Below are 57,671 nucleotides of genomic sequence, written 5' to 3'. Positions count from 1 at the left end.
CCTTATGCGTAAGGATGACAGAATCGAAATCGGGTTTTTGCTGTTTGACGGCTTTCCGATGGCCTGCCTGACCTCGGTGATCGAGCCATTGCGGGCGGCCAATGAAATCGCCGGGCAAGAGGCGTTCTGTTGGACGTTGCTGTCCGAGCATGGGCAAAAGGTCAAATCCAGTGCGGGGGTCCGCTTTGAGGCCGAGCGGTCGTTGGCTGCTTGCAAGGTCATCGACATCCTGTTTCTACTCAGCAGCCCAACATCAGGTTTTGATGATGCATCCATGGGCAATGGCGCATTGCGCAGCCTTGGGCGTCACGGTTCCGTTCTGGGTGGGATCAGCGGCGGAGTTTTCCCTCTGGTGCGGTCCGGTGTGATGAGAGGGCAACCCGTTTCAGTTCACTGGTGTTATGAGGCTGCTTTTTTGGCCGAATTCCCCGAGGTCGACGCCCGCAGCGAGGTGATCGTAAAGACCTCGACGCGCTACACGGCGGCCGGGGCGGCGGCCGGGTTCGACCTGGCCCTGCATCTGATCGAGGAGCGTTTGGGCGGTGATGTCGCTCACGAGGTCGCTTGCTGGTTTCAGCACCCGATGATGCGCGGGGCAGGGGTGCGCCAACAGGTTCCGGCCGCGACCATGCCGGATACCGGCGACAGCCTTCCGCCTTTGGTGTCTCGCTGCGTTGACCTGTTTGCCGGGAATATGAGTGATCCGATTTCGATTGCAGACGTGGCCCGGACAATTGGTGTAACCCCGCGCCAGGTGGAACGGGCGTTCAAACAGGCGACGGGGCAAAGCCCCAGCCACTACTACCGTGCCATGCGGATGAAGGCGGCGCGGCAGATGGTTGTTTACACAAAAGACCCGATTGCAGAGATTGCCGCGGCCATAGGATACGGATCTGTCGCACCGTTGGTCACGCATTACCGATCTGCTTTTGGGGTCAGTCCCAGCGAAGATCGACGCAGAATCAATCGATTCCGCGTCGAAGACAATGCGCCTTTGCCGTCAGTCTGAGGCGTCCCTAAAGGGCTGATCGCATCGCCGTGACAATAGCATGATGCAAAGAGCCTGCCGAAGATCGCGGGCCGTAGATGCTGAACGCCTCCGATGACCGACAAAGAACAAAGCAGCCGACATGGTGGATCGAGCAGCGCGAGACGCTGCCCGCGCTGATCTTGCGCAGATCAAGCATGCACAACAATTCTAACACGGACGCCAATGGGTCGCCCGCAAGATCAAACCGGGTCCACGCGTCTGTCTGTTCGGTCACCGAAGCAGTGTCGCCCACGGCCGATTTGACCTGAAGGGCGAGGTCTTCGTGGCTGTCGAAAGGGGCCTCGACCATCCATTGATCTGGGCCGGACCAAAAGGCGGCGATCGTGCCTCCGGCGTGTTGTTCGACATCTGGCGCAGAGGCATCGATCAATTTCGCCAAAGCCGCTTGGGCCTTGGCTTCCTGTCCACGGCGCGCTGCTACGGATGCGAGTGCAACGCTCGGATTTTCTGTGCATGTGACCCCGGCTACAGTGTCAACACGCGGCGTGGTCCCGCCCAATGCGGTTATTGCAACTAGATCATGCACGCAGACGCTCTCCTTCAGGGTCAACGAAATGGGCTGATACGATTTCAACCTCGACAGTCAGATCGGTCAGGGGCGACACAAGGCGCATTTTCTCACCCATCCGATTTGCACCGTCCTTCAACAGCGCCAGCCCGATACTGCTGTTCAGAATGGGGGAATATGCGGCCGAAGTGGCATAGCCCTGGTCATTGGCCGCGTCGACCGGACCTGCAATGTTCATCAGATGGCCACCGGGGGTGATCTTTTCATCGGGCGAAACAGGTTTGATGCCAACCAGCCGCAGGACATCCGGTTCAACCAATGCCTCACGTTCGGAAAGAACCGATCCGATGCTGTCCTTCTTCTTGGACACCATCTTGCCCATGCCCAGATTAAGCGCCGTGGTGGTCCCGTTCAGTTCGTTGCCTGCCGCGTGGCCTTTTTCGATCCGCATCACACCCAGCGCCTCGGTGCCATATGGGACCACATCAAACTCTTCGCCCTCGGCCATCAACCGCCGCATAAGCGCATCGCCATAGCGTGCTGGCACAGCAATTTCGAACGCGAGTTCGCCTGAGAACGAAATCCGGAACAACCGTGCCCGCAACCCGCCGCAGACGGTGATGTTGCTGCAGGCCATGAACGGGAAAGCCTCGTTCGAGATGTCGAACTCGGGGTCGACAATCTTTTGCAAGAGCTTGCGCGAGTTCGGACCTGCGACCGCATATTGCGCCCAGGATTCGGTGGTCGAGATCAGCTGTACGTCCATATCCGGGAACAGGCACTGGCGCACGAATTCCATGTGGCGATAGACGCCGACGGCGTTGGCCGTGGTGGTTGTGACGACAAAATGGTCCTCGGCCAGACGCGCCGCGGTTCCGTCGTCCATGACCATGCCGTCTTCGCGCAGCATCAGGCCATAACGTGTTTTGCCCACGGCCAGCTTGGCGAACGCATTGGCATAGACCCGGTTCAGAAACTCGGCCGCATCGGTGCCTTGCACGTCGATCTTGCCCAGTGTCGTACAATCGCAAACGCCGACCGAAGCGCGGGTCTGGCGAACCTCACGGTCAACAGATTCCCGCCAGTGCGTTTCACCGGGCAACGGGAACCACTGCGCGCGCAGCCAGTTACCGGCCTCGACAAAGACCGCGCCGCGTTCTTTCGCCCAGTGGTGCGAAGGCGTCAGGCGGGTTGGGTGGAACTCTTGTCCCTTCATCCGACCCGCGAAGGCACCGATCGGAACCGGTGTGTAAGGCGGACGAAAGATCGTTGTTCCGGTTTCAGGGATCGATTTTCCGGCAACCTCGGCCATGATTGCCAGGCCGGTGATGTTCGAGGTTTTGCCCTGATCGGTCGCCATGCCCAGCGTTGTATAGCGCTTGAGGTGCTCGACGGACTTGAAACCCTCTTGATAGCTCAGCTTGACGTCTTTGACGGTCACATCGTTCTGTTGGTCGACCCAGGCCCGTTTGCAGCCTTCAACATACCAGAACGGTTTCTGTGCGATTGGCGCGTCTTCGGCCTCGGGCAGGTCAGGCAACACGCCTTTCAGGTCTAGTGCCGCCACAGCGCCCTCGGCACCTGATTGCAGCGCGCCATGGGTCGACATTTGGCCGTTCGCGGCTCCGGCGACCGACAGGCCAACCGGCAGGTTCGACCCCGGTACGAAAGCGGCCAGGGCCTCGTTCCAGACCGGGCGGCCGCGCTGATGGCAGGTCAGGTGAACATTCGGATTCCATCCGCCGGATACGCCCAGCGCACCGCAGTCCAGCGTGCGGGTCGAACCGTCGGGCAGGGCGACCTCGACAAAGGTCAATCCCAAGCGCCCCTTGGTATCAATGACGCGCGCACCGCTCAGGACTTCGTAGTCATAGTTGACCGGTGCGTCCTCGCGAACGTCAATCACCGCGCAAATGTGAACGCCCTTGGCGTGCAGATCAGCGGCAGTCCGGTGGCCGTCATCATTGTTGGTGAAGATTGCCACACGTGGCGCGGTTGTGACGGCAAACCTGTTGGCATAGGTCCGAAGCGCACTGGCCATCATGATGCCGGGGCGGTCGTTGTTTTCGAACACAATGGGCCGTTCGGTCGCGCCTGCGCACAGCAACGCTTTCTTGGTGTAGATGCGCCACAGGATTTGGCGCGGTTTGCCCGCAGGAAGGGTGGGCAGGTGGTCGCCGGTCCGCTCGACCGCGCCATAGATGCCGTGATCGAACGCTCCAATAACGGTGGTTCTGGGCATCAGACGAACGTTGGGCATGGTCGACAGCTCGGCCACGGCCTGCGTGGCCCAATCGCTGGCGTTCTGCTCGCCTAACGAGAACGTTTCGCTGTTCAACCGCCCGCCAAACTGAAAGTCTTCGTCCGCCAGAATGACATCCGCACCGGCGCGTCCGGCGGTCAGGGCTGCCATCAAACCGGATGGACCCGCGCCAATGATCAGCAGATCACAGTGGCGAAAGCCTTTGTCGTACTCATCTGGATCAGCTTCCGCCGACAACGACCCAAGACCCGCGGCACGGCGGATGATCGGCTCATAGACCTTTTCCCAAAAGGCCGCTGGCCACATGAAGGTTTTGTAGTAAAACCCGGCCGACAGGAAATTCGAAAACAGATCGTTCACGCCCAATGCATCGAACTTCAGGCTGGGCCAGCGGTTTTGCGAGCTTGCCTCAAGCCCGTCGAACATCTCGATTGTCGTGGCGCGGGTGTTGGGTTCTTTTCGCGCACCGGTGCGCAGCTCGACGATGCCATTGGGTTCCTCGGATCCGGCTGTCAGTAGCCCGCGCGGGCGGTGATACTTGAACGACCGCCCGATCAGCCGCACGTCATTTGCCAGCAGCGCCGAGGCCAGCGTATCGCCGGGATGGGCGGTAAAGCTGCGATTGTCGAAGCGAAAGTTCAGAGTGGTGTCGCGGTCGATCTGGCCGCCGCTCAGTCGATTGTTTTGCGTCATTTGGATCGCCCCCGCGCGCGGGCCACGTCGCGGGCCAGTTCTACCTTGGAAATCTCGTGTGTGGTCGTGTCGCGAGTCACGACCAGCCATGACCGGTCGCCTGCTTCGTGGTACCACAGCTCTTTGTGTTCGCCTGCTGGGTTGTCGCGCAGGTAGGCGTAATCATAGAACGCCTCGGCCGCGTCTTCGGCTTGCCAATCGGGACGATCGATCAGGGACGCATCACCCAGATAGGTGAATTCAGCGGCGTCACGCGGGCCCAGAAGGGGATGGTTGATAATCATGTCTAGCTCCCCTTAGTGCAAGTTGGGCTGGTTGCCCGCGCCGCGTTCGTCGATCATCCGGCCGGTTTTGAACCGGTCGAGACGATAGGCTGTGGCAACGGGGTGCGGTTCGTCCTTGGCCAGCAGATGCGCAAAGCAATGGCCCGAGGCCGGGGTCGCCTTGAACCCGCCATAGCACCAGCCGCCATTGAAGTAGAGCCCTTCGACCGGGGTGTGGTCGATGATGGGCGAGCCGTCCATCGACATGTCCATCACACCGCCCCACATCCGCAGCAGGCGGGCGCGGCTGATCACCGGCATCAGAGAGACACCACCTTCGCAGACGTCTTCGACCACGGGCAGGTTGCCGCGTTGGGCATAAGTGTTATAGCCGTCAATGTCGCCACCAAAAACCAACCCGCCTTTATCAGACTGACTGATATAGAAATGGCCGGCACCATAGGTGATGACGCTGGGCAGAACCGGTTTCAGCCCTTCAGACACAAATGCCTGCAACACGTGGCTTTCGATCGGCAGGCGCATACCCGCCATACCCATCACACGGCCCGAGTTTCCGGCTACAGCGCACCCGACTTTATTGGCACCGATAAAGCCTTTTGAGGTCTCAACACCCAGACATTTGCCGTTTTCAATGCGCAGGCCCGTGACCTCACAATTCTGGATGATATCGACACCGTGGCTGTCAGCGGACCGGGCAAAGCCCCAAGCGACCGCGTCATGACGTGCGGTTCCGGCCCGGCGTTGTACTAGACCGCCCATGATCGGAAAGCGCGCGTCGTCGAAATTCAGATAGGGGTGTTCCTTACGCACCTGATCGGCATCCAGCAGCTCGGCATCTGCGCCGTGCAGGATCATCGCATTGCCGCGGCGGGTATAGGCATCACGTTGCGCATCAGAATGGAACAGGTTGAGGATCCCGCGCTGGCTCATCATCGCGTTGTAGTTCAGGTCTTGCTCCAACCCTTCCCACAATTTCATCGAGAACTCATAGAACGGTTCATTCCCGTCCAGCATGTAGTTCGAGCGCACGATGGTCGTGTTCCGCCCGACATTGCCGCCACCGATCCAGCCTTTCTCGACAACGGCGACATTGCGCTGGCCATAGACCTTGGACAGGTAATGTGCAGTTGCCAGCCCGTGACCGCCACCACCAATAACGATGATGTCGTACTGGGCCTTGGGTTCGGGGTCACGCCAGACCGGTTTCCACCCTTTGTGGCCGGTAAGCGCCTCTTTGATGACTCGAAAGCCGGAATATCGCATGAATCGGACCTTTTTCGCCAGAATTCACTATTTTACCGTCGGGTGATATCCTCAGATGCGACATCGGTATGTCTGAATCAGACCCTTTCGGGCGCGGTATCCGGGATCAATTGCAAAAACCACGAGACGAATGCGTCCGCTTCGGGTGTCGCGCTTTGCTTGGCAAGAAAATAACCCTCGGTGGCTGGCGCAGATGCGTGGGATATGCGCTCAACCTGACCGGCATTCAGAGCATTTTGCGCAACCAAGGAATTCACAAGTGCCACCCCGTTACCGGTCGACGCCAGTTGCAGGGCCAAGCCATAGGAATCGACAAAATATGCCGGTGTGTGGATCGTATGGCCTGTGGCTTCGGACCAAGACGCCCAGTTGTCAGATGTCCCGACGGCTTCGATCAGGGGCAGGTCCTTGAACTCTCCACTCAGACCGGGTGCCTTAACGGCGATAAGGGTATTGGGCTGTAACGGAAGCGCGTCCCGCCCGACCTGTTTTTCCGATCCGAACCGGATTTCGACATCTGCCCGCAGCGCAGAATACTCATCAGGCCAGATTGTGCTGACGAAACGCACTGAGGTGTCTGGGTGCCGCTCCTGGAACCTGGGCAAGACCGGAGAGATTATCCATTCAATCACACTGATCGAGGCCGCCACAGTGACGTGCCGCGCGCGTTCTTCGGTCAGGTAAGGCGAGGCCGCGCTTTGCAGCGTCTCAAGCGCGGCTTCGACCTGAGGCAGCAGTTTGCGACCCTCATCCGTCAGAGAGAGGCCGCGCGGATGCCGATGAAACAACACAACACCAAGCCGCGATTCCAGCGATCTGATCTGCTGGCTGACAGCGGACTGGGTCAATCCGATTTCGTCCGCCGCAGCGGTTGAGCTGAGCCTCCGGGCCGCAGCTTCGAAGGATCGGAACCATGTCAGGGGGGGCAGGGCTTTGGGCATCTGAAAGTCACCTAGTAGTGCTGCTAATACCTAAGACCCAACTTCTTTCGTTTGTCAAAGAGCAGGCCGGTAAAAGATATTTCCCAAACACAAGATTGGGGGGCACCGTGCAGCCGGAAATTCGAAAAATCGTGACATTCGATGAGGAAGTATTTGTCGAAGGATACCGCAAGGCAGATCGTCCGTGGCGTATGTTTGCTGTGGCGGCGGTTGTCGCGAACCCTTGGGCAGGCCGGTATGTCGAGGATCTGCGCCCGGAAATTCTCGCTTATGGTCCGATCCTGGGGAACGAACTGACCAGTCGGATGATCGCACTTGCCGGAGATGGCGATGCGATCGAAGCCTATGGAAAAGCCGCAGTTGTGGGTTTGGACGGTGAGGTCGAACATGCCTCGGGGCTGATCCACACGTTGCACTTTGGGAACATCTTCCGGCAAGCGGTTGGTGCCAAGTCATACCTGTCATTCACTAATACCCGGGGGGCCGCGAACGCACCGATTATGGTGCCATTGATGGACAAGAATGACGCGGGTCGCCGGTCACATTACCTGACGCTGCAATTCGCCATTCCCGATGCTCCGCGCGCGGATGAGATTGTCGTGGTTCTTGGTGGCGCGACCTCGGGCCGCCCCCATCACCGTATCGGAGACCGTTATCAGGACTTGAAGGATCTGGGCCATGACGTGGACAACCCGGCCTCGGTCTGACATCGGCGATCTTGCCGCAATTGAGGCGGGTCAGGGTCCGCTTGTGATGATGCTCCACGGTGTTGGGCTGCGGGCCGAAGCTTGGGGCGCACAGATCGACACACTCAGCGCGGCCGGGTATCGGGTTTTGTGCCCTGATATGCCCGGACATGGGGGCACTAAGTTTCGCAATGCCTGCGGGTTGGAAGGTTACGCTTGTCCGATCAAGGACTTAATAGACGAACCGGTCGTACTGGTTGGCCATTCGATGGGTGCATTGATTGCACTGTTTATCGCGGCGTCCGGCCACAAACGGGTGAAGGGTGTAGCGGCGCTGAACGCGGTCTACCGGCGTTCACCGGACGCCCGTCAGGCGGTCCTGGCACGTGCTGCTGCGTTGGATGACACGGGGACGAATGACCCGACTGCGACGTTGAAGCGTTGGTTCGGTGACAATCCGTCAGACGAACATGCCGCCTGTTTGCGTTGGCTCAAAGAGGTCAATCCGGCCGGGTACAAGGCGGCTTACACCGTCTTCGCTGAAAATGACGGGCTGGCAGATGCGCAATTGGCGCAAATTGAATGTCCCGCTCTCTTTATCACCGGTGAGAAAGAGCCAAACTCGACTCCCCGGATGTCTCGCGACATGGCCCGCTTGGCGCAGAAAGGGCAGGCAGAGATCATCGCAAACGCCGCGCATATGATGCCTATGACGCATCCGTCCGAGGTCAATTCCAGTTTGCTGCGTTTTGTTCGGAGGTGCCTGCCATGACAGAAATCGATACCCGAGCCCTGCGCGATGCGTTCGGAAGTTTCATGACGGGCGTAACGGTCGTCACCACCCGTGACAGGTCCGGAGCGCCGGTTGGTTTCACCGCCAACTCATTCTCGTCCGTGTCCCTCGATCCACCCTTGTTGCTTGTGTGCCCCGGAAAGTTCCTGTCGAGCCACGACGTTTTTGCCGAATGCACGCATTTCGCCGTGAACATATTGGCCGACGGCCAGCAAGACGTGTCGAACACGTTTGCGGGCTTCAAGGGTGATCGTTTCGCGAAGACGGCCCATAGCGAGGGCCATCACAACTTACCTCTGATCGACGACGCATTGGCGCAGTTCTGCTGCGAAACGCATCAGGCCGTTCCGGCCGGAGATCACACGGTTCTGATCGGCAAGGTGAATGCGTTTCATCACGCCAGGGGCAACGGTCTCGGCTACGTAAACGGATCCTATTTCAGCCTTGGTTTGGAACGCGAGATGGATGCCAAGGTGCCCACAATCTGCGGGGCGATTGTCGAAGCCAACGGCAAGGTTCTGCTCGAACAAAAAGACGGCGCTCTGCGCCCAGTACAGATTGCTGGTGTCGAACCCGGCGGGCAGCGCAACAGGCTGGCAGAGGGATTGTCGGGTCGCGGTATCAGCGCGCAGATTGAGCAGGTCTATTCTTCGTTCAGCGATACCGAAACAAACCTGCACTACACGTTTTTCCTGGCGTCTTCTGACGGGAACTCTCCGACGGATGGTGCGGAATGGGTAAACGTGGGTGACCTGCCTGATCTGACATACGCCGCGCCTGGAATCCAACACATGATGACCCGCTATGCCGTCGAAGCCCGCGAAGGCGTTTTCGGGCTGTACCTGGGCGACGCCGAACGCGGCGAAATTCACAGTTTTCGGTAAAGGAGCCATTTGATGGAGTTTTCACTGTTTGCCCACGTGGAACGTCTGACACCGGACCAGCCGCACGATGTTCTGTACGACGAGTTCGTGAGTTTGGTGAAAATGGCAGACGACGGAGGAATGCGAGCGGTCTGGACGGGCGAGCATCACGGGATGGAGTTCACTATCGCACCCAATCCGTTCTTGTCTCTGGTCGACCTTGCGCATCACACACGTAATGTGCGGTTGGGGACGGGGACCGTGATCGCTCCGTTCTGGCATCCCATAAAACTTGCGGGCGAAGCCGCAGCAGCGGATCAGATGACAAAAGGGCGCATCGAACTGGGTGTGGCACGCGGCGCATATTCCTATGAGTACGAACGCCTGATGCCAGGGATGGATGCTTGGGAAGCAGGTCAGAGAATGCGCGAGTCTACGCCTTTGTTGCCGCAGATCTGGCAGGGCGATTGTGCCCACGAAGGCGAGTTTTATTCTTTCCCCGCCGCAACCTCGGCCCCGAAACCCTTTCAGGAAGACGGGCCGCCGATCTGGATTGCCGCAAGGGACCCCAACAGCCACGAATTCGGTGTCCACAATGGGTTCAATATTCAAGTCACGCCGTTGTGGCAGGGCATGGAGGAGATTGAGACGCTGATGAGTCGGTTCAACGATGCGTGCGACAGCTATTCAGGGGCTCGTCCAAAGATCATGCTGCTGCACCACACCTATGTCGGATCAGATGACGAGGACGTGGCACAGGGCGTGCAGGACCTGCGACGGTACTACAATTACTTTGGCGCGTGGTTCCTGAACAAGCGACCAATCCAACAGGGTCTGATCGATCCGATCTCGGCGGCAGAAATGGACGCAAACCCGATGTATACCAACGAGAAGCTGGCGCAGGATTTGACGGTTGGAACGGCCCAGCAAGTGATCGATCGGCTCAAACGATACGAAGATCTGGGCTATGATGAGTTCTCGTTCTGGGTCGACAGCGGCATGACCAACGAACGCAAACGCGCCTCGCTGGCGCGCTTCATCGACGACGTCATGCCAGCATTTCAGTGAGGACGATCATGGGAAATCTACCGCATTTTCAGCTGTTCATTGACGGTGTCTGGACCGAAGGCTCGGACGCGCAGGTGATGACGTCGGAAAACCCTGCAACAGGGCAGGGATGGGCCACGTTCGCCTGTGCCGCGCCTCAGGATGTCGACCGCGCTATTGCTGCTGCCAAGCGGGTCCTCGATGACCCTGAATGGCGGGACATGACGCAGACCCAACGGGGAAAACTGCTGTATCGTCTTGCCGATTTGGTGGCCGAGAACGCTGGCCACTTGGGTGAGCTGGAGACAACCGACAGCGGTAAGCTGCTGGCAGAAACCGCAGCGCAGACCGGGTATGTCGCCGACTACTACCGTTACTTTGCGGGGCTTGCCGACAAGATCGAAGGTACGGTTCTGCCCATCGATAAGCCGGACATGCACGTCTTTACTACGCGCGAACCGATTGGTGTTGTTGCGGCGATTGTGCCGTGGAACGCCCAGATGTTCTTGACTGCGACCAAGCTTGGCCCGGCGTTGGCCGCAGGATGTTCGGTTGTACTGAAGGCGTCGGAAATCGCGCCGGCACCGATGCTGGAATTCGCAAAGCTTATTGAACAGGCCGGGTTCCCGCCCGGTGTGGTTTCGGTCATCACTGGCGACGCCGAAAACTGCGCCATCCCGCTGACTCGGCATCCGGATGTCGATCGGATTGCCTTTACCGGCGGGCCAGAGACTGCGCGCCATGTGGTGCGTAACTCGGCCGAGAATTTCGCTGTGACCTCGCTGGAACTCGGCGGCAAGTCACCGATCCTCGTGTTCGAAGATGCCGATCTGGACGGTGCCGCAAATGGCTTGATTGCGGGTAACTTTGGCGCATCAGGCCAAAGTTGCGTGGCGGGAACACGGGGGTTGGTCCACCGATCTATCCTTGCACCTATTGTCGAGCGGATCGCAGAAAAGGCCAGTGCCATCCGGCTGGGCGATCCGTTGCAGCCTGAAACTCATGTCGGCCCGCTGTGCACGGCGGCGCAGGTCCGCAAGATTGAAGACACCCTGGGCAAAGCGCGGGGGCAGGGTGCTGTTATCCACTTTGGCGGAGAACCCGCGGATCGTCCCGGAAACTACATGAACCCCACTTTGGTCGAGTGCAAGTCGCCCGAGACCGAAACGCTGAAAATTGAAATGTTCGGTCCGGTGATGTCACTACTGCCATTCGACACCGAAGAAGAGGCCATCACGTTGGCCAACAGCACGCCATACGGGCTGGGCTCGGGTGTGTTCACACAGAACCTTGCGCGTGCGCATCGCGTGTCGAAACGCATTCGTGCCGGGATCTGCTGGGTGAATACCTATCGTGCAATATCTCCAATAGCACCGTTCGGGGGCTTCAATCAGTCCGGATACGGTCGCGAGGCGGGGGTTGAGGCGATCTTGGACTACACCAGAACCAAGACGACCTGGATCAGTACGGCGCAAGAGCCAATGGCGAACCCCTTCATAATGCGCTAGAGATTCGCAAAAGCAGGGCTTTAGGCCGGGAAGGGAGGCGATCTTGAAACTTGCAAAACCAAACTTCCCACCGCCGCTTGATGCCGCCGACCGCAAAGCCATTGCGCCGGTCATCTGCTACCCGCCAGAAACGCTCGATCCGCCAGACCTGACCAGTTTGGCGATGTTGCGCGAGGGGGCCGTCAAAACGGCCGAGGCCACCGCCGCGCCGCGCGATGCGGCCTGTATCGAAGTGCCCGCAGGCGCGTTTGTCCGGGTGGTTTCGGTCGATGGCCCGCAGGTTGGCGATCTGAACATGTGGAACAAGCATGACCTGACCGAGCGGTTTTATTCGGGCAAAACCCGTGCGCTTCATGGCACGCATCTGTCGACCGGCGATCGGATGTGGTCGAGTTTCCCCAACATGCGACCAATGGCGACCATCGTTGCAGATACTCTGGATTGGTACGGGTTCGATACCTATGGCGGCTCGGTCCATGATGTGATCGGTACGCGGTGCGATCCGTATACGGGGCGTTTGCTGTCCGGCGATGACTATCACTATTGCTGCCACTCGAATTTGACACGTGCGCTGTCCAGCCATTGCGACTTGCCTTTGCACGAGGCCGAGATGCTGGTCCATGACGTTCTGAACGTGTTCATGTGCACCGGATTTACGCGCGACACCGGCCAGTATTTCATGAAAGCCAGCCCAGTGCGGCCTGGCGATTATCTTGAATTCTATGCCGAGATTGATCTGATCGTCGGTCTGTCTGCGTGCCCCGGAGGGGATTGCTCGTCCGAGCATTCCTCGGACGCGGCCGCCTGTTATCCATTGCTGATGGAAGTCTATGACCCCGGCGAAGCAGCGCGCGCGGCGCATGTGCAACCGGATCGATCAAAGTACGACCGCACCCACGGCACCGGTTAACCGGTCAGGCGTTGACCGAGCCGCTTTAACATTCTGCAGCACAGGTCCAACTGTTCGAGTTCAAGAAACTCATCCGCCTTGTGCGCCTGTGCGATAGAACCCGGACCGCAGACAATGGCATGAACGCCCAGTTTCTGAAACAGACCGGCCTCAGTCGCAAAGGCAACAACACCGGTTCCATTCGCCCCCGTCAATTCGGCCACCAGATCGCGAGCTTTGTTTACATCCATTGGTTCGAGACCTTCGACCTCGGCGATGGCTTCTTGCGAGATGCTTGAGCCGCTGTGGACCGCTTGCATTTCCGGCAGCAGGGAGTGTTCGACGTAGTCGGCAAGCGTCTTTTTGACCAGATCGGCATCGCTTGCCTGAACGGGGCGCATCTCCCACGCTACTTCGGCTTTGCTGGCGATGACATTGTGGGCAACGCCGCCCGAGATTTGGCCGACATTAACCGTGGTGTAAGGCGGCTCGAACCGGCTGTCCGCCGGTGCGCGTGACATAAGGATATGGCGCAATTCCAACAGCTTGCCGATATAACGCGCGGCGTATTCGGCGGCGTTCACCCCATCATCGGGGGCAGAACTGTGCCCCTCTAAACCTGTGAACCGCGTCGTGTATTCAAAGCAGCCCTTGTGACCCTCGATCACCCGCATTTCGGTAGGTTCGCCGATGATTGCGATGTCCGGGACAATGCCACGCTCGGACAGATCGTTGACGAGGGTTTGCGCGCCAAGACAGCCGACCTCTTCGTCGTAAGTGAAGGCAAAGTGCAGCGGTTGGGTCAGCTTGTCCGCATCCATTGTTTCCCCAAAAGCCAGCGCAGCCGCGATGAACCCCTTCATGTCGCATGTTCCACGACCGAAAAGCTTGCCGTCAGTTTCAACCATCCGAAACGGATCGGTGGTCCAGTCCTGATCGGCCACCGGCACAACATCCGTATGTCCGGACAACAGGATGCCGCCGGGTTTGTCCGGCCCCATTGTGGCGAACACGTTGGCCTTTGCGCCGGTGTCGTCGCGGGTCTCAATACAGCGCGCACCCAGCGTCTCTAGTCGTTGGGTCAGATACCCGATCATGTCGAGATTCGAATCCGCTGATACCGTTTCAAAGGCGATCAGGTCAGCGAGGATTTCTTTGGATCTTTGCAAGCTCATGGCTTAACGAACAGCTTTCTGGGGCGGTTGCAGAAACACTCGGCAGGCCCGGTTTCGGTGATCAGGATCGACTCGGTGATTTCAAGGCCCCAATCGTCCATCCAAAGGCCGGGCATGAAGTGAAACGTCATGCCGGGTTCCAGAACAGTCTCATCCTCGGGGCGTAGGGAAATTGTGCGTTCCCCCCAGTCCGGCGGATAACTGAGGCCAATCGGATACCCACACCGCGCACCGCGTTCGATACCGGCGCGTTCCAGCGGTGCAGCAAGCGCCATCGCGATATCGCGCGCCTGATTGCCGGCGCGGGCGGCGTTAAGCCCGGCCTCAAGTCCTTCGACCAAAGCGGTTTCGGCCCGAAGCAGATGATCAGGTGGATCACCCAGAAACACCGAACGACAGAACGGCGTGTGATACCGTCGATAGCAGCCGGACAGCTCGAAGAACGTGCACTCACCCGATTTGAACGGCGCGCCATCCCATGTCAGATGTGGGGCTGCAGCGTCGGCACCGGACGGGAGCAGAGGAACGATGGCCGCGTAATCGCCCCAATCGTCACCAACTCCGGTAATGGCATCATGGTAGATCTGCGCGACGAGGTCGTTCTTGCGCATGCCCGGTTCTATGCGGTCCAGAACGCCGTCGATCACATGTTCGGATATCCGAGCGGCCTTGCGCATCAGGGCGATTTCTTCGTCAGATTTCACTGCGCGCTGCCAATTCACCAACGCATTTGCGTCGATCAACTCCGCTTTGGGGAGTTCCGCCAGCAGTGTCAGATGCGCCTTGGCTGAATAGTAGTAATTGTCCAGTTCAACGCCGATACGGCCTTTTGCCAAACCAATTTCCAAAATAAGCGCAGCAAGATTCTGCATGGGATGGCGAACCGTCGATTGTACGAATTCGTCCGCATAGCCATGAATGCGATCATCCGCCATCCACACCGTTCGACGTGCCCCGTTGGCATCCTGTTTCCGACCCCACCAGATTGGGTCGGCGTCGTGCAAGATCAGAACGCCTTGGTGTACATAGAACGACCAGCCTTCATAACCGGTCAGCCATGCCATGTTCGATGGATCTTCGACAAACATCGCGTCCAGCCCCGCGGCAGACATAGCGGCGCGCGTCTTGGCCAATCGGCGGTCGTACTCGGCGCGGCTGAAGGCCGGATCTGCATGTGGCATTTGGTGCTCCTGTCTGGGGAGAGTTTTATTGACAGAACTTGACGAATACGTTCACGTCAATGGGGATCACAGGGAAGACACCAAATTGAAAATCTCATCCAACCCCTATCGCGGCGGTCAAAAGCTGATCGATGGCGCTCCTTTTCCTTCGACCAATGTGGCTCGTGCGTCAGAATTGATCGCACGTTGTTTGTCGGCGGACGAAACCCCATTGGCTCGGGTCGATGGACTGGCAAAGGTGGCGGACCTTTGGGTCAAAGATGAACGTGGTCGGATGAATCTGGGGTCGTTCAAGGCACTGGGGGCGGCCTATGTCATTGCCCGGCACGCAGCAGATATGGCTGAGGAACCGAACAACACCACGCTGTCCGGCCGCACATACGTGACCGCGAGTGCGGGTAACCATGGTTTGAGCGTCGCGGCCGGCGCGAAGAAGTTTGGCGCAAAAGCCGTTGTCTATATTGCGGAAACTGTTCCAGAGAGTTTTGCCGATCGCCTTCGGGATCAAGGTGCTGAGGTTGTGCGCAGCGGTGCGGATTACGCTGCCAGCATGGATGCAGCCAGCCAGGCCGCGCGGGATAACGGATGGATCTTGCTGTCTGACAGTTCATGGGATGGGTATTACGAACTGCCGCACACGCTGATGGAGGGCTATCTGAAAATGGCCGCCGAAGCTGCCGAGCAATGTCCGGAGACACCAACACATATCATGCTGCAGGCTGGTGTCGGCGGCATGGCCGGAGCAGTTGCTGCCTATGCGCGCACGGTCTGGGGGGATGAACCTCAAATCATCGTGGTTGAACCCGATGCGGCACCTGCCTTGCAAGCGAGTATCGACGCAGGCGCTTGTGTCTTCGCGGGCGGTCCCGACAGCATCATGGGGCGCCTGGATTGCAAAGAACCTTCCCTGATCGCATTGAATGGGTTGGCCCGGGACGCCGACCGTTTTCTGACATTAAGTGATGACGATGTTGCCCGCGCGCTGCCCGCTATGGCCAATGCGGGCATTGCCACGACGGCGTCCGGAGGGGCAGGCGTTGCCGCCATCATGGACGACGATGTGCGCGCAGCGTTGGGAATTGGTCCCGAAGCGCAGGTTTTGTGTTTCCTCTCCGAGGTCGCTGAATGAGAGGGTTCGACGCGACGGAGTTCGCCGCGCGAACGGACCGCGCACAGAGTATGATGCAGGCTGCTGGCCTGTCTGCGCTGTTGCTGACCACGGAACCTGAAATCCGATATTTCACTGGTTACCTGACCCGTTTCTGGGAAAGCCCTACGCGCCCTTGGTTCTTGATCGTGCCATCCAGCGGCAAGCCAATCGCTGTGATCCCGTCGATCGGGGCCGCGCTTATGTCAGAAACCTGGATAGACGACATCCGAACCTGGTCCGCGCCGGATTTGACAGATGATGGCGTTAGCCTCTTGGCGGATACTCTGCGCGAGGTCGCGCCAGCGGATGCCATAATTGGTGTGCCTGACGGGCATGAAACTCATGTGAGAATGCCATTGGCTGACTTTCGTCGATTGCAGGAGGAAATCGGTAAGCGCGATCTTTGCGGTGACACGGGGATCGTCCGGGCGTTGCGAACGGTCAAATCTCCCGCTGAAATCACAAAAATTGAAACGGCATGCGCCATTGCCGGGCGCGCGTTTAAGCGCGTTCCCGAAATTGCGGGCGAGGGTATCGCGCTGGAGGCAGTGTTCCGCCGGTTTCAGATGTTGTGCCTTGAGGAAGGCGCAGATTGGGTGCCTTACCTTGCCGGCGGTGCAGAGCAGGGCGGTTACACTGACGTGATCTCTCCGGCAACAGATGCGCTGCTGCAGCAAGGTGACGTGTTGATGTTGGACACAGGTCTCGTCTGGGACGGGTATTTCTGCGACTACGACCGCAATTGGGCAATTGGTCGGGTCAGTGCAAACGTTCAGCACGCATATGCGGCGCTGATCGAGGCGTCGGACGCTGCCCTTGATATCGCCCGCCCGGGTGCGACTGCCGCCGATCTGTACCAGGCAATGAACTCGGTCCTTTCGCGCCACGATGCCGATACCGGTGCAGGACGCTTGGGGCATGGTCTGGGAATGTCGCTGACCGAATGGCCATCTCTGATTCCAACAGATCACACGGTGCTGCAGCCAGGTATGGTTCTGACGCTAGAACCGGGGATCGCTGTGGACGGGAAGGTTCTGGTTCACGAGGAAAACATCGTTATCACCGAGGGGGCACCCCGCTTTATTTCCCCTCGCGCCGGTTCGGAGCTGCCTGAGATATGACGCGCTTACCCTATTCAATCGATGCCGACGACCCGACTGCATCCCCGATGGGGTTGATCGTGTTGCAGGCCGACGAAACGCTGGAACCTGAATTCTCTGCGTATTTCTCGGACCGGACTTGCCCGATTTACGTGTCCAGAATTCCCAGCGGTAAAGAAGTGACGACCGACACTTTGGCGGATATGGAAAAGGCGCTGCCTGCTGCGGCGGACCTGCTGCCCAAAACAAGGCCTTACCGCGTTGTCGGATATGGCTGCACCTCGGCCAGCTCGGTCATCGGGTCAGAGCGTGTCGAGGAAATGGTACAAAGGACGTGCGATGCAGCGATTGTCACAAACCCTTTGAGGGCGGCGTCGGCCTGTGCTCACGCGCTTGGGGTGGGAAAGTTCGCCTTGTTGTCTCCATACATCGAAGAAGTGAACGATCCTTTACGTGAGGCCTTTGCTCGAAACGGTATATCAATGGATGTTTTTGGCACCTTCAGCGAGGCAGAAGAGGCAAAGGTTGCCCGAATCTCCCGGCAGTCCGTGATCGACGCGGCGATGGATCTTGGGCAGGATAAATCGGTTGAAGCTGTTTTTATAAGCTGCACAAATATAAGAACTTTTGGCGTGATTGATGAGGTGCAGGAGCGGTTAAAGAAACCGGTTCTGTCCAGCAATCAAAGCCTTTCCTGGCACATGCGCCAGTTGAATTTCGACTAAGATTTACACATCGCGAACGGCAATCGTTACACGAGTGACATATTTTGGTTGCGTGCTGCACCCTGCATGTCCTTAAATGGTGCGGACAGGTCTTTGAGATCCGGATGAACCGGGCAGGCAAGGACCGCACAGGGGAGACAATTCGGTAAATGTCAGATGACGCAGCGTTCGTCGAGTTTCAGCATGTCCAGAAATCATATGATGGTGAGATCCTCGTTGTAAAAGACCTCAACCTTTCCTTACCGAAGGGTGAGTTTCTTACAATGCTTGGGCCCTCGGGGTCGGGTAAAACGACTTGCCTGATGATGCTGGCAGGGTTTGAAACGGCCACTCATGGCGAAATCATGTTGGACGGACGTCCAATCAACAACATCCCTCCGCATAAACGCGGCATCGGCATGGTATTTCAGAACTACGCCTTGTTTCCGCACATGACGGTGGCCGAAAACCTGTCCTTCCCTTTGGAAGTGCGGAAAATCGGTAAGGACGAACGGGAAGAGAAAGTCAGGCGCGCGCTGGACATGGTTCAGATGGGGGCCTTTGGCAGTCGCCGACCGGCGCAGTTGTCGGGCGGTCAGCAGCAGCGGATCGCGTTGGCCCGTGCACTTGTTTTCGAACCTGAACTGGTTCTGATGGACGAACCCCTTGGCGCGCTCGACAAGCAATTGCGCGAACATATGCAGTTTGAAATCACCCGTCTGGCGCACGATCTGGGCATCACGACCGTCTACGTCACACATGACCAGACCGAAGCTTTGACCATGTCGGATCGGGTGGCGGTGTTCGATGACGGGCGCATTCAGCAGCTCGCGCCGCCGGATTTGCTGTACGAAGAACCGGAAAACAGCTTTGTCGCCCAGTTCATTGGCGAAAACAACACGTTGGAAGGCGTCGTTAAGTCAATCGACGGCGACACCTGTGTTGTGGCGCTGGACGATGGATCCGAAATTGACGCCAAGCCGGTCAATGTCCACGCGGCAGGCGATCGGACCAAAGTATCGATCCGGCCCGAGCGGGTTGAGTTCAATAAGGACCGCCTGCATGCGGATGCTCATACACTGAAAGCTACGGTAAAAGAGTTCATCTACATGGGCGATGTTTTCCGCTTCCGTCTGTCGGTTGCGGGTAACGACGACTTTATCATCAAGACACGAAATGCTCCGGATGCGGTCAGGCTGTCACCGGGGCAGGAAGTCGAAATCGGCTGGTTGGCGCAGGACTGTCGCGCGCTCGACGCCTGAGACCCAGAAACGACCCGCGTCGTCCGCCCGGGCGCGTGGGACAATCAGATGATCGGGTTGCCCCGTGACCCGGTCTTCAAAGTTAAAATTAACGGGTATAACAGGGAGTTAACAATGAAAGTTACTAAAACCACTCTATTGGCAAGTGCGGTTGCCGCTATTGCCGGTGGCGCAATGGCCGAAGAGATGACGATCGTCTCGTGGGGCGGAGCATATTCCAAATCGCAGCTCAAAGCGTATCACGAGCCCTATTCGGAAAAGACAGGCGTTACCATCCTGAACGATGACAGCTCGGCCGAAGCGGTTGCCAAGCTGCGCGCGATGAACGAAGCGGGCAACATCACCTGGGACGTTGTGGATGTGGTTGCTGCGGACGCCATCCGTTTGTGCGATGAAGGTCTGGCGATGGAGATCGACCCGGACACCATGCTGGCCCCGGCACCTGATGGGACGTCCGCAGCCGATGATTTCGGCGACCTGCTGGTCAGCGACTGCTTTATCCCGCAAATCGTCTATTCAACCACGTTCGGCTATCGTACCGATCTGGTTGGTGATACGCCGCCGACCGATGTTTGCGCCGTGTTCGATCTGGAAGCTTACCCCGGCAAACGCTCGCTGGAAAAGCGTCCGATCAACAACATGGAATGGGCGCTGCTGTGCGACGGCGTTGCAAAAGATGACGTCTATGATGTTCTGGCCACACCGGAAGGTCAGGATCAGGCCCTGGCCAAGCTCGACACTATCAAGGACAGCGTCGTCTGGTGGTCTGCCGGTGCCGACACGCCTCAGCTGTTGGCTGACGGCGAGGTCATCATGGGCTCGACCTACAATGGTCGTCTGTTCAGCGTGATTGAAGAGCAGAAGCAGCCTGTTGCCATGCTGTGGGATGCACAGGTCTTCGATCTTGATGGCTGGATCATTCCCGCAGGTCTGAGCGAAGAGCGTCAGAAACGCGCGCTGGACTACATCATGTTCGCAACCGACACACAGCGCCTGGCCGATCAGGCAAAGTGGATTTCGTACGGTCCTGCACGTGCGTCCTCGGCTCCGTTGGTGGGTCAGCACGCCGAACTGGGTATCGACATGGCACCGCATATGCCGACCGACCCGGAAAACGCCAAGAACACGTTCCTGTATAACTATGAGTTCTGGGCAGACTACCGCGACGATATCGACGCCAAGTTCCAGGCCTGGCTCGCGCAATAAGCGATTGCTCTCATGAAACTGTCGGGGGCGGCTCATCGCCCTCGACCCAAAGAGTACCCAAGGGGCACTGATGACTGACGCCACCCACCAAGACACCGGTCCAATGCTGGCCGCTGATGGAACGCCGCTCAAGCAATCTCTGGCGCGGTCGCTGCGACGACAAAAGCTGCGAGCCCTTATGCTGATAGCACCGTTGCTTCTGTTCGTTATGTTTTCCTTCATCATACCGATTGCCTCGATGCTATTCCGGTCGGTGGAAAACAGCATCGTGCAAGAGACTCTGCCCCTGACGGTCGAAGCGTTGCAAAGCTGGGATGAAAACAGCGGTGAACTGCCGGATGAGGCTGTGTTTGATGCCTTTGTTCGCGACATGGTGGTTGCAGTTGATAACAAGACCCACACGCGCCTGGGCTCGCGTCTGAACTACGAAGAAACCGGAATGTCTTCGATGTTCCGCCGCTCGGGGCGTAAGGTCGGCAAACTGGACCCTGAAACCGACGGGCCTTTCAAAGACCAGTTGATCGAGATTCATGATGGCTGGGGCGACCCGAAGACTTGGGCCGTCATCAAGACCCATTCGCCCGCCATCACCAACGGTTATTTCCTGAATGCTGTGGACATGCGCCGTACCCCTGAAGGGGCGGAAGCTCAACCTGAGGATAAGCAGATTCTGATCAAGCTGTTCGGTCGGACGCTGTTCATGTCTCTGGTCATTACCGGGTCATGCATATTGCTGGCCTATCCGATCTCATATCTGCTGGCGAACTTGCCGATGCGTGTTTCGAACATGCTTATGATACTGGTTTTGTTACCATTCTGGACATCCTTGCTGGTGCGGACATCCGCTTGGAAGGTGATGCTGCAGCAGCAGGGGGTCATCAACGAAACGCTGGTCTGGCTGGGGCTTGTCGCGGATGACGCGCGGCTTGTCATCATCAACAACCAGATCGGTACGATCATCGCTATGACGCATATCCTGCTGCCGTTCATGATCCTGCCGATGTATTCGGTGATGCAGACGATCCCACCATCTTACACGCGCGCCGCCAAGTCCATGGGGGCCACGAACTGGACGACCTTCTGGCGGATCTACTTCCCGCAATCCATTCCCGGCATTGGCGCGGGCTCAATCCTCGTGTTCATTCTGGCGATTGGCTACTACATCACGCCAGAGATCGTCGGGGGCACCAAGGGTGTCTTCATCTCGAACCGGATCGCGTACCACATCTCGTCTTCGTTGAACTGGGGACTGGCTGCGGCGCTGGGGACGATCCTGCTGGCGGTCGTTCTGCTGCTCTACTGGTGCTACGACAAGATCGTGGGCATTGATAACGTCAAGCTGGGATAAAGACTATGGCTGCACTTACACCAATATCCCGCAAACCGTTGTCGGTGGTCCTGCCGGCTGTCGCCATCGCCGGAGGTTTTGTCGGCATGTTCGTCGGCGCCGGGCAGGGCAATGTTCTGTTGGGTATCCTGATCGGCGCTGCATTGATGGCCGGATTGGCCTGGCTCTATATCAACGTGCTGGACAACGAACGCGTCGCGCGCTGGATCACGATCCTGGGTATTGGAGCAATCGGCTTTGTCTTTGCCGGAGCGACAGGGCTGATCGTCGGGCTGTTGGTGGGTTGGTTCTTTGCCTTCTTCATTTTCTGGCTGTACGAAGGCCGTTACCGTCAGAAACTGCTGCCTTACATGACCGGCGGTCAGGTATTCTGGCACTATACGTTTCGGGTGATCTGCGGGGCGATCTTCGTGTTCCTTATAACGCCGATCCTTGTGGTGCTGCCGCTATCCTTCAACGCGCAAGACTTCTTCACCTTTACGCCCGAGATGTTGCGTCTGGACCCCGAGGGGTACTCGCTGAAACACTATCGCGATTTCTTCACCAACAACGAATGGCAGCGCAGCTTCAAGAACTCGCTGATCATCGCGCCGATTGCGACCGTGATCTCGGTGACGCTGGGTACACTGGCGGCGATTGGGCTCAGTCAGTCGCACGTTCCCGGTCGGCGAGCTATCATGGGCATTCTGATCTCACCGATGATCGTACCGCTGATCATCTCGGCCACCGGAATGTTCTTTTTCTACAGCGACATCGGGCGCTTTCTTGAGGGCACGCTGGGCATGGATAAGAACTTTGTTGGCTATATCAAAGTCATCCTTGCGCATGCCGTTCTGGGTATTCCGTTCGTGATCATTACGGTGACGGCCACGCTGGTTGGCTTCGATCAATCGCTGACGCGGGCTGCTGCGAATATGGGAGCGGGTCCGGTGCGGACATTCTTTAAGATCCAGATGCCGCTGATCTTGCCGGGTGTGATTTCGGGTGGCCTGTTCGCCTTTATCACGTCGTTCGACGAGGTTGTCGTCGTGTTGTTTGTTGGCTCGGCCAGTCAGAAAACCCTGCCGTGGCAGATGTTCACCGGCCTGCGCGAACAGATCAGCCCGACCATTCTGGCGGTTGCTACGATCCTCGTGGTGATCTCGATCGCGTTGCTGACGACGGTCGAACTGCTGCGCCGTCGGTCTGAGCGTCTGCGGGGTCTTAGCCCGGCTTGACGCGACTCGAAAGCTGATTTAGCGATTTCACCATGCACCCCTGTCACGATGGCGTCGTGACGTAAGGCGGGGTGCATGGCTCTCGGATCCCGAGGCCGCTTGTCCTGAACGCCGGGACTTGTGGCCGGGCGATGCCAGTCCGGCATTGAGGAGAGTCAAAGATGAATGACCTGAACAATCGCCCCGAGTTCTTCACAAGCCATAACGGCGACAAGGCACCTTTGCCGTTCAGTCGCGCAGAATATGATCGTCGCCTCGCCAGCCTGCGCGCCACGATGGCCGCGCGTGATATCCCGGCGGTTCTGCTGACGTCGATGCACAATATCGCTTACTATTCGGGCTTTCTGTATTGCGCCTTTGGTCGCCCATACGGCTGCGTCGTAACGCAGGATGCCTGCACCACGGTTTCTGCGAATATCGACGCGGGGCAGCCGTGGCGACGTTCGGTTGATGAAAACGTCATCTACACCGACTGGAAGCGGAACAACTACTGGCGCGCTGTGGCCAGTCTGATTGGGTCGGCCCGCCGGATCGGCATTGAAGGAGATCATCTGACGCTGGCGATGCGCGACACGGCGCTGGACATGCTGGGCGGGCCTGAACTGGTGGACATCGCGCCTGACACGATGGCCGCGCGGATGGTTAAGTCTGCTGAAGAGATTGAATTGATTAAAGGCGGCGCAAGAACGGCGGATGTTGGTGGCGCAGCCATCCACGCCGCGATCTGCGAAGGTGCGACCGAGATCGAGGTCGCGATGGCAGGCCGCGACGCAATGGAGGCCGAGATTGCGCGTGCCTACCCGGATGCCGAATACCGCGACACCTGGGTCTGGTTCCAATCCGGGCTAAACACCGACGGCGCCCATAACCCTGTTACCAAACGCGCGCTTGAAAAGGGCGATATTCTGTCGCTTAACACCTTCCCCATGATCTCGGGCTATTACACCGCGCTGGAGCGTACTCTGTTTCTGGGTGAGCCGGATGCAGAAAGCCTGCGTATCTGGAAAGCCAACGTTGCCGCGCATGAGCTGGGCCTGAGCCTGATCAAACCCGGCGCGACCTGTTCCGGCATCTGTGAAGAAATCAATCGCTTCTTCGCGGATGAAGGCCTGCTGCAGTACCGTTCTTTCGGATATGGCCACTCATTCGGTATCCTCAGCCATTACTACGGACGTGAGGCTGGGCTGGAACTGCGTGAAGATATCGACACGGTTCTGGAGCCGGGTATGGTCGTCTCCATAGAACCCATGCTGTGGGTTCCCGAAGGCCAGAAAGGCGCGGGCGGCTATCGCGAGCATGACATTCTGGTGGTCGAGGAAACCGGTGCCGAAAACATCACCGGCTTCCCTTATGGGCCCGAGCACAACACAATCTGTGCTTAACTGAAACGGCAGGAAGGGCGCTTATCCCTTCCTGCCACGTTCGTGGAAAATGAACCCGATGAAGTTCAGCAGGACCTGCGCCGCTAAAATCTGAGTGCTTTCGGTCGGGTCGTAGTTCGGTGCGACTTCGACAAGGTCGATCCCGACAACGTCTCCACGTTTCGCCAGCCCATGCAGAATTTCCAGTACGTCATAGTACAAAAAACCGCCGTGGCTGGGCGTTCCGGTGCCCGACGCGATCGAGGGGCAAAATGCGTCGATGTCAATCGTCACGTAGTATCGTGCCCCTTCCGGAATGCGTGCCAGAACCCCATCAGTGCCAAGCTTACGCACCTGCCGCACGGACAGGATGTCGGATCCGCGGGCGCGGGCATCCTCATACCCTTCTTTGGCGGTCGATGACACGTTCCGGATGCCCAGTTGCGTCATGCCCGAAACATACGGTTTCTCGATGGCGCGTCTCATCGGGTTGCCATGTCCGGCGGTCACACCATGCCTTTCATCCACAAAGTCCAGATGCGCATCAATCTGAACAACGTGGATCGGCCCGTTCCGTTCGCAATCCCGTTCGAATGCGCTGATGCAAGGAATGTTGACCGAGTGATCTCCGCCGATGGTGACGGGCAGGGCGCCCGCGTTCAGCATCTTTTCAACACCGAACTGGATATTCGCATGGCTTTCCTCGGTTTTGGTGTGAATGATATCCGCGTCCCCGATATCGACCATTCGAACCGATGCATCCAGATAGGTGGCGTCATCCTCGTGATCATATGCGCCGGCATGCCCAAAGCTGAACAAGGTCGAAGCTTCTCGGACCGCTCTGGGTCCGAACCGCGCACCCGAGCGCCACTGGGTGCCAAAATCAAAGGGGGCGCCCATTATGGCGACGTCGGCTTCGATCTGATCCCAATTTTCAACATACGGAGACTTGCCAAAGGTCGAAATGCCCACAAACGGCAGGTTAAGGCGACCGCCGGAATATCCATGAGACGACATAGGTGTAACCCTGTTTATTGTTTTGCATGCGCAGCTTAGTCGGGGCTTGTGGTTCTTGATAGGTGTAACAGACGGATATTGTCTTGATTGTCCGCCGAACCGGTGCGTATCTGACGCAATTGGTTGAAAGGAAAAGCCGTGGGACGTCATGCACTGCCACCACAAACAGGGGCCTTTTACATCAACCTGGATCGCGTCCCGGCGCGTCAGGCGTTCATGGAAACACAATTCAACCATACAGGGCTGGCAGGCGCGCTGCGGTTCAGCGCGACGGATGCGCAGAACCCGGATGCGTTGGTCGGCAATGGCTATGTCCCCGGAACCGGCAGCCGGTGGGGGTTGAAAACAAGTGAGATCGCCTGTTTCGAAAGTCATCGCGCGGTTTGGAAGGCGGCCTTGGATCAAAACTTACAGGCCGTGGCAGTCTTTGAAGATGACGTCGAAATGTCCACGCAGGCGGGGGCTGTGATTGCGGGCCTGCTGGGTGACGCGGGGGGCTATGACATGGTTAAGTTGGACTACTCTCCTCGATCGCTTCGCTTTGGGCCTGAGGAAAGTATCGCAGGCGTCCCGGTGCGTCCCATGCTGGAAATGGCCCCCAGCGCCGCCGCCTATGTGTTGTCCCTTGAAGGGTGTCGCAAGCTTTTGTCCTGGTCTGAACGCTACTCGGATCATTTGGACGACTTCATCTCGATCCCCCGGCCTGACTGGCGGATGTATCAGTGTTTCCCGGCTGTCGGCGTCCAGATGATCTGGTCCAAACAGCAGGATCACACGGTCGAAGAGGTCAAGGTCAGTGAGCGGTCACAGGACCGCAATATTAACAGTGGTTTGGACAAGGGCCCAACGTGGTTCCGCATCCGGCGCGAGCTGTTGGCCACGCGGCGCAAATTGTATTGGCGTATGGGCGGGCAGGCGCGCCTGCTGCAAAGCGGCGGATTTGTGGGTTTCATCCCCTGTGCTGACGATCTGCAGGTCTGAAACAACGCGCGACGTCGTCATAAGCGTTAACAAAACTGTCAATATGATATAACCTTGTAACGTTGGTGCTGGGTAACGCTTGGGTTTTGGTGTGGGGCAAACAATCTACGAACGGTATGGCGGGTTCAAAACGATCAGTCGGGTCGTGATGACGTTTTATGAAATGGCCTTGGACTCAGAGCAGATCGGCGGCCACTTCGAAGACATAGACATGCCGCGCCTGATCGATCACCAGACCAAATTCGTCTCATCGCTGGTCGGGGGGCCTGCCTCGTTCAGTGACGACCGGATTGAGGCGGTGCACCGGCATCTAAACATTTCGCACGAGGATTTTGATGAGATGGCAGCGCTGTTCAGCGAGGCGCTTTCTCTTCATGGGATGGAAGATTCGCATATCAAGGTCGCCCTGGATGCTATTGAATCCAAACGTTCAATCATCGTAGCTCGCGACGCCGCATGAGCATTCTGGCCATAAACGAACAACTGCTTCGCGCGATTGGCGTGGGCGTTGCGGTCGTGCGGGCGTCGGACTTTACTTTTGTGTTTCACAATGGGCCGTTTGCCGAGTGGTTTGGCGCACCCAGCGATGGGCAGACCCTCATGGACTATTTCCCGGGCTTAGACACAAAAGAGCTTGAAGACGTGAAACAATCGGGCCTGCGTTATTCAGTGGAACTGCAGGTCAAACCCAAGCGCCGTACGTTGATCTTTGCGGCTGCCGTGTCCTTGGCCAACGGGTTGTCAGAACAGGTTCTGGTGGTCGAGTTTCAGAACATCACCCGTATTCGCGAACTGGAGAGTATGATCGACAGCTATTCGACCATGGTCGAACGTAACACGCGGGAACTGGAGCGCGAAAAAGAACGTGTTGAGCGGCTGTTGCTGAACCTAATGCCACGGGCCGTTTATGAAGAGTTCAAAACCTTTGGCGTCGTGACGCCGCAACTTTTCGATCAGGTCTCGGTCGTGATGTTGGATTTCGTGGGATTTACAGATTTCGCCGCAAAAACTGACCCAACGGTGACACTCAGCGAGCTGAACGACATATTCACCGCCTTTGACCGGATCGTTGAACAGTTCGGTTGTGAGCGGATCAAGACCATAGGGGACGCCTATCTGGCTGTTTCAGGGATGCCCGATCCGACACCGGATCACGCCACGGCAGTGGCCCATTGCGCGGTAAGGTTCTTGAGGTATCTGGAACGGCGCAACGAAAGCCATCCGCACAAATGGCAGGCGCGCGTTGGTCTTGGTATGGGGCCCGCCGTCGGATCTGTGGTTGGTATTCAGAAATACGTTTATGACGTGTTTGGCCCGGCAGTTAACATTGCCTCTCGGCTGCAAGTCTTTGCAAATCCTATGAATATCGTGGCTCCTGAGGATATGAAATATGCTCTGATCGACGAGTTCCAGGTCTCGGATCTGGGGCCAGTCGATATCAAAGGCATGGGTGAAATGGACCTGATCAACGTGACATCCGGGCTCAGCATGCCGTCGCCCAGATCTACGATCTAACCTGTGCTCACTCGTCCTGTGGCACCAGGCCAAGACCACGCAGGTAGATGCCGATCCCACTTTCCAAAAGATCTTCCGGCGGAAAAGGCGAGCTGGCCCCTGTGTTTCGTGCGTAAAGCTCAACAACGCCGTGGCTCATGGCCCAGATATGCGCGCTGAACATCGAGGCAGGCGGGCGTTTTTCCGGCGGGATGTGCTGAGAAAGGTCCGCGGCGGCCTTTTCCAATACGCTCCGCGCCCGGTTTGCAGCCAGCGACAGCTCGGGCGTGCGGTTAACGGAAATACCGCTTTCAAACATCGCAATGTAGTGCCCTGGGTGTTTTCGGGCAAAAGCCAGATAGGCGCGGCCCGTTGCCTCGAACGCCGCCAGCGCCGATGGCTGGCCTTTGTCATAGGCGTATTGCATCAGATCCGCGAACATCTCAAACCCCTGACGCGCGGCCTCGGCGATCAGATCCTCGCGACCGTGGAAATGGCGGTACACTGCGGCCGGAGTAACACCCGCGGTTTTTGCAGCCTCGGACAGGGTAAAGCCGGTCGGCCCCTTTTCTTCGATCAGCGACAGCGCGGCCTCGATCAGGGCTTGTTTGAGATTGCCGTGGTGATACCCGCGTTTGGTCATGCCTGTGTCACGAGCCTTTTTTGTTTAAGCCATGGGGAGCCATGACATAATTCACACTGCGCCATTCGTCCAACGCTCTGCAGGGATGGGGCACGGAAATGTCATCACGCCTCCCATATCTCGGGGCCGCCGCAGATCAGGGGGTCATTCTTGCCGATCGCCTTTTTGTCCTTTTCGTCGTAGTCCAGCCCGTGCAGGACAGTCCGAATGGCGGCGAGGCGCGCGCGCTTTTTGTCGTCTGAACGGACAATGGTCCAAGGGCAGTGATCCGAATGGCTGCGCGTCAGAGTTTCTGAGATGGACTGCGTATACTCATCCCACTTGCTAAGCCCCGCAACGTCGATTGGGCTGAGTTTCCATTGCTTTAGCGGGTCTGTCTCACGTGCCAGAAAGCGGTTCAGCTGTTCCGCGCGCCCAACGTTGAGCCAGAACTTGAACAGCTTGATCCCGTCATTGACCAACCCGGTCTCAAGCGGAAGAACCTGACGGAAAAACCGCTCACGCTCTTCTGTTTCGCAAAAGCCAAAGACGTTTTCGACCACGCCGCGATTGTACCAGCTGCGGTCGAAAAACACGATTTCACCGGCCGCGGGCAGGTGCTGGATGTACCGTTGGAAATACCACTGACTGCGTTCAGTATCGGACGGTTTGCTCAGCGCCACGTTGCGGGCGCCCCGAGGGTTAAGGTTTTCGCGAAAGCGTTTGATCGTGCCGCCTTTTCCGGCTGCGTCGCGACCTTCAAAGATGATGGCGATGCGGTGGTCGGTCTCTTTGACCCAGGATTGCATTTTGACCAGTTCGATCTGCAGCAATTCCATCTCTTGCTCGTAATCCTTACGTTTCATGCGTTCGTCGTAAGGGTAAGATGGGTTCAGGATGTCGTCCTTTCCCGCCTTTTCGATGGCTGATCGCACCTCTTTTGGCGCTTCTTTTCGAAAGTACTTTTCAATGGAACCTTTTTCGGAACGGGCCATGATCCACCTCGCGATAAAATCCAGTTCCTACTATGGATTAGCCGCAGGTTTAACGCAAACCCGCTCGTTCGGCCGCACGTTCGATTGCTGCCGCGACCTCGGGGGCGGCGACAACCTGCGGCATATGGCCAATCCCTGGAAGCTCGATCAGTTCGGCATTGGGGATCTCGTCTACCAACCGTTCGGCATGCCAGCCAAAGCTGACAGTTGTATCTGCAGTCCCATGGACGACTTCTGTCGGCACAGAAATCTCACCATAACGAGGCTGAAGGGCACTGACCTCATCCAGCAGGTTTGCGCGCTGTTTTGCGTTGGCGTGCATTGACGCGCGGCGCATGGTCAGGCCTGGTCCGAAGTGATCCGCATAACCATCGGGCGCGGTCTGAGGAGCAAAGACACGATCCAGCGCTTGTTCGACATACCATTCTGGTACGAAGGCCGTGATCAGGGGCAGGGCAAGCGCGTTCCCGGTTGGTGTGGACGCAAGTTTGTTAAAACCATCCAAAGGCGTCTCCCATGGGATCGCAGCAGGTGCGATAAGCACAAGGGCCGAAATATTCTCGGGCCGCGTCACAGCCCAAGCCAACGACACTGACCCACCATAGCTTTGTCCCGCTACGATGGGCTTGTCCGCCCCAAGTTGCGCAGCGGCTTTTTGGAGGATCAGTGCTTGCTCTTCAATGGTTTCCCCAGTGGGGTTGAAGCTGTCACTGTATCCTAGGCCCGGGCGGTCGAACACGATCACCCGGAAGTTTTCCGCAAGGATCGGGGCCAGAGAAAACGTCATGTCTCGGGTGTTTCCGCTGGATCCATGAATCAGGACGACATCCGGCCCTTCACCCATTACCTCGGCATGGACAGCGACGCCGTCGACCAGAACGATCTCGCCTTCGGGCGGGAAGTTGGCCTCGGCCGCAGCTTCGTTTTTCGCGGCTCGCCAGGCGGTCAGCGCGATCAGACCCATTACCAATAGGCCCAGGGATATGAGAACTTTAACGGCCAATGTTATCCATATTGAACGGTGTGGACTGGTAAATCTCGTTGATCCAATTGCCGTAAAGCAGATGCGCGTGGCTGCGCCACCGGTTTTGCGGCGGTTGCGAGGGGTCGTCGTCGGGGTAGTAATTCATCGGCACATTGATCGGCGTCCCGTTCGCGATGTCGCGGTCATATTCCTGCTTCAACGTATCGCTGTCGTATTCGAAATGGTTGAAAATGTAGATTGCCCGATGCGACGGGTCCTCGACCAGACAGGGGCCGACCTCATCACTGCCCAGCAGCGTGGTCAGGCCATCCGCGGTGTCGATCTCGTCCTGTTTCATTTCCGTCCAGCGGCTGACCGGGATGACACAATCATCCGAGAAGCCGCGCAAAAAAGGAGACGCCGGGACTCTGTTCTGATGGCGGAAACACCCAAATGCCTTGGCATCCAGCATGTGCTTTCGAACGCCGTGGAAATGGTTGATCATCGCCATACCACCCCAGCAGACGCCGAATGTGGAGTGAACGTTGGTCTGGGTCCACTCGAACACTTCGGTCATCTCGTCCCAATAGGTGACGTCATCAAACTCAAGATGCTCGATGGGCGCGCCGGTGATGATCAGACCATCGAACTTCTGGTCCTTCACGTCCTGGAAGGGCTGGTAGAACTCGGCCATGTGATCGGCGGCTGTGTTCTTGGTGCGATGCTCGGTCATGCGGATCAACGACAGGTCAATCTGCAGCGGAGTCGCCCCGATCAGACGCGCGAACTGGTTTTCGGTTTGAATCTTCTTGGGCATCAGATTCAGCAGGCCGATCCGCAAGGGGCGGATGTCCTGACGCATCGCCTGATCCTCGTCCATGACCATGACGCCCTCATTGGTGAGAACGTCATACGCAGGAAGGTCGGAAGGAATCTTGATCGGCATCAGGTGCAAGCCTTTGGAGTTTCAGTGTAGAGGCGGTAATTAAGCGCGGTTCGTCCGGGTCTCAAGGGTGCGTTCGATCAACTCGTCGAAATCAGCGGCATCCCGGACCTTGTGCATGTCTGCGGCAGTAACCGTTACGCCCCAGTTTTCAGCCATGGCTTCATAGCGTGGCTGGCGGTGCGCCAGCGCCCGCGCATAGGTCCAGCGGATGAATGCATCCGGGTCGACTGCATCCGCGGCGCAATCGTGTTCGGCCAGGTATTCTTCCCAAACGCGAGTCAGGAATTCGGGTTGATAGGACATCGGTTTCGGCGCTTTGTCGAAACGTCGGATCAGTTCAGCGGTGTGTTCGTCATCCCCCTTGATCCAAATCATCAGGGTGTGGCGGGACAGCTCTGTCAGGAGGTGATCGGCCGGATCATTGGGGTCGACCCATTCACAGATCGATCCGCCTGTGTCGCAGATGAAGTTCGGGTACTGATACAAGCGTTCTGCGCGATCAATGAAATACTGGGTGTCCAGCAGGGCGTGGATTTCCGCCTGGCGAAACTGTTCCTGCCTGCGGCGATACTCGGTCAGGTCGAGGCCGCCAACATCAGGGTTGCCGGGCTTGCCCAGATAAGCGGCGACAGGTGTCAGGTTCTCGAACGAGATGTTTGATCCGATATAGATCGAATCCGTTAGCAGCAGTTCGCGCAAGAACGGGACTTTCATCGCCTCGGCTTTTGCGTTGTCGATGATGTATTCGCCCATATAGCGGGTGCCGATTCGGTAGTCGATCGAGTAATGAAACCAATCGCCAGAATCGCGCAGGACATTGGACACGTATGTTTTGCCAAGGCCGGACATGCCGAAAAACAGCACCTTTTTTCGCGCTGCCTCGCGCCAGTCTTTTGCCGAGCTGTAGATCATTGTCCGCTGTCCCTTTTTGTGACCTAGCTAAATCGGGCAGGGTGCGGCGTCAATCACGTGGGCGCGCACGATTTAGGATCACCAGCCCTATAGCAAGCACCGCAAACCCCAGAAAGGCTTGCGGCGGCAGGGCCTCATTGCGCAAAACGGCTCCCAGGACAATCGCGACCGGCGGGATGATCAGAGTGACCAGCATCAGATTACCGGCCCCGGCCATCGCCAGAACACGGTAATACAAGAGATATGCGCCCGCGGTCGCAAACAGGGAATAATAAGCGATGGCGGCCCAAGTGATCGCTGGTAGGTTCAGGGTTGGAACGCCGTCGATCATCAACGTGATCGGCAGCATCAAAAGGGTCGAGGCGGTCAGCATTCCGGCAGCGGCGACTATTGGCGACAGATCCGATAATTTGGCGCGAGCCCAGGCACTGGCCAGAGCGTAGGAAACGGTGCCCGCCAGAATCGCGAGCTGAGCAGCACTTTGCAGGTTGAACGTCGTGAAATTCTTCAGGCCGATTGCTATGGCCACGCCCAGAAAGCCCAGCCCCACGCCAAATCCGCGCGCGGGCGTCAGGCGCTCATCCTTGAAAAAGATGGCTGCGATCAATACCCCGAACACCGCAGTTGCTGCATTCAGGATCGAGGTCAGGCCCGTTTCGATGTAAAGCTGCCCCCAGGCCATCAGCGAAAACGGGACGGCATTGTTCAGTAGCCCCATAACCAGGAACGCGCCCCAAGTGCGGGGGCTGCGTGGTACGCCGAGGCGTTTGACCCAGACCACGAGCCAAAGCGCCAGCATTGCCCAGAAAACCCTGTGCAGGACCGAGGTCATCACGGGGATAGTGTCCAGCGCGACGCGGATCGAGATAAACGACGCGCCCCAGATTACACCCAACAGAAACAGTTCGGCCCAAGCCCTTGATGAGAGGTGTTTTTGTGGTTCCATAGCGTGTTGTTACACTCTCTGGCGTGGTGTTCGACCCGAAACCTGCGCAAAGAAAAACCCCGCCGGAATAGCGGGGTTTCAAAAGTCTTGAGCTGTGCTGCTTACTGCAGGAAGTATGTCAGCTGCAGACCGACGCTCCAGGCCGAGTTGCCCGAGAACTGGCCGCCGGTTGTGGTGGTAGCGTCGCCGATATCGGTGTAGCGGATACCGCCCGACAGCTGTGCCTGCTCGAACGAGTAGGTGCCGCCGACGCCCAGGCTCCAGAAGCCATCAGTCGGGCCAAGGTTCGAAACGGTGGTGTCGCCGGAGGTTTCGTAACCTGCGGTGATCGCGCCCGAAAACTCTTCCGAGAACTTATAGCCCACACCCAGCGAGTAGGTGAAAGTGTCGTCGTCGTAGTCAACCAGGTTCTGGTTTGCAGCGCCGACATACACCGGCGGTGCCAGTACGGTCTGCGGCCAGTCAACCCAGCGGATCGAACCGAACAGCAGTGTGTTAGGCGCAACGCCCGTCTGGAAGTCGAGGTTAACCGACTGGGGTGTTACAACTTCGGTCTGAGTCTGTGCCGTCACCAGCGCGGCCGGGATCGGCGGAACGCGGTTGATGGATTCGGTCGAGTCGAACTTGTGAGTGATTTTCGAGTTGTAGGTCAGTGCAACGCGTGCCGCGATTTCCGGGCGTTCCCATGCGACACCGACAACGTAGCCAAAATCAATCTCGGCACCGGATTCAAATTCGTATCCGGCTACGACAGGTACAGCGACGTTCGCATCTGCGCGCTGAGCGCGGATACCACCGATAGCGCTGAATCCACCATCGAACTTGTAGCGAAGCAGAGCAGTGATCGCATCAACGTCTGCCTTCGCGCGCAGTACGTCCGTACGTCCACCAACCGCAGCGGTCGGATTAATCGACAACGGGTAGTTCGACGGATAGCGGACATCGGCACCAAATGGCTCGTCATAGATCAGTGCGAAGTCCAGCTGATCGGTAAACGCGTGTTTGTAGGCCAGATGCGGGGTGAAAAAGCTGTTCGCGACGTTCCCGGACGAAACACCGTTTTGCTCACCGCTGACACTTGGGTTGGTGTAGCTGAAGCGGAACTGTACAACAGAACCTTCCTCAAACAGAATGTTTACGCCCTGGCCGCTACGGTCCAAACCGCCTGCATATGCTCCAGTTGCGCCAATGCACACCGCGCACGCCTGTAGAAGCGCTTTTTTCATTAGTTCCTCCCTCTAGGTCTCCTGAAGGTCGGTGCCTGTAATGTTGTGGTGCGGACCGACCTGTAATGTGGTGCTCGATACTTTTCTAAGCTTTACTTTACCGTCAACTGGTGACCGTGCGTTAATTGCGTCGAGTGTCGCCTGAGAGTGTTGCCAAACTGTTACGATTCTCAGCGTGGACGTTCAAAAAGATTCCTGAGAAGATCACGGCAGCACCCAGCAAGGTCCAGTGATCCAGAGGTTCGTGATACAGAACCATGCCCACCACCGCGATAGTCGGAAGGCGGGCAAAGTCAAAGGGGACCACAACGGTTGCCGGCGCGATGGCGAGCGCATTGGTAATGCAATAATGTGCCAAAAGCCCGGCCAGCCCCACCAGCAGCAAGAACGGAGCGGTGCTTGCCGATGGCAGCGTAATTTGCCCGTCGATCCCTGACGCAACCAGCCCCAAGGCGGCCTGCATGACAGTAAGCCAGAACATGATACATCCGATGCTTGCAAAGCGGGTGAGCGATTTGGTCGAAATGGTTGTCAAAGCAAAGAAAACAGCGGAGAGAGCGGCCGTTAACACACCCGCGCTGAGCGGCACAGCACCGGGACGGGCGACCATCAGAATGCCAGCGAAACCGATCAGTGCCGACAGCATGCGTACCGTTGTCAGACGCTCTTTCAACAACAAGGGGGACAGCAGGATGACCCAGATGGGCTGTGTGAACTCCAACGCGAAGACTTGGGCCAGTGGGATGACACTTACGGCATAGAACCAAAGGTTCTGGCCCGTGAAATGCAGCACGTTGCGAACGCCGTGAAGACCAATCCGTTTGGTCGATACCTGATGCCATGTCCCTGTGGCCGTCAGGATCAGAGCGACGACGCAAATACCCACGAGGCTGCGATAGAACATGATTTCGAACGTGTCATGGGTGACGCTCAACTCACGGCCAGCGACCGCCATGGATGAGAACGAGGCAATCGCCCCGGTCATCCAGAGCGCGGCCTTGCCAATCTGCGGTTTGGCGCTGTCCATTGCGATGCCTGCTAACCCCGTTTTGTATCAATCTGATAAGTATCGAAATTCACGCGTTTGGAAACAAAAAAGCCGGGACGAAGCCCGGCTTTTTGTCATTCCCACTCGATCGTTCCGGGTGGTTTGGATGTGATGTCATAGGTGCATCGGTTGATGCCCTTGACCTCATTGATGATCCGAGTCGCCGTTTCGCCCAGGAATTCGTGGCTGAACGGGTAATAGTCGGCGGTCATGCCATCCACTGACGTGACGGCACGCAAGGCGCAGGCATAGTCATAGGTCCGTCCGTCGCCCATGACGCCCACGGTGCGCACGGGCAGGATGGCAACGAAGGCTTGCCAGATCTCATCATAGAGCCCGTGCTTGCGAATCTGGTCGATGTAAACCGCATCTGCTTCACGCAGGATGTCCAGTTTTTCGCGGGTGATTTCTCCGGGGCAGCGGATCGCGAGGCCGGGGCCAGGGAAAGGGTGGCGACCGATAAAGCTTTGCGGCAAACCCAGTTCGCGACCCAAGGCACGAACCTCGTCCTTGAACAGCTCGCGCAGGGGTTCGACCAGTTTCAGGCCCATCTTTTCGGGCAGACCGCCAACGTTGTGGTGGGACTTGATCGTGACCGAAGGACCGCCCGAGAAGGACACGGATTCGATCACATCCGGATACAGCGTGCCCTGCGCCAGGAATTCGGCGCCTTCAATGGTGTCCGCGTGTTTCTGGAATACGTCGATGAACAGTTTACCAATGATCTTGCGCTTGGTCTCGGGGTCGCTCTGACCTTCCAGCTCGCCCAGGAACAGGTCGCTTTCATCCGCGTGGATCAGTTGGATGTTGTAGTTGTCGCGGAACATGCCCACGACTTCCTCGGCCTCGTTCTTGCGCAGAAGCCCGTGGTCGACAAACACACATGTCAGCTGATCGCCGATCGCCTCATGGATCAGGATCGCCGCGACCGAGCTGTCGACGCCGCCGGACAGGCCACAGATGACCTTTTTGTCACCGACTTGCTCGCGGATCTTTTCGATCATCTGTTCGCGGTAGGCGCCCATGGTCCAGTCGCCCTTGAAACCTGCCAGCTTGACGAAGTTCTCGTACAACTTTGCGCCCTTGGGGGTGTGGTGCACCTCGGGGTGGAATTGAACCGCATAGAAATGGCGCTTAGCATCCGCCGTGATCGCAAAGGGCGCGTTGGGCGAGGTACCGTAGACGTCGAATCCAGGAGCGATTTCACTGACGTGGTCGCCATGGCTCATCCAGACCTGTTCGTCCCCGTCCGCAAACCAGCCGTCCAGGATGTCCAGCTGTTCTTTCGGGGTCACAAACGCACGGCCGAACTCCGCTGTGCCATGCCCGCTTTCGACCTTGCCGCCCAACTGATGCATCATCACCTGCTGGCCGTAACAAATGCCCAGGATCGGCACGCCATAGTCAAAGATCTCTTGCGGCGCGCGCGGCGACCCCTCGCGCGTCACGCTGTCTGGCCCGCCCGAGAAAATCACGGCTTTCGGAGCCATTTCCCGCACGAAGTCCATCGTGACGTTCTGATAGGGGTGGATTTCGCAATAGACATTCAGCTCGCGCAGGCGGCGGGCAATAAGCTGCGTAACCTGGCTGCCGAAGTCGATGATCAGAAGGCGGTCATGGGTGTCTTGGGTCATGGTTGGCTATTAGGTCGCAAGCCTTGCATGTGCAAGCGCTATGACGTCATTTGTGCAATTGTGCCTCAGGAATAGACCGAAAGGGGACGGCATGTCCGATTTCATGTTGCGTCGCGCAAACCCGGCTGACGCAAGCAAGGTCACAACGTGTATCCAGCAAGCCTATGCGGGTCCTTTGCGCGACATCCCTGATCTGCCCGACGTGACGGCGTGTGCAAATGACGACATCGCTTCGCATCAGGCGTGGGTGTTTGCGGACCAAAATGATATCGCGGGCTATATCGTTTTCGATCAGGTTCGCGATGGAATCATGATCTACAATCTGGCTGTTGCGCCCAAAGCGCAAGGCGCGGGTTTGGCACGGCGATTGATGGCTAAAGCCGAAGAGGCTGCACGAGAAGCAGGCGTATGGGTTTTACGCCTTCGCACCCATCGGCTTATGGAGTCCACGGTCTCAATGTACCTCCACATGGGCTGGACGCAGGTCGAGGTGAACGGCAATAGCGTCTTGATGCAGAAAGACCTGCAATGAGCAAAATCGCCGCCTGGCGGGTTTGGTTTATCCAGATGTCGCTTTTCCCCCTATAGCGCCGTAAACTTGATGCAGTGCAGATGTTGGGTCCTGTAACAACCGGACCAAACCAACCAGTTAGACGGGATTTTCTCATGGCAGAGGCAAGCACCCGGCGCAGGGCACGAGGTGGCGGTGGTGCCGCTCGCCGGGCCGAACGCACCGCAGTTCGTATCGAAACCGCGAAATATATCGAACGGAATATTCCGAACTTCGAGGTTCTCAACGAAGAAGCGTTGGGAATCATCGAAACCAACGCGGAAACCATTCTGGCCGAAGTCGGTGTGAACTTCGTGGACAATCCCGACGCGTTGAAGCGTTGGAAAGATGCCGGTGCAGACGTGGACGGCGAGCGTGTGCGCATCCCGCGCGGTTTGGCACGAGAGCTGATCAAAACCGCACCCAGCGAGTTCACCCAGCACGCCCGCAACCCTGAAAAATCGGTGGTCATCGGTGGCCGCAACCTGGTTCTGGCTCCGGTCTATGGCCCGCCATTTGTGCGCGATGCAATGGGTGGCCGCCGCTATGCGACCATGGAAGATTTCAACAAGTTCGTAAAACTCGCCTATATGTCCAAGTGGCTGCACCACTCGGGCGGGACGGTGTGCGAACCGACTGACGTTCCGGTGAACAAGCGTCATCTGGACATGCTGATGGCGCACATGACCCTGTCGGATAAGCCGTTCATGGGCTCGGTCACTGACCCAAGCCGTGCGCAGGATTCCGTTGAGATGTGCGAGATCCTGTTCGGCAAAGAGTTCGTGCAGGAAAACACCGTCATGACCTCGCTGACCAACATCAATTCGCCGATGACATTCGACGATGTGATGATGGGCTCGCTTGAGGTTTATGCGCGAAACAATCAGGCCTGCATCATCTCGCCATTCATCGTTGGTGGCGCGATGGCACCGGTTTCGGTTGCCGGAACGCTGACGCAGGTTCTGGCTGAAGTTCTGGCCGGCGTGGCATATAATCAGATCATCCGTCCGGGTGCGCCCGCGATCTTTGGGGCCTTTGTGTCATCGATCGACATGAATTCGGGCGCGCCGACCTTTGGTACGCCCGAGGCGTCAATGGTCACCTATGGCGCGGGTCAACTGGCGCGACGCCTGAACCTGCCGTTCCGTTCGGCTGGCTCCTTCTGCGGCTCGAAACTGCCTGATGCACAAGCGGCTTACGAGACCGCAAACTCGCTGAACATGGGGCTGATGGCAGGCGTAAACTTCATGCTGCACTCCTGCGGCTGGCTTGAGGGCGGTTTGGTTGCCGACTTTGAGAAGTTCGTCATGGATGCTGACCAGTTGGGCGTTCTGCACGGTTTGGCAAAGGGCGTTGCCTATGACGAAAACGCGCAGGCGATGGACGCGATCCGCGAAGTTGGCCCAGGTGGCCATTACCTGGGGTGCGCTCATACGCAGGCGAATTTCAAAGAGGCGTTCTGGAAGTCCGAAGTGCTGGACTACAAGCCCTTCGAGACTTGGGAAGACGAGGGCGGCCGTGACACGCGGCAACTGGCCACGTCGCGGGTCGAGCATCTGCTGGCCAATTATCAGCAACCGCAACTCGACCCGTCAATCAACGCCGCATTGAACGAATACGTGGCGGAAAAGAAAGCATCCATGCCGGATGCTTTCACCTGATCACTGATATTGCGAGGCGCGGCTGGCTTTTAACAGTTGCGCCTCGCCCAAAAGCGCAATCAACAGATCCAGGTGACGCACCAGGGAATATGCGGCATCTTCGGCCAACCTTTGTGCGTTAACTTCTCGCTCCATCTCCATCAGCCGAACCAGAGCTGCTCCTGTTCCTGGCAAAGACCCGTATCCCAGGATGCGCTGCAAATGCCGGTCCCGATCATAGTCCTGCGCCCCGTGTTTCGCCGCCCGTGCCAACAGACGAGGGCGGCGGAGCGTTGTAATCATGGTCATCAGGTCCTGCATTTGAGTGTTCCCTTGGTTGAACAGAAGATAGCCATTTCTCACACAACCTAAGCGGGTGTTGCCTTGATTGAGCTCTCTCCGAACTCTGACTTCACGAGTGTTTATGATTTTGAATCAAATCTGGTTCTTGTCTCCACCGGTTAACGAACGAGTAACGAAAGCAACTCTAGTTAGGATTGGTTAACAAATTCTCCGGGGGCGATTGAGAACAGATTGGATTGTCGACGAGGGCAAGTAACTATGGAAGAAAACATGGCTTTCACCATTCCGGCTTGGGTACCTGAGGGGGCGCAACGATACCTGGCGCATACCGAAACCGGTCAATCGATCCGTGATATAGCGCGATCCGTTGGGTGCCATGCGTCAACCATACTCAGACAAATCCGGCGCATTGAAATGCGCCGCGACGATCCGCTGGTGGATGCCGCGCTGCAGTCGCTTGCGGAAACGCATTTCTCGGATCTGGATGGACGGGCAGGGGGCGCTCCTGCGGTGTTGGGCCTGCAGCCAGAGGACGCAGCTGCAAAAGACGAAGAGTTCAACAACGAGGCCCTGCGGATTATGCGTAGGCTTTGCGAAACCGGCGCGGTGCTGGCCGTAGCAGAAGAGATGGACAAGGCCGTGGTCGTCCGCGACAGCGGTGACAATGCCGCCACTAGAACCGCCGTTGTGGATTGTCGGATTGCGCAGGCGCTGGCGCTAAAGGATTGGATCTCCTGCGACAATCCCGGACGCATCTCGCGCTACCGTATATCGTCATCGGGGCGGGCTGCGCTGAGTCAACTGGTTGCCGAGGCTGAAAACAAGGCGCGTGCGAGGAACGAGTTCGGCATGGCCGAAGCGCAAACGCCTTTTCAGGCGCAGAGCAGCCAATCCACGTCCTCACCCCGTGCCCGTCGCATTCGCTACAGCGCAGCAGAAAGCCCTCTGATCGCTTTGGCACGCCGACGGGATCGGGATGGCAAGCCATTCCTGGACGAAACCCTTGTCAGCGCGGGCGAGCGTCTGCGCGAGGATTTCGAGCTTGCGCAGATCGGCCCACAGGTCGCCCAGAACTGGGATCACTTTCTGACCGCCGGGGGGCGCGGCAGTTTCAGCACGGGGACCTACGCCGGGCAAGGGTCGTCGGATGCACGGGCCCGTGTTGAACGTGCGCTGTCCGACCTCGGGCCGGGGTTGAGCGACGTTGCGTTGCGCTGTTGCTGCTATCTTGAGGGGTTAGAACTGGCTGAAAAACGAATGGGGTGGTCAGCGCGATCGGGCAAAATCGTTCTGCGCATCGCTCTGCAGCGGCTTAAACGGCATTATGAGGATCAGGTCGAAAAAACGCGCCTGATCGGGTGAACCTTGCCATAGTTTCTGATTGCGGTTTTTGAGGGTGGTGATAGGTAACTTCTATGAATTTCACCCTCAGACAGCTTCAATATTTCAGCGCGGTGGCGGATCAACGCAATTTTGGTCGGGCCGCGCAGGTCTGCCACGTGTCCCAACCAGCGCTATCCGTTCAGATCAAGGCGCTTGAGGAAACTCTGGGCGGACCGTTGTTCGAACGTCAGGCTCGTGACATTCTTCTGACCCCGTTGGGGCGAGATGTATTGGACTATGCGCGACAGGTTCTGGGCGCAGCGGATCGGCTGGATCAATTTGCAAGGGACAGTTCCAGCGGGCACCGTTCGTTGTCGATCGGGATTATTCCGACAATAGCTCCTTATCTGTTGTCCGGCGTCCTGGCCGGCTTGCGCACGACTGACGTCTCGCTCAGGGTGCAGATCCGCGAGGCCCGGACCGAGCGGTTGTTGACTATGCTGCGCGCCGGAGAGATCGACGCCGGCGTTATGGCGCTGCCATCGGGTGGAAACGAGTTGTTCGAACTACCGCTTTTTGAAGATCGCTTCTTTCTGGCGGGCAGTGCGGGTCGGCTGCAGACCGTTCCGACCAACCCGGACGCTTTACGCCCCATTGATCTGCAAAAAGCGCAGCTGATGTTGCTGGACGATGGCCATTGCCTCACGGATCAAGCGCTTGAGGTCTGCGGTCAGGACCGAAGCAGCGGGTTGATTAACATGGGCGCATCATCGCTGGCGACTTTGTCGCGATTGGTTGCTGACGGGTTCGGCCTGACGCTTATGCCCGAACTTGCTGCGCGGTCAGAGACCGAGGCTGTGCCGGGTTTGCAGCTCATGCGTTTTGGCGCGCCGCAACCTGCCCGAACGGTGGGTCTGGTCCGGCGGTTGTCGACCGGCAGAGAGGATTGGTTTGACAGCCTTGCGGAAGTTATCCGGCGTGTTGGCGAAGAGATCGTGACCGCTACACGCCAATAAAAAAGGCTCGCCAGTGGCGAGCCTCAACTATTTTGACAAAGGAGGGAGTCAGGCCAGCTCAGGCTGTTTGGCTTCGTCCAGATGCTTCATCAGGGTTTCCGGTGACGACACGCCGTAAGGGTCTTCGGGGCAGTTGTCCATCAGGCCGGGCTCTTCGAACCATGCTTCTACAACACCGTCGTTTACGATGGCGGCATAACGCCACGAGCGCATGCCAAAGCCCAGATTGTCCTTATCGACCAGCATGCCCATTTTGCGAGTGAACTCGCCCGAACCGTCGGGGATGACTTTGACGTTCTTCAGGTCCTGATCCTGCGCCCACTTGTTCATGACAAAGCTGTCGTTCACGGACATACAGTAGATTTCGTCGATGCCTTTGGCGGTGAAATCGGCGTAGCCGTTTTCAAACCCGGGCAGCTGATAGGTCGAACATGTGGGGGTGAAAGCACCCGGCAGCGAGAACAGGATCACCCGTTTGCCAGCGAAATAATCGGCGGTTGTCTTGTCTTCCCAGCGGAACGGGTTGGGGCCTTCGATTGCCTCGTCGCGGACGCGCGTGTGGAAGGTCACATCGGGCAGTTTTGCTCCGGTCTTCATGTTCAAATTCCTGTGATTCAGTTGTGACGTGCTGGCGATTTAAATCAGTTCTAAACTGCCTTCAATCCATGAAATGCTGCATCTGCAAGATAGGTTTAGTCTTATTGTCGATTGATTTTTCACGTGAAAAATATAGTTTAGGGTTAAACTAATTTGACGCTCGTGAGGTGTGTGCATAGCGGCTATGCGTCGCTGGTGTAACAGGCGTGAGTGTTTTATGTTATAGGTACACCAAGTTGACCCAAAGTCAGGAAAGCTGCCCGTGCGCGATCTGAAAATCCCGGAACAACGTCACCCTGAAAAGGCGCATCGCCCGGATAACGCCCAGCCTAAGAAGCCGAAATGGATTAGGGTCAAGGCGCCCGGCGGCAAGGGCTATGCCGACACCCATAAGATCATGCGTGAAAACAATCTTGTGACGGTGTGCGAAGAGGCCGGTTGCCCCAACGTGGGCGAGTGCTGGAGCCAGGGCCACGCCACCATGATGATCATGGGCGAGATCTGTACCCGCGGTTGCACCTTCTGCAATATCGCCACCGGTCGCCCGGACGAACTGGACGCGTTCGAGCCCGGACGCGTGGCGCATGCCGTCCAAAAGCTGGGTCTGAATCATGTTGTGATTACCTCTGTCGACCGCGACGACCTCAAGGACGGCGGCGCGGAACACTTCGCGCAAACGATCCGGGCGGTGCGACACCGGTCGCCCAAGACGACCATCGAAATCCTGACGCCTGACTTCCTGAAATGCGACCCGTCCGTGCTTGAGACCGTGGTCAAGGCCAAACCGGACGTGTTCAACCACAATCTGGAGACCGTACCGGGCCTCTACCCCGAGGTGCGTCCCGGCGCGCGCTATTTCCACTCGCTGCGACTTTTGCAGCAGGTCAAAGAACTCGATCCGTCGATCTTTACCAAATCTGGCATCATGGTCGGATTGGGCGAAAACGAACAACAGGTGCGTCAGGTCATGGATGATATGCGCGCCGCCGATATCGATTTTCTGACCATCGGTCAGTACCTGCAGCCCACACCTAAGCATCACGGTGTCGACCGGTTTGTAACCCCGGAAGAGTTCGCATCGTATGAAAAGGCTGCCTATGGCAAAGGATTCCTCATGGTGTCTGCGACCCCGCTGACCCGTTCGTCGTACCACGCGGGGGATGACTTTGCCCGTTTGCGCGACGCGCGCCAGAAAAAGCTGGAGCAAGGGTGACACCTGAAACCTGCGCTCGGCTGACCCGCCTGCGCCACGAACTGCACGAATATCCCGAAATCTCAGGGCAGGAGCGTGAGACCGCTGCTCGCGTGGCCACCCTGTTGCAAGGTTTCGGTGCCGATCAGGTGCTGACAGGTCTGGGTGGACACGGCGTCGCCGCGATCTTTGACAGTGGGCAGGCAGGGCCAACCGTGGGGATTCGGTGTGAGCTGGATGGGCTGCCGATCCAGGAAATCGGCACGTGCCACTACGCGTCGAAAGTTCAAGGTAAGGGGCACCTATGTGGCCACGATGGTCACATGACAATGGTGCTGGGCGTGGCGGAAGATCTGGCGCGCCGACGACCAGCACAGGGCCGCGTTGTTCTGATCTTTCAGCCAGCCGAGGAAACCGGACAGGGTGCCATCGCGTTTCGCGCGGATCCCAAGTTCGACCAAATCGCGCCTGACTACGTGTTTTCGCTGCACAACTTGCCGGGGTTGGCTCTTGGTGCGGTTGAACTGTGCAAGGGGCCGGCGAATTGCGCCTCACGCGGAATGAAAATCCAGCTTACGGGCAAGACGTCTCATGCTGCGGCACCTCAGGATGGGGTGTCCCCGGCACGGGCCATGTCACAGCTGATGGTGAAGCTGGCGGATCTGGGATCAGGCGGTGCATTGGGTGCCGCGTTTGCGCTGACCACCGTGACCCATGCCCGTTTAGGCGAGGCCACGTTTGGCATCGCGCCGGGGCAGGCCGAGATTTGGGTAACTCTGAGAACCGTTTCAGACACGCGGATGGAAAGCCTGATGGCTGAGGCCGAAGCGCTTGCAAATCAAACCGCAGCCGTGGATGGTTTGGACATTGCGATCAGCTATGACGATGTCTTCGAAGCCTGCACGAACGATGCCCAAGCCGTCGAAGCCATCGCTCAAGCATGCGCTGCACACGGGGTACCATGCGAATTGACCGAGGTTCCGCAAAAATTCTCAGAGGATTTCGGACAATTCGGCAAGGGTGCAAAATCGGCCATGTTCTGGCTGGGTTCAGGACATGATCATCCCCAGCTACATAACCCCGATTACGATTTTCCTGACGCGTTGATCCCGGTCGGAACCGGGATTTTCCTGTCTGCGGTTCGGCAGATGTTAGGCCCCACCGTTTGAACCGGTTCACTCTTCGACGAACCGAACCTTGCCGATAAAGGGCAGGTTTCGATTGCGCTGCGCGTAGTCGATCCCGTAGCCCACAACAAATTCATCCGGGATCTCAAAACCAATCCAGTCCGAGCGGAAGTCGACCTCGCGCCGGCTGGGCTTGTCCAGCAGGGCGATTGATTTCAGACGGCTGGGTTTTCGGCTGCGCAGCAGCTTGGTGACGTGGTTCAGGGTATGGCCCGTGTCGACGATATCCTCAACCACCAGAACGTCGCGCCCTTCAATTGCGCCACGCAAGTCCTTGAGAATACGCACTTCGCGGCTGCTTTCCATCGAATCACCGTACGAGGACGCCTCAAGGAAATCGACCTCGATCGGCAGGTCCAGTTCCCGTACCAGGTCGGCGATGAAGACAAAGCTACCGCGCAACAGGCCTACGACGACAAGCTTGTCCGTATCGCCAAATTCCGCAGTGATTTCCCGGCATAACTCCTCAATCCTTGCAGCGATGGCCTTGGCCGAGATCATCTCATCTATCACATAAGCGCGGTCAGTCATCGCAGCCCCCTTGATCTTTGGCGCGCAACATACGACATGACGCGCCATTGTCACCTGTAAAACCGGACGCCATGCCTACTCATTCGGAAACACGTCACCTCCCTTACACTGCCCAGCAGATGTACGAGCTGGTCGCCGATGTGGCCAAGTACCCCGAGTTCCTGCCCTGGTGCGCAGCGGCGCGTATTCGGCGGACCTATGCCGCGGGTGAGGCGCAGGTTATGGAGGCGGATCTGGTGATCTCGTTCAAGGTGTTCCGCGAACGGTTCGGCAGCCGAGTGACTTTGTTTGCCGATCAGAAACGCATCGACACCGAATACCTGGACGGCCCGTTCAAATACATGAAATCCGACTGGCAATTCGAAGACGCAGACGAAGGCGGCTGCAACATCTCGTTCCATGTGGATTTCGAGTTCAAGAACGCCATCCTGCAGGGGATCATTGGTGTCGTGTTTAATGAGGCCATGCATAGGATTGTGCAGGCTTTCGAAACTCGTGCAAAGGACTTGTACAGCTAGCCCTTTACCACCCGGCGGCGGTCGCTAGACTGCGCCCATGACCGGATTTACTGCTTCTCTGGCTGCTTTTGCGGCAGGCCCTATCACGACGACCTTGCAGACGCGGGTTGTCACATCTCTCTCCGTGTTGGACTGGATATCCGTGGGGCGCGCAGGCGTGGGCGAGCCTGTGTCGCGTGCCGTGCGTGATCTGATCCTGGGCGAAACTGGTGCAGAACAGGCGCAGTTGTTCGGTGGAGGTGCCGCGCCCTTGCGCGGGGCTGCTTTGGTGAACGGCACGGTCTCACATGCGTTGGATTACGACGACACGCACTTCGCCCATATCGGCCATCCCTCAGTTGCTGTACTGCCTGCTGCGTTGGCGGCAAGTGAATGGGATGATCGCATACTGGTCGATTTCCTTGAGGCCGCTTTGGTCGGGATGGAGACATCTATTCGCATCGGTCTTTGGCTTGGGCGCGACCATTATCAAGCGGGTTTTCATCAGACTGCAACATCCGGGGCATTTGGTGCGGCTGTGGCTGCGGGGCGCATTCTGGGTTTTGATGCGGTGCAGATGCAAAAAGTTCTGGGCCTGACCGCGACGCGCGCCGCCGGGTTGAAGGCGCAGTTTGGGACGATGGGCAAACCATACAACGCAGGTATGGCGGCCTCGGCCGGGGTCGAGGCGGCGCTGCTTGTGGCAGGAGGGTTTGATCCGAACGCAGACGCGCTGGAAGGAACCTACGGTTTTGGCGCCACACATAATGGGCAGGCGGACGCGGTGGCGGCACTGGACGGTCTGGGCGAGGACTGGCTGTTCGAAAGTGTCAGTCACAAGTTTCATGCCTGCTGTCATGGTCTGCATGCCGCGCTTGAAGCAGCACGGGATCTGGACATTGCCGAGCCCGAGGTGGCGGAGATCAAGGTCAAGACCCATCCACGCTGGATGAGCGTTTGCAACCAGATGTCGCCGACAACCGGGCTGGGTGCCAAATTCTCATATCGCACGGTGATTGCCATGCAGGCGCTTGGGTACGACACGGCCTTGCCCGCCAGCTATATGGAAAAAGTCTGTGCTGATCCGCGGTTGAAATCCCTGCGGGACCGGGTCTCGGTCGAGGCCGACGAAACCCTGTCAGAAACGCAGGCGCATCTTACCCTATTGCGCCGCGACGGCGCGCGACTGGAGGCCACCCATGATCTGCTGGCCCCGATGACATTGTCGGAACGCGAAGACCGCGTCCGTGGCAAGGCCGCCAAGCTGATCGGGAATGATGCGGCGGACGCGATCTGGTCAATGCTGCGCACCGGAGGCCGCGCCCGCGATTTGTCAAAGATGCTGGCGCGTTAAACCACGCGCCAGTGAAGTGGGAAGCCCGGGTCAAAAACCGTCACCGGGCCATCGCCGGATTCGATCTTGTCGGGATAAGTGACGGGTTCGCCCTTTGTCAAAGTGATGGTCTCATCGTTGACCGGCAGGCGATAGAACCCCGGTCCGTTCAGCGACACAAACCCTTCCAACTTGTCCAGTGCGCCTTCGCGGTCGAACATCTCGGCCACCAGCGACATGGTGTTGGTCGCGGTAAAGCAACCAGCACACCCGCAAGCCATTTCTTTGTTGTCATCCGTGTGCGGCGCGCTGTCGGTGCCCAGGAAATACCGCGCATCGCCCGAGGTCGCAGCGGCCAGAAGCGCCAGCCGGTGTTCCTCGCGTTTGGCGACGGGCAAGCAGTAGTAGTGCGGTTTGATCCCGCCCACCAGAATGTGGTTGCGGTTGATGATCAGATGGTGCGCCGTGATCGTCGCGCCAAGGTCGGCGTCATTGGCTTTGACGTAATCGACGCCGTTGGAGGTGGTGATATGCTCCATCACCACGCGCAGGCCGGGTGTTGCCCGGCGGATCGGATCCAGCACGCGGTCGATGAACACGGCCTCACGGTCAAAGATGTCGATCTCGGCATCCGTGACCTCACCATGTACGCACATCGGCAGGCCAATTTCGGCCATTTTTTCCAGCACCGGGCGTACCTTGTCGAAATCGCGAACGCCTGAGGCCGAGTTCGTTGTCGCACCCGCCGGGTAAAGTTTGACCGCTTTGACCAGACCACTTGCATGGGCCGCTGCCATGTCGTCGGGATCGGTATCCTCGGTCAGGTACAGGGTCATCAGGGGCTCGAACGTCATGTCCTCGGGCAGCGCGGCCAGAATACGGTCGCGATAGGCGGCGGCCTGATCGCCGCGCACAACGGGCGGCACGAGGTTCGGCATGATGATCGCACGTCCAAAATGGCGCGCGGTTTCGGGAAGGACGGCCTGCAGCATGGCGCCATCGCGCAGGTGCAGATGCCAGTCGTCGGGGCGGCGGATCGTGAGGGTATCGGTCATGGCTTTCCGCTAGCACAGCAGACCCGGTGGCGAAAGACCCCGTGTGGGGTCACAGACCTTGTCAACTCATCCGATCGTCGTAAGTCCCGGAAAGGACACGGCCTTGACGCGCGGGCATGGTCGTGACCTGTTGTGCCAAGGGAGAGACCAGAACATGACACAGCCAGAATCCATCGACGCCGTCCAATCCATGCTTGGCGAACAAGGTTATGTCTGTGGGCGGGCGCTGGCGACAGTGGTGTTCCTGTCGCTGAAACTGGGCCGACCATTGTTTCTGGAAGGTGAGGCTGGCGTGGGCAAGACCGAGATTGCCAAAGCGCTGGCCGCCGGTCTGAACCGTCGCCTGATCCGGTTGCAGTGCTACGAAGGTTTGGATGCGTCTTCCGCTGTCTATGAATGGAACTTTCCGGCGCAAATGGTCGCCATCCGTACGGCCGAGGCCTCGGGCGGTGCAGATCGCGACGCCTTGCAGTCCGAGCTGTTTTCGGATGAATACCTGATCGAACGCCCGCTGCTGCAGGCGATGCGCCCGGATGAAAACGGCGCGCCGGTTCTGTTGATCGACGAACTGGATCGCACGGATGAACCGTTCGAGGCTTTCCTGCTTGAGGCGCTCAGCGATTTTCAGGTGACGATCCCAGAGCTGGGCACCGTGAAAGCCCCGGAACCGCCCATCGTTATCGTCACTTCAAACCGCACGCGCGAGGTGCATGACGCGTTGAAACGGCGTTGCTTGTACCATTGGGTCGACTATCCCGATTTCGACCGCGAGATCGAAATCCTGCACGCTCGTGCCCCAGAAGCGGCCGACGCGCTGAGCCGCGAGATCGTCGCCTTCGTGCAGCATCTGCGCACCGAGGATCTGTTCAAGAAGCCGGGCGTGGCAGAAACCATCGACTGGGCCAAATGCCTGCTGGCTTTGGACGTCATCAACCTGAGCCCTGAGGTGATCGGGGATACTCTGGGCGCAATCCTGAAATACCAGGACGACATACAGAAACTGCAGGGGTCCGAGGCAAAACGGATACTGGATCAGGCCAAAGCGTCGTTGGAACCGGCCTGATGGTCGACGAACCGCTGACGATCCATATCGTTGGATGGCCAGGGTCCGGCAAGCGGACAATTGGGATCGCGCTGGCCGACATGATCGGCGGACGGCTGATTGACAACCACCTGATGTTGAACCCCGCGAGCGCTTTGTTCGTACGATCCGATCCAAGACATGCCGTTCTGCGGCGAGAGGTGCGAGCCGCGATTTATGAAGCGGCGTTGACATTGGGGCCCGACATTCCGGTGATCTTCACAGATGCGCTGGAAGAAAGCTCGGCCGACCGTGAACTGATCGCGCCGACACTGGAATTTGCGCGCAAGCGCGGCGGTCGGTTACAGCCCTTCATGCTTCAACTAAGCGAGCAGGAAAACCTGAGGCGTCTTTGTGATCCAGAGCGGCAGGGGCGCGGAAAACTGATGGAGCCAGACGTTCTGATGAATTTCCGTCGCGATCTGACTTTGCTGCGTCTTGATGGGGTGATCGAAATATCTGTCGACAAGCGCACTCCGAAAGAGGCTGCGCGCGCCATTGCCGATGCCCTGAACGGGGGATCGCATCTTGGTTGAGCAGATACCATTGGACATTCCGGAAAGTCCAAAACTGGCGCAGAACATTACCCATTTTGCACGCGCGTTGCGCAAGGCGGGGTTGCCCATTGGGACGGGCCGAGTTGTTGACGCCATTCGCGCCGTGCAGGCCGCAGGATTTACCGAAAAACAGGATTTCTACTGGACGCTGCACGCCTGTTTTGTGCACCGCCCGGAACATCGAACCGTGTTCGCCCAGGTCTTTCGTCTGTATTGGCGCGACCCCCGTTATCTTGAACACATGATGTCCATGATGCTGCCTGCTATTCGCGGCGTTCAGGAAGAACGCAAGGCGGACGCAGCCGAAAAACGCGCGGCCGAAGCGTTGTTGGACGGTGTCGAACAGGACTTGCCAGACGTTGCAGAGCAAGAAGAAGAGAGTGAGCTTGAAATCGACGCCTCGCAAACGGCTTCGTCCGAGGAACGATTGCGGAGCCTGGATTTTGAGCAGATGAGCACAGCCGAGATCGCGCAAGCCAAGCGTATGCTTGCGCGGTTGACGCTGCCGGTGAAGCCTATCGAATCCCGGCGCGGACAAGCCAGCCATCTGGGGCATCGCATCGACCGGGCCAGAACTCTGCGCGCTGCCATGCGACAGGGTGGAGAGCTGCATGAAATCATGCACCAAAAGCCCAAGCACCGCTGGCCGAACCTGGTCGTGCTTTGCGATATCTCGGGCTCGATGAGCCAGTACAGTCGGATTGTCCTGCACTTCCTGCATGCCGTGTCAAACGCCAAGGGGGCAGGCTGGGCCAGGGTGCACGCGTTCACCTTTGGCACGCGCCTTACCAACATCACCCGCCACCTGCAGCAACGCGATGTGGACGCGGCGTTGGCCGCAGCCGGGGCAGAGGCGCAGGATTGGGAAGGCGGCACGCGGATCGGCGAGTGCCTTCATGCCTTCAATCGGGACTGGTCGCGGCGCGTTATGGGGCAGGGCGCGGTCGTCCTGCTGATCTCGGACGGGCTGGACCGGGGCGACCCCCAAGCGTTGGGAAAAGAGATGGAGCGCCTTCACCTTTCGGCACGCCGGCTGATCTGGCTCAACCCATTGCTCCGGTGGGATGGCTTCGCGCCCAAGGCCCAAGGTGTGGCGGCCATGCTGCCCCATGTGGACAGTTTCAGGGCGGGCCACTCGATTGCCTCGCTCGAAGATCTGGCCGCTGTTATCTCGAAGCCCGACGATGTGGGTGAGAAAGCGCGGCTGATGACCGCGCTTTCCAACTGAAGGTCAGCTCAGCTGATCTTCGTTGCACTTCCGCGCCATTTCCATGGCCTTGTAGGTACCGGTCAAATCAACGGTGAAGGCGAATTCCTTTTCCGGGAACACGACCATGACCTTTTGCTTGGCGATGTCATCCGCGAACTGCGGATCATCTGACAGAACATACCCGCCCGAATATCCTTTGGTGATATTGCCGCGCATGCCGGTCGCTTCGCCCACGTAAAGGTTTTCGCCCAGCAAGATCGCTACGGCTTCTTTCTCACCGCGCTTGATGTCGGTCTCAGCTTTGGTGAACACGCCCACATAGCCGACGCCGCGGTCTTCGGTCAGGCCCATCTGGACCACGTTTTCCGAGTCATCAACGGCTTCGATCAGGCAGGTTTTCTTGTCCTGGTCGATGAATACTTTCCAGCCCTCAACCTCGCCGTAGCGCAGATAAGTGTCTGCAGTTGCGACGGTAGAAGTAAACAGGCCAAGCGCCAGTCCGAGTGTAAGAATACGTTTCAACTCTCTGTCTCCGTTGTGAAAAATTAATATGCGCATACTGGAATGCAGCAATTGCTCGTGTAGGCTAGAATCTGGGTTCGGCGCAATCAATGATTTGTCGGTAGCGTGCCGATCTGGGCTTGTATACGCCGATGCTGGCCCAGGGCTCAGTGATGGCGAAATACAGGATGTTCGCCTTTAGGCTTACTTTTCATTGCGCCAAACCTGCCTATGTTGGACCTGAACACGCCGGGAGGGTGCAATGGACAGATTCGACAACAGCCCTGAGACAGCCCTGAATTGGCATGCCGAGGGCCATCCAACCGCACTGGCCACGGTTGTTGAAACCTGGGGCAGCGCGCCGCGCCGCGTAGGCGCCCAGTTGGTGATCGCTGGCGATGGCCGGATTGAGGGATCGGTCTCTGGCGGCTGCGTTGAGGGTGCAGTCATCGTCGAGGCGCATGAAGCAATAGACGAGGGCGAGGCGCGGTTGCTGGAATTCGGTGTCAGTGACGAGGACGCCTTTGCCGTCGGGCTGGCCTGCGGCGGTACGATCCGCGTTCTGGTGGAGCCCATCGGATCTGTGCTTCCAGAACCCATGTTGCGTGATCTGGTTGCGGCCCGCGCCCGGCGCGAGCCTGTTGCCTATGAGGTAAACGTTGAAACCGGCCAAAGGGCGCTGCGTCGCAATGCCTATGCTAACCGAATGCGTATGGACTGGTCCGGTTTTGAAGATGACGGGCAGACATTTGTTGCCGTCCATAACCCTCCGTTGCGGTTGATCATTGTAGGGGCCGTCCATATCGCTCAGGCACTGGTGCCGATGGCGCGAATTGCCGGGTATGATCCCGCTATCATCGATCCGCGCGACGCCTTCGCCTCGAGCGCGCGCTTTCCCGGTGAGACGATCCTGACCGACTGGCCGGACGAGGCCGTTGCCAAACTGGGCATGGATACGCGGACCGCCGTAGTTCTTTTGACCCACGATCCCAAGCTGGATGATCCGGCGTTGGAGGCTGCCTTGCGCGCTGGCGTATTCTATATCGGGGCGCTGGGGTCCACGCGGACCCACGCGAAACGTGTGGCGCGGTTGACCGAAGCCGGGTTTTCAGAAGCCGAGATCGCTCAGATCCATGGTCCTATAGGCTTGGATATTGGCGCAGCGGGCCCATCCGAGATTGCGGTCGCCATACTTGCCCAAATGACAGCTGTGCTGAGGGGCAAAGCGTGAAGTTTGGTCCCGTTCCCACTGCCGAGGCCGCTGGTGCAATCCTGGCGCATTCGGTGAAAGTGCAGGATGCCAAGCTGCGCAAAGGCCTGGTCTTGACTGCAGACCATTGCAATCAGCTTGCCGACGCCGGGTATGACGAAGTCACGGTAGCGCGGCTGGAACCTGGAGATTGCCACGAGGATGAGGCCGCCGAGCTTTTGGCTGCAGCCCTTACACCGGACCCGCAAGCTGTGGGTTTGCGCGTGACGCAGCCATTTACCGGGCGTGTGAACCTGTTGGCGGACGGTCCCGGTGTCGTGGACCTGGATGCCGATGCGTTGCAGGCGTTCAATTGCGTAAACCCGATGATCACCGTCGCGACGGTACCGCAATATCAACAGATGGGACCGGGGGGAATGGTCGCCACGATCAAGGTGATCTCTTACGCCGTTCCGCGCGAAGATGTGTTGAAGGCCGCAAGTCTGGCGCATGCGTCCATTCGTCTTGCGGCCCCGGTCCACAAGACCGCCGGGTTGATCGTGACGGATATTCCGGGCGGTCCGTCCAACGAAAAGGGCATCGCAGCCATTCGCGGCCGGGTCGAGGCGCTGGGGCTCGCGTTAGATGAGGTACAAATCGTGCCGCACAAACCCGAGCCCTTGGCGCAGGCTATTTCGGAGGCATCGGGTGACATTGTGATGATCCTGACCGGGTCGGCCACGTCGGATGTGTTCGACGTCGCACCTCAGGCCGTGCGCGCAGCAGGCGGTAAGGTGGATCGCTTTGGCATGCCGGTCGATCCCGGTAACCTGCTGTTTATCGGCGCGCTTGAACGGCGCCCGGTGATCGGCCTGCCGGGCTGCGCGCGCTCTCCGGCGCTGAACGGCGCGGATTGGGTTCTGTCCCGCGTGGCGTGTGGGGTGGAAACGACCGGGGCCGATATCGCGGGTATGGGGGTCGGTGGGCTGCTTAAGGAAATTCCCACACGACCGCAGCCGCGAGCCGGGCGGAAAGCGTAACCCGATCGTCTGTTTCCGAAAGGCCTAGGTGGATTTATCGCCAAAGGCGACCCCTACGAACGTCGGATACAGGGGCTAAATATTTTTGTTCTCAAACAATTTTTCCCGTGTTTAACTCGGGACGGGAGATTTCATATTGGGAGGAAAATATGACACAGGTCTCAATGACCGTGAACGGGAAATCCGTGAGCGGTGATGTCGAGGGCCGGACACTGCTGTCCAGTTTCCTGCGTGACCACCTGTCGCTGACCGGAACCCATGTAGGCTGCGATACCGCGCAATGCGGTGCCTGCGTTGTGCATGTGAACGGTGAAGCGGTGAAATCCTGCAACATGCTGGCGCTTGAGGCGGATGGCGCTGATGTAGGCACCATCGAAGGGCAAGCCAATCAGGACGGCTCGTTGAACGTGATCCAGCAGGCATTTCAGGATCATCATGGCCTGCAGTGCGGGTTCTGTACGCCCGGAATGGTCATGAGTGCGGCAGCCTTGCTGAAAGAGAATCCGCGCCCGACCGAAAGTGAGATACGCAAGTATCTGGAGGGCAACCTGTGCCGTTGCACCGGATACCACAATATCGTCAAGGCGATCATGGCCGCATCGGGCCAGGACGTAGGTCACATCGCTGCCGAGTAAGGCAGAGACTGAGAATTTTCGACGAAAATTCCTTTCCAGGGAGGAGAACAAGCAATGCCCAAAGACAGTGGCATCGGAGCCAGTTCCAAGCGGCGTGAGGACGTACGCTTTCTGACCGGAGCAGGCAATTACACCGACGACATCAACGTGCATGGCCAGGCCTATGTGCATTTCCTGCGGTCCGACATCGCGCATGGCCGGATCAAAAACATCGACACCTCGGCAGCTGAAGCCATGCCCGGCGTAGTCAAGGTTTTCACCGGTAAAGACTTTGAGGGCGTGGGCGGAATTCCCTGCGGCTGGGAAGTCACGGACAAGCATGGCGCACCCATGCAAGAGCCGCCGCACCCAATTCTGGCGCAGGGCAAGGTCCGCCATGTGGGTGACCCGATTGCAGCCGTCGTGGCCGACAGTCTGGAACAGGCGCGTGACGCGGCCGAGGCGATCGACCTCGATATCGAGGAACTGCCCGCCGTTTTGGACATGAAAGCCGCTGCCCAAGAGGGGGCAACGCTCGTCCATGACGATCTGAAGAATAACATCTGCTACGACTGGCAGTTGGGCGAAACCGACGACGCGAAGGTCAACGAGGTTTTTGCCAATGCGGCCCATGTGACGACGCTGGATCTGGTTAACAACCGTCTGGTCGCCAACCCGATGGAACCGCGTGTGGCCGTGGCCGAGTATAGCCGTGGAACCGAGGAATACACGCTCTACACCACATCGCAGAACCCGCATGTAATCCGGCTGCTGATGTGTGCATTTGTTCTGGGACTGCCGGAACACAAGGTGCGCGTGGTGGCCCCGGATGTGGGTGGCGGTTTTGGCACCAAAATCTTCCACTATGCCGAAGAGGCGTTCTGCACCTTTGCGGCCAAAGCCTGCAACCGTCCGGTCAAGTGGACCGCCAGCCGGTCTGAGGCGTTCATGTCGGACGCGCAAGGTCGCGATCACGTTAGCACGATTGAGCTGGCGCTGGATGCAGATAACAACTTCATCGGTCTGCGTACCGATACTTACGCCAACTTGGGCGCATATCTGTCGACATTCTCCAGCTCGGTTCCGACTTGGCTGCACGGCACTTTGATGGCGGGCAACTACAAGACGCCGGTCATTCAGGTGAACGTTAAGGCGATGTTTACCAACACCGTGCCGGTTGACGCGTATCGCGGTGCTGGTCGGCCCGAGGCGACTTATCAACTTGAACGCGTCGTGGACAAAGCTGCGCGCGAGCTGGGTGTTGATCCGATTGCGCTGCGGCGTCAGAACTTTGTCACCCAGTTCCCCTATGACACGCCGGTTGCGTTGACCTATGACACCGGGGACTACAACGGCACTATGGACAAGCTTGAGGCGGCTGCTGATCTGGCGGGCTTTGCCGCGCGCAGGTCCGAGAGCGAGGCCAATGGCAAGCTGCGCGGTCTGGGCATCAACTGCTATATTGAGGCCTGCGGCATCGCGCCTTCGAACATCGTTGGTATGCTGGGGGCCCGCGCGGGTCTCTATGATGCGGCGACCGTACGGGTGAATGCCACCGGTTCGATCAGCGTTATGGTTGGTGCGCACAGTCACGGGCAGGGACATGAGACCGCCTTCCCGCAGGTTGTCGCTGACATGATCGGCATCGACGAGTCGATGGTCGAGATCGTGCACGGAGACACCTCGAAGATCCCGTTTGGCATGGGCACTTATGGCTCGCGCTCGCTCGCGGTCTGTGGCTCGGCCATGGTCAAGGCGACCGAGAAAGTGATCGAAAAGGCCAAGCGGATTGCAGCGCATCTGTTGGAGGCGTCCGAGGCGGATATCGAACTCAAGGACGGTCAGTTCAGCGTTGCTGGCACCGACAAATCGGTGGCTTGGGGCGATGTGACCCTGACGGCCTATGTCCCGCACAACTATCCTTTGGAAGTTGAGCCGGGGCTGGAGGAGACGGCGTTTTATGATCCCGCCAACTTTACCTTCCCGGCCGGTGCCTATGCCTGTGAAGTCGAGCTTGATCCTGAAACCGGTCAGGTCAGCATCGAAAAATTCACGGCAGCGGACGACTTTGGCAACATCGTCAACCCGATGATCGTGGACGGTCAGGTGCATGGCGGTATCGGTCAGGGTATCGGTCAGGCATTGCTTGAGAACTGCGCCTATGACGAGAACGGCCAACTTTTGAGCGCGTCCTTCATGGACTATGCGATGCCGCGTGCCGATGATGTTCCGTTCTACGGTGTCGATCATTCGAGCCAGACGCCCTGTACGCATAACCCGCTGGGTGTGAAAGGCTGTGGTGAGGCTGGTGCGATTGGCTCGCCGCCTGCTGTGGTCAACGCGGTTCTGGATGCGTTGAACTCGGGCGGCAAGGCGGTCGATCATATCGATATGCCAGTGAGCCCGTCGCGCGTCTGGGCGGCGATGAACAGCTGAGAGGTTGGGGTGCGAGGGGCCAGCCCCTCGCGCTCCCCGGGATATTTATAGCCAGATGAAGGGCGGATCCGCGCCTTTCGGAAAGGAAGACGAAATGTACAATTTCGAGTTTGAAAAACCCTCGACCATTGCTGATGCCGCAGCCGCATTGGGGTCTGAGGACGCGCAGGCGTTGGGGGGTGGGCAAACGCTGATCCCGACGCTGAAGCAACGGCTGGCGGCGCCTTCGTCCTTGGTGTCGCTGAGCGGGATTGCCGAGATGCAGGGCGTTTGCATTGAGGACGACGGGTCTGTGGCCATTGGCGGAGCAACCCCGCATGCGGTGGTCGCGCGCGAGGCTGCCAGCAGCTATCCCGCCTTGGCGGCGCTGGCGGGGCAGATTGGTGATCCTGCGGTCCGTAACCGCGGCACGATCGGCGGGTCGCTGGCGAACAACGACCCGGCGGCCTGTTACCCGGCCGGTGCGCTGGGATCCGGCGCGACGATCATTACCAATACCCGTCAGATTGCGGCAGAAGAATTCTTTGAGGGGATGTTCTCA

Annotated in this window: 56 protein-coding genes (1 of these 56 only partly in view); 34 read left to right on the top strand and 22 right to left on the bottom strand. The window is 58.2% G+C overall.

Annotation, left to right across the window (positions count from 1 at the left end; translation table 11 throughout):
* Positions 1-4: 4 nt before the first annotated feature.
* Entirely contained in the window at positions 5-1,009 is a 1,005-nt protein-coding gene (locus J7416_RS05600; protein ID WP_209223725.1) for a GlxA family transcriptional regulator, read from the top strand.
* A 7-nt stretch (positions 1,010-1,016) separates the two neighbouring features.
* Here J7416_RS05600 and J7416_RS05595 read toward each other — a convergent pair whose 3' ends face one another.
* From J7416_RS05595 to J7416_RS05575, 5 genes are all read right to left on the bottom strand, one after another.
* A complete protein-coding gene (locus tag J7416_RS05595; protein WP_209223724.1) occupies positions 1,017-1,577 on the bottom strand; it encodes a sarcosine oxidase subunit gamma in 561 nt (186 codons plus the stop codon).
* Entirely contained in the window at positions 1,570-4,515 is a 2,946-nt protein-coding gene (locus J7416_RS05590) for a sarcosine oxidase subunit alpha family protein (protein WP_209223723.1), read from the bottom strand. Before J7416_RS05590 ends, J7416_RS05595 begins: the two co-directional genes overlap by 8 nt.
* Positions 4,512-4,799 carry a sarcosine oxidase subunit delta gene (locus tag J7416_RS05585; RefSeq protein WP_209223722.1) on the bottom strand — a complete coding sequence of 96 codons (288 nt, stop codon included), beginning with the start codon at positions 4,797-4,799 and terminating at the stop codon, positions 4,512-4,514. Before J7416_RS05585 ends, J7416_RS05590 begins: the two co-directional genes overlap by 4 nt.
* 12 nt (positions 4,800-4,811) lie before the next feature.
* A complete protein-coding gene (locus J7416_RS05580; protein ID WP_209223721.1) occupies positions 4,812-6,062 on the bottom strand; it encodes a sarcosine oxidase subunit beta family protein in 1,251 nt (416 codons plus the stop codon).
* A gap of 77 nt (positions 6,063-6,139) precedes the next feature.
* Complete coding sequence (locus J7416_RS05575; RefSeq protein WP_209223720.1) at positions 6,140-7,003, bottom strand: LysR family transcriptional regulator; 864 nt, start codon at positions 7,001-7,003, stop codon at positions 6,140-6,142.
* Between the two features lie 107 nt (positions 7,004-7,110).
* On the opposite strand from J7416_RS05575, the gene J7416_RS05570 reads away from it, so the two are divergent.
* The 6 genes from J7416_RS05570 to J7416_RS05545 are packed head-to-tail and all read left to right on the top strand — an operon-like array spanning position 7,111 to position 12,810.
* Positions 7,111-7,710, top strand: coding sequence for an amino acid synthesis family protein (locus tag J7416_RS05570; protein WP_209223719.1), 600 nt, complete (start codon positions 7,111-7,113; stop codon positions 7,708-7,710).
* Positions 7,682-8,461 (top strand): alpha/beta hydrolase, encoded by a 780-nt coding sequence (locus J7416_RS05565; protein WP_209223718.1) that lies wholly within the window; start codon positions 7,682-7,684, stop codon positions 8,459-8,461. The genes J7416_RS05570 and J7416_RS05565 overlap by 29 nt, the downstream gene beginning before the upstream one ends.
* Entirely contained in the window at positions 8,458-9,366 is a 909-nt protein-coding gene (locus J7416_RS05560) for a flavin reductase family protein (protein ID WP_209223717.1), read from the top strand. Before J7416_RS05565 ends, J7416_RS05560 begins: the two co-directional genes overlap by 4 nt.
* Before the next feature lie 12 nt (positions 9,367-9,378).
* Positions 9,379-10,413: an LLM class flavin-dependent oxidoreductase gene (locus J7416_RS05555; protein ID WP_209223716.1), complete on the top strand. Its 1,035-nt coding sequence runs from the start codon at positions 9,379-9,381 to the stop codon at positions 10,411-10,413.
* Between the two features lie 8 nt (positions 10,414-10,421).
* Positions 10,422-11,900 (top strand): aldehyde dehydrogenase, encoded by a 1,479-nt coding sequence (locus J7416_RS05550; RefSeq protein ID WP_209223715.1) that lies wholly within the window; start codon positions 10,422-10,424, stop codon positions 11,898-11,900.
* Between the two features lie 43 nt (positions 11,901-11,943).
* Complete coding sequence (locus J7416_RS05545) at positions 11,944-12,810, top strand: DUF1989 domain-containing protein (protein ID WP_209223714.1); 867 nt, start codon at positions 11,944-11,946, stop codon at positions 12,808-12,810.
* Here the strand turns inward: J7416_RS05545 and argE are convergent.
* Both argE and J7416_RS05535 read right to left on the bottom strand, forming a co-directional pair.
* On the bottom strand, positions 12,807-13,964 hold the full coding sequence (argE, locus tag J7416_RS05540; RefSeq protein WP_209223713.1) for an acetylornithine deacetylase: 1,158 nt from the start codon (positions 13,962-13,964) through the stop codon (positions 12,807-12,809). The genes J7416_RS05545 and argE overlap by 4 nt on opposite strands.
* Positions 13,961-15,145 (bottom strand): M24 family metallopeptidase, encoded by a 1,185-nt coding sequence (locus J7416_RS05535; RefSeq protein ID WP_209223712.1) that lies wholly within the window; start codon positions 15,143-15,145, stop codon positions 13,961-13,963. The genes argE and J7416_RS05535 overlap by 4 nt, the downstream gene beginning before the upstream one ends.
* A gap of 85 nt (positions 15,146-15,230) precedes the next feature.
* Between J7416_RS05535 and J7416_RS05530 the strand changes: the two genes are divergently transcribed.
* From J7416_RS05530 to J7416_RS05495, 8 genes are all read left to right on the top strand, one after another.
* The gene (locus J7416_RS05530) at positions 15,231-16,274 is read left to right on the top strand and encodes a pyridoxal-phosphate dependent enzyme (protein ID WP_209223832.1); all 1,044 of its coding nucleotides are present in this window, start codon (positions 15,231-15,233) and stop codon (positions 16,272-16,274) included.
* Positions 16,271-17,416, top strand: coding sequence for a Xaa-Pro peptidase family protein (locus J7416_RS05525; protein ID WP_209223711.1), 1,146 nt, complete (start codon positions 16,271-16,273; stop codon positions 17,414-17,416). The genes J7416_RS05530 and J7416_RS05525 overlap by 4 nt, the downstream gene beginning before the upstream one ends.
* Positions 17,413-18,120 carry an Asp/Glu racemase gene (locus J7416_RS05520; RefSeq protein ID WP_209223710.1) on the top strand — a complete coding sequence of 236 codons (708 nt, stop codon included), beginning with the start codon at positions 17,413-17,415 and terminating at the stop codon, positions 18,118-18,120. The genes J7416_RS05525 and J7416_RS05520 overlap by 4 nt, the downstream gene beginning before the upstream one ends.
* 149 nt (positions 18,121-18,269) lie before the next feature.
* Complete coding sequence (locus J7416_RS05515; protein ID WP_209223709.1) at positions 18,270-19,361, top strand: ABC transporter ATP-binding protein; 1,092 nt, start codon at positions 18,270-18,272, stop codon at positions 19,359-19,361.
* Between the two features lie 114 nt (positions 19,362-19,475).
* Positions 19,476-20,567: an extracellular solute-binding protein gene (locus J7416_RS05510; protein ID WP_170464009.1), complete on the top strand. Its 1,092-nt coding sequence runs from the start codon at positions 19,476-19,478 to the stop codon at positions 20,565-20,567.
* Positions 20,568-20,637: 70 nt separating this feature from the next.
* A complete protein-coding gene (locus J7416_RS05505; protein WP_209223708.1) occupies positions 20,638-21,915 on the top strand; it encodes an ABC transporter permease in 1,278 nt (425 codons plus the stop codon).
* 5 nt (positions 21,916-21,920) lie between these two features.
* A complete protein-coding gene (locus J7416_RS05500) occupies positions 21,921-23,132 on the top strand; it encodes an ABC transporter permease (RefSeq protein ID WP_209223707.1) in 1,212 nt (403 codons plus the stop codon).
* Between the two features lie 161 nt (positions 23,133-23,293).
* Positions 23,294-24,514 carry an aminopeptidase P family protein gene (locus J7416_RS05495; protein ID WP_209223706.1) on the top strand — a complete coding sequence of 407 codons (1,221 nt, stop codon included), beginning with the start codon at positions 23,294-23,296 and terminating at the stop codon, positions 24,512-24,514.
* Between the two features lie 21 nt (positions 24,515-24,535).
* On the opposite strand, the gene speB is transcribed toward J7416_RS05495, so the two are convergent.
* Positions 24,536-25,510, bottom strand: a complete 975-nt coding sequence (gene speB, locus J7416_RS05490; protein ID WP_209223705.1) for an agmatinase — start codon at positions 25,508-25,510, stop codon at positions 24,536-24,538.
* Positions 25,511-25,648: 138 nt separating this feature from the next.
* On the opposite strand from speB, the gene J7416_RS05485 reads away from it, so the two are divergent.
* The 3 genes from J7416_RS05485 to J7416_RS05475 all read left to right on the top strand — a co-directional run bounded on the left by J7416_RS05485 (position 25,649) and on the right by J7416_RS05475 (position 28,006).
* Positions 25,649-26,491 (top strand): glycosyltransferase family 25 protein, encoded by an 843-nt coding sequence (locus tag J7416_RS05485; RefSeq protein ID WP_209223704.1) that lies wholly within the window; start codon positions 25,649-25,651, stop codon positions 26,489-26,491.
* 79 nt (positions 26,492-26,570) lie between these two features.
* A complete protein-coding gene (locus J7416_RS05480) occupies positions 26,571-26,951 on the top strand; it encodes a group 1 truncated hemoglobin (RefSeq protein ID WP_247744096.1) in 381 nt (126 codons plus the stop codon).
* Positions 26,948-28,006: an adenylate/guanylate cyclase domain-containing protein gene (locus J7416_RS05475; RefSeq protein ID WP_209223703.1), complete on the top strand. Its 1,059-nt coding sequence runs from the start codon at positions 26,948-26,950 to the stop codon at positions 28,004-28,006. Before J7416_RS05480 ends, J7416_RS05475 begins: the two co-directional genes overlap by 4 nt.
* 7 nt (positions 28,007-28,013) lie before the next feature.
* Here J7416_RS05475 and J7416_RS05470 read toward each other — a convergent pair whose 3' ends face one another.
* The 9 genes from J7416_RS05470 to guaA all read right to left on the bottom strand — a co-directional run bounded on the left by J7416_RS05470 (position 28,014) and on the right by guaA (position 37,278).
* Complete coding sequence (locus J7416_RS05470) at positions 28,014-28,628, bottom strand: TetR/AcrR family transcriptional regulator (RefSeq protein WP_209223702.1); 615 nt, start codon at positions 28,626-28,628, stop codon at positions 28,014-28,016.
* Positions 28,629-28,732: 104 nt separating this feature from the next.
* Entirely contained in the window at positions 28,733-29,602 is an 870-nt protein-coding gene (gene ppk2, locus J7416_RS05465) for a polyphosphate kinase 2 (RefSeq protein ID WP_209223701.1), read from the bottom strand.
* Positions 29,603-29,651: 49 nt separating this feature from the next.
* Positions 29,652-30,566 (bottom strand): alpha/beta hydrolase, encoded by a 915-nt coding sequence (locus tag J7416_RS05460; protein WP_209223700.1) that lies wholly within the window; start codon positions 30,564-30,566, stop codon positions 29,652-29,654.
* A gap of 28 nt (positions 30,567-30,594) precedes the next feature.
* Positions 30,595-31,512: a homoserine O-succinyltransferase gene (gene metA / locus J7416_RS05455; protein ID WP_209223699.1), complete on the bottom strand. Its 918-nt coding sequence runs from the start codon at positions 31,510-31,512 to the stop codon at positions 30,595-30,597.
* 39 nt (positions 31,513-31,551) lie between these two features.
* Entirely contained in the window at positions 31,552-32,424 is an 873-nt protein-coding gene (locus J7416_RS05450; RefSeq protein ID WP_209223698.1) for an ATPase, read from the bottom strand.
* A 49-nt stretch (positions 32,425-32,473) separates the two neighbouring features.
* Entirely contained in the window at positions 32,474-33,370 is an 897-nt protein-coding gene (locus J7416_RS05445; protein ID WP_209223697.1) for a DMT family transporter, read from the bottom strand.
* Positions 33,371-33,471: 101 nt separating this feature from the next.
* Complete coding sequence (locus tag J7416_RS05440; RefSeq protein ID WP_209223696.1) at positions 33,472-34,596, bottom strand: outer membrane protein transport protein; 1,125 nt, start codon at positions 34,594-34,596, stop codon at positions 33,472-33,474.
* Between the two features lie 121 nt (positions 34,597-34,717).
* A complete protein-coding gene (locus tag J7416_RS05435; protein WP_209223695.1) occupies positions 34,718-35,623 on the bottom strand; it encodes a DMT family transporter in 906 nt (301 codons plus the stop codon).
* A 95-nt stretch (positions 35,624-35,718) separates the two neighbouring features.
* Positions 35,719-37,278 (bottom strand): glutamine-hydrolyzing GMP synthase, encoded by a 1,560-nt coding sequence (gene guaA, locus J7416_RS05430; RefSeq protein ID WP_209223694.1) that lies wholly within the window; start codon positions 37,276-37,278, stop codon positions 35,719-35,721.
* 91 nt (positions 37,279-37,369) lie between these two features.
* Between guaA and J7416_RS05425 the strand changes: the two genes are divergently transcribed.
* Positions 37,370-37,810: a GNAT family N-acetyltransferase gene (locus tag J7416_RS05425; protein ID WP_209223693.1), complete on the top strand. Its 441-nt coding sequence runs from the start codon at positions 37,370-37,372 to the stop codon at positions 37,808-37,810.
* 134 nt (positions 37,811-37,944) lie between these two features.
* Positions 37,945-39,489: a trimethylamine methyltransferase family protein gene (locus J7416_RS05420; protein WP_209223692.1), complete on the top strand. Its 1,545-nt coding sequence runs from the start codon at positions 37,945-37,947 to the stop codon at positions 39,487-39,489.
* Here the strand turns inward: J7416_RS05420 and J7416_RS05415 are convergent, their stop codons facing one another.
* On the bottom strand, positions 39,490-39,789 hold the full coding sequence (locus tag J7416_RS05415) for a DUF6477 family protein (protein ID WP_209223691.1): 300 nt from the start codon (positions 39,787-39,789) through the stop codon (positions 39,490-39,492). It lies immediately after the preceding gene.
* Between the two features lie 240 nt (positions 39,790-40,029).
* Between J7416_RS05415 and J7416_RS05410 the strand changes: the two genes are divergently transcribed.
* Both J7416_RS05410 and J7416_RS05405 read left to right on the top strand, forming a co-directional pair.
* Positions 40,030-41,133 (top strand): DUF6456 domain-containing protein, encoded by a 1,104-nt coding sequence (locus tag J7416_RS05410; RefSeq protein WP_209223690.1) that lies wholly within the window; start codon positions 40,030-40,032, stop codon positions 41,131-41,133.
* Between the two features lie 53 nt (positions 41,134-41,186).
* A complete protein-coding gene (locus J7416_RS05405; protein ID WP_209223689.1) occupies positions 41,187-42,110 on the top strand; it encodes a hydrogen peroxide-inducible genes activator in 924 nt (307 codons plus the stop codon).
* Between the two features lie 48 nt (positions 42,111-42,158).
* On the opposite strand, the gene J7416_RS05400 is transcribed toward J7416_RS05405, so the two are convergent.
* Positions 42,159-42,707 carry a peroxiredoxin gene (locus tag J7416_RS05400; RefSeq protein ID WP_209223688.1) on the bottom strand — a complete coding sequence of 183 codons (549 nt, stop codon included), beginning with the start codon at positions 42,705-42,707 and terminating at the stop codon, positions 42,159-42,161.
* 262 nt (positions 42,708-42,969) lie between these two features.
* Here J7416_RS05400 and lipA point away from each other — a divergent pair, with 262 nt between their 5' ends.
* Both lipA and J7416_RS05390 read left to right on the top strand, forming a co-directional pair.
* Positions 42,970-43,920 (top strand): lipoyl synthase, encoded by a 951-nt coding sequence (gene lipA / locus J7416_RS05395; protein ID WP_209223687.1) that lies wholly within the window; start codon positions 42,970-42,972, stop codon positions 43,918-43,920.
* Positions 43,917-45,068 (top strand): amidohydrolase, encoded by a 1,152-nt coding sequence (locus J7416_RS05390; protein WP_209223686.1) that lies wholly within the window; start codon positions 43,917-43,919, stop codon positions 45,066-45,068. The genes lipA and J7416_RS05390 overlap by 4 nt, the downstream gene beginning before the upstream one ends.
* A gap of 6 nt (positions 45,069-45,074) precedes the next feature.
* Here J7416_RS05390 and hpt read toward each other — a convergent pair whose 3' ends face one another.
* On the bottom strand, positions 45,075-45,617 hold the full coding sequence (gene hpt / locus J7416_RS05385; protein WP_209223685.1) for a hypoxanthine phosphoribosyltransferase: 543 nt from the start codon (positions 45,615-45,617) through the stop codon (positions 45,075-45,077).
* A gap of 71 nt (positions 45,618-45,688) precedes the next feature.
* Here hpt and J7416_RS05380 point away from each other — a divergent pair, with 71 nt between their 5' ends.
* Together J7416_RS05380 and J7416_RS05375 are read left to right on the top strand one after the other, a co-directional pair.
* A complete protein-coding gene (locus J7416_RS05380) occupies positions 45,689-46,135 on the top strand; it encodes a type II toxin-antitoxin system RatA family toxin (RefSeq protein ID WP_209223684.1) in 447 nt (148 codons plus the stop codon).
* 37 nt (positions 46,136-46,172) lie between these two features.
* Complete coding sequence (locus tag J7416_RS05375) at positions 46,173-47,468, top strand: MmgE/PrpD family protein (protein WP_209223683.1); 1,296 nt, start codon at positions 46,173-46,175, stop codon at positions 47,466-47,468.
* On the opposite strand, the gene pyrC is transcribed toward J7416_RS05375, so the two are convergent.
* Positions 47,465-48,502 (bottom strand): dihydroorotase, encoded by a 1,038-nt coding sequence (pyrC, locus tag J7416_RS05370; RefSeq protein ID WP_209223682.1) that lies wholly within the window; start codon positions 48,500-48,502, stop codon positions 47,465-47,467. The two genes, J7416_RS05375 and pyrC, sit on opposite strands and share 4 nt — an antisense overlap.
* Before the next feature lie 154 nt (positions 48,503-48,656).
* On the opposite strand from pyrC, the gene J7416_RS05365 reads away from it, so the two are divergent.
* Genes J7416_RS05365 through J7416_RS05355 form a run of 3 tightly spaced genes read left to right on the top strand, consistent with a single transcriptional unit; the run spans position 48,657 to position 51,368 of the window.
* Positions 48,657-49,565 (top strand): MoxR family ATPase, encoded by a 909-nt coding sequence (locus J7416_RS05365; protein WP_209223681.1) that lies wholly within the window; start codon positions 48,657-48,659, stop codon positions 49,563-49,565.
* Positions 49,565-50,119 carry a hypothetical protein gene (locus tag J7416_RS05360; protein ID WP_209223680.1) on the top strand — a complete coding sequence of 185 codons (555 nt, stop codon included), beginning with the start codon at positions 49,565-49,567 and terminating at the stop codon, positions 50,117-50,119. The genes J7416_RS05365 and J7416_RS05360 overlap by 1 nt, the downstream gene beginning before the upstream one ends.
* On the top strand, positions 50,112-51,368 hold the full coding sequence (locus J7416_RS05355) for a VWA domain-containing protein (RefSeq protein WP_209223679.1): 1,257 nt from the start codon (positions 50,112-50,114) through the stop codon (positions 51,366-51,368). The genes J7416_RS05360 and J7416_RS05355 overlap by 8 nt, the downstream gene beginning before the upstream one ends.
* A 3-nt stretch (positions 51,369-51,371) precedes the next feature.
* On the opposite strand, the gene J7416_RS05350 is transcribed toward J7416_RS05355, so the two are convergent.
* On the bottom strand, positions 51,372-51,872 hold the full coding sequence (locus J7416_RS05350) for a hypothetical protein (RefSeq protein WP_209223678.1): 501 nt from the start codon (positions 51,870-51,872) through the stop codon (positions 51,372-51,374).
* Positions 51,873-52,113: 241 nt separating this feature from the next.
* Here J7416_RS05350 and J7416_RS05345 point away from each other — a divergent pair, with 241 nt between their 5' ends.
* The 5 genes from J7416_RS05345 to J7416_RS05325 form a co-directional block, all read left to right on the top strand.
* On the top strand, positions 52,114-53,082 hold the full coding sequence (locus tag J7416_RS05345; RefSeq protein WP_209223677.1) for an XdhC family protein: 969 nt from the start codon (positions 52,114-52,116) through the stop codon (positions 53,080-53,082).
* The gene (locus J7416_RS05340) at positions 53,079-54,080 is read left to right on the top strand and encodes a molybdopterin-binding protein (RefSeq protein ID WP_209223676.1); all 1,002 of its coding nucleotides are present in this window, start codon (positions 53,079-53,081) and stop codon (positions 54,078-54,080) included. The genes J7416_RS05345 and J7416_RS05340 overlap by 4 nt, the downstream gene beginning before the upstream one ends.
* A 149-nt stretch (positions 54,081-54,229) precedes the next feature.
* Entirely contained in the window at positions 54,230-54,715 is a 486-nt protein-coding gene (locus tag J7416_RS05335; protein WP_209223675.1) for a (2Fe-2S)-binding protein, read from the top strand.
* Between the two features lie 54 nt (positions 54,716-54,769).
* Positions 54,770-57,130: a xanthine dehydrogenase family protein molybdopterin-binding subunit gene (locus J7416_RS05330; protein ID WP_209223674.1), complete on the top strand. Its 2,361-nt coding sequence runs from the start codon at positions 54,770-54,772 to the stop codon at positions 57,128-57,130.
* A gap of 94 nt (positions 57,131-57,224) precedes the next feature.
* Positions 57,225-57,671, top strand: the 5' portion of a protein-coding gene (locus tag J7416_RS05325) for a xanthine dehydrogenase family protein subunit M (RefSeq protein WP_209223673.1). 345 nt of this gene lie beyond the right edge of the window; 447 of the gene's 792 nt are visible here — the first part of the coding sequence; the start codon lies at positions 57,225-57,227; its stop codon lies beyond the right edge, outside the window.

The organism is Ruegeria sp. R14_0, from assembly GCF_017743975.1.
Taxonomy (GTDB): Bacteria; Pseudomonadota; Alphaproteobacteria; order Rhodobacterales; family Rhodobacteraceae; genus Ruegeria.
This window is presented reverse-complemented; position numbering and strand designations above follow the sequence as displayed.

Bases quoted from the DNA above. Each gene is read 5' to 3' on its own strand.
- J7416_RS05420 (WP_209223692.1), top strand. From the start codon at position 37,945: ATGGCAGAGGCAAGCACCCGGCGCAGGGCACGAGGTGGCGGTGGTGCC.
- J7416_RS05555 (WP_209223716.1), top strand. From the start codon at position 9,379: ATGGAGTTTTCACTGTTTGCCCACGTGGAACGTCTGACACCGGACCAG.
- J7416_RS05575 (WP_209223720.1), bottom strand. From the start codon at position 7,003: ATGCCCAAAGCCCTGCCCCCCCTGACATGGTTCCGATCCTTCGAAGCT.
- pyrC (WP_209223682.1), bottom strand. From the start codon at position 48,502: ATGACCGATACCCTCACGATCCGCCGCCCCGACGACTGGCATCTGCAC.
- J7416_RS05405 (WP_209223689.1), top strand. From the start codon at position 41,187: ATGAATTTCACCCTCAGACAGCTTCAATATTTCAGCGCGGTGGCGGAT.
- J7416_RS05450 (WP_209223698.1), bottom strand. From the start codon at position 32,424: ATGATCTACAGCTCGGCAAAAGACTGGCGCGAGGCAGCGCGAAAAAAG.
- J7416_RS05360 (WP_209223680.1), top strand. From the start codon at position 49,565: ATGGTCGACGAACCGCTGACGATCCATATCGTTGGATGGCCAGGGTCC.
- J7416_RS05585 (WP_209223722.1), bottom strand. From the start codon at position 4,799: ATGATTATCAACCATCCCCTTCTGGGCCCGCGTGACGCCGCTGAATTC.
- J7416_RS05460 (WP_209223700.1), bottom strand. From the start codon at position 30,566: ATGGGTCTGATCGCGCTGACCGCCTGGCGAGCCGCGAAAAACGAAGCT.
- J7416_RS05535 (WP_209223712.1), bottom strand. From the start codon at position 15,145: ATGCCACATGCAGATCCGGCCTTCAGCCGCGCCGAGTACGACCGCCGA.
- J7416_RS05515 (WP_209223709.1), top strand. From the start codon at position 18,270: ATGTCAGATGACGCAGCGTTCGTCGAGTTTCAGCATGTCCAGAAATCA.
- J7416_RS05600 (WP_209223725.1), top strand. From the start codon at position 5: ATGCGTAAGGATGACAGAATCGAAATCGGGTTTTTGCTGTTTGACGGC.
- J7416_RS05500 (WP_209223707.1), top strand. From the start codon at position 21,921: ATGGCTGCACTTACACCAATATCCCGCAAACCGTTGTCGGTGGTCCTG.
- J7416_RS05520 (WP_209223710.1), top strand. From the start codon at position 17,413: ATGACGCGCTTACCCTATTCAATCGATGCCGACGACCCGACTGCATCC.
- J7416_RS05560 (WP_209223717.1), top strand. From the start codon at position 8,458: ATGACAGAAATCGATACCCGAGCCCTGCGCGATGCGTTCGGAAGTTTC.
- J7416_RS05435 (WP_209223695.1), bottom strand. From the start codon at position 35,623: ATGGACAGCGCCAAACCGCAGATTGGCAAGGCCGCGCTCTGGATGACC.
- J7416_RS05470 (WP_209223702.1), bottom strand. From the start codon at position 28,628: ATGACCAAACGCGGGTATCACCACGGCAATCTCAAACAAGCCCTGATC.
- J7416_RS05365 (WP_209223681.1), top strand. From the start codon at position 48,657: ATGACACAGCCAGAATCCATCGACGCCGTCCAATCCATGCTTGGCGAA.
- hpt (WP_209223685.1), bottom strand. From the start codon at position 45,617: ATGACTGACCGCGCTTATGTGATAGATGAGATGATCTCGGCCAAGGCC.
- J7416_RS05510 (WP_170464009.1), top strand. From the start codon at position 19,476: ATGAAAGTTACTAAAACCACTCTATTGGCAAGTGCGGTTGCCGCTATT.
- J7416_RS05330 (WP_209223674.1), top strand. From the start codon at position 54,770: ATGCCCAAAGACAGTGGCATCGGAGCCAGTTCCAAGCGGCGTGAGGAC.
- J7416_RS05505 (WP_209223708.1), top strand. From the start codon at position 20,638: ATGACTGACGCCACCCACCAAGACACCGGTCCAATGCTGGCCGCTGAT.
- J7416_RS05580 (WP_209223721.1), bottom strand. From the start codon at position 6,062: ATGCGATATTCCGGCTTTCGAGTCATCAAAGAGGCGCTTACCGGCCAC.
- metA (WP_209223699.1), bottom strand. From the start codon at position 31,512: ATGCCGATCAAGATTCCTTCCGACCTTCCTGCGTATGACGTTCTCACC.
- ppk2 (WP_209223701.1), bottom strand. From the start codon at position 29,602: ATGGCCCGTTCCGAAAAAGGTTCCATTGAAAAGTACTTTCGAAAAGAA.
- J7416_RS05565 (WP_209223718.1), top strand. From the start codon at position 7,682: ATGACGTGGACAACCCGGCCTCGGTCTGACATCGGCGATCTTGCCGCA.
- J7416_RS05375 (WP_209223683.1), top strand. From the start codon at position 46,173: ATGACCGGATTTACTGCTTCTCTGGCTGCTTTTGCGGCAGGCCCTATC.
- J7416_RS05525 (WP_209223711.1), top strand. From the start codon at position 16,271: ATGAGAGGGTTCGACGCGACGGAGTTCGCCGCGCGAACGGACCGCGCA.
- J7416_RS05590 (WP_209223723.1), bottom strand. From the start codon at position 4,515: ATGACGCAAAACAATCGACTGAGCGGCGGCCAGATCGACCGCGACACC.
- J7416_RS05550 (WP_209223715.1), top strand. From the start codon at position 10,422: ATGGGAAATCTACCGCATTTTCAGCTGTTCATTGACGGTGTCTGGACC.
- J7416_RS05495 (WP_209223706.1), top strand. From the start codon at position 23,294: ATGAATGACCTGAACAATCGCCCCGAGTTCTTCACAAGCCATAACGGC.
- J7416_RS05380 (WP_209223684.1), top strand. From the start codon at position 45,689: ATGCCTACTCATTCGGAAACACGTCACCTCCCTTACACTGCCCAGCAG.
- guaA (WP_209223694.1), bottom strand. From the start codon at position 37,278: ATGACCCAAGACACCCATGACCGCCTTCTGATCATCGACTTCGGCAGC.
- J7416_RS05335 (WP_209223675.1), top strand. From the start codon at position 54,230: ATGACACAGGTCTCAATGACCGTGAACGGGAAATCCGTGAGCGGTGAT.
- J7416_RS05445 (WP_209223697.1), bottom strand. From the start codon at position 33,370: ATGGAACCACAAAAACACCTCTCATCAAGGGCTTGGGCCGAACTGTTT.
- J7416_RS05400 (WP_209223688.1), bottom strand. From the start codon at position 42,707: ATGAAGACCGGAGCAAAACTGCCCGATGTGACCTTCCACACGCGCGTC.
- J7416_RS05440 (WP_209223696.1), bottom strand. From the start codon at position 34,596: ATGAAAAAAGCGCTTCTACAGGCGTGCGCGGTGTGCATTGGCGCAACT.
- J7416_RS05415 (WP_209223691.1), bottom strand. From the start codon at position 39,789: ATGCAGGACCTGATGACCATGATTACAACGCTCCGCCGCCCTCGTCTG.
- argE (WP_209223713.1), bottom strand. From the start codon at position 13,964: ATGAGCTTGCAAAGATCCAAAGAAATCCTCGCTGACCTGATCGCCTTT.
- speB (WP_209223705.1), bottom strand. From the start codon at position 25,510: ATGTCGTCTCATGGATATTCCGGCGGTCGCCTTAACCTGCCGTTTGTG.
- J7416_RS05425 (WP_209223693.1), top strand. From the start codon at position 37,370: ATGTCCGATTTCATGTTGCGTCGCGCAAACCCGGCTGACGCAAGCAAG.
- J7416_RS05475 (WP_209223703.1), top strand. From the start codon at position 26,948: ATGAGCATTCTGGCCATAAACGAACAACTGCTTCGCGCGATTGGCGTG.
- J7416_RS05410 (WP_209223690.1), top strand. From the start codon at position 40,030: ATGGAAGAAAACATGGCTTTCACCATTCCGGCTTGGGTACCTGAGGGG.
- J7416_RS05345 (WP_209223677.1), top strand. From the start codon at position 52,114: ATGGACAGATTCGACAACAGCCCTGAGACAGCCCTGAATTGGCATGCC.